At 64.1% G+C, this 53701-nt stretch carries 49 protein-coding genes and 3 pseudogenes; 22 read left to right on the forward strand and 30 right to left on the reverse strand.

The genetic code is table 11. The features are described from left to right. From CQ14_RS47245 to CQ14_RS33655, 3 genes and pseudogenes are all read right to left on the reverse strand, one after another. Positions 1–112: pseudogene (locus CQ14_RS47245) on the reverse strand (glycosyltransferase family 4 protein); the annotation flags it as partial. 106 nt (positions 113–218) lie between these two features. After that, positions 219–1457 carry a glycosyltransferase gene (locus CQ14_RS33650; protein WP_057862069.1) on the reverse strand — a complete coding sequence of 413 codons (1239 nt, stop codon included), beginning with the start codon at positions 1455–1457 and terminating at the stop codon, positions 219–221. Positions 1458–1656: 199 nt separating this feature from the next. Then, positions 1657–1869, reverse strand: a complete 213-nt coding sequence (locus CQ14_RS33655) for a hypothetical protein (protein ID WP_057862070.1) — start codon at positions 1867–1869, stop codon at positions 1657–1659. Between the two features lie 133 nt (positions 1870–2002). Between CQ14_RS33655 and CQ14_RS33660 the strand changes: the two genes are divergently transcribed. Continuing rightward, a complete protein-coding gene (locus CQ14_RS33660; protein ID WP_057862071.1) occupies positions 2003–2449 on the forward strand; it encodes a VOC family protein in 447 nt (148 codons plus the stop codon). A gap of 180 nt (positions 2450–2629) precedes the next feature. On the opposite strand, the gene CQ14_RS33665 is transcribed toward CQ14_RS33660, so the two are convergent. Further along, entirely contained in the window at positions 2630–2911 is a 282-nt protein-coding gene (locus tag CQ14_RS33665; RefSeq protein ID WP_156435747.1) for a hypothetical protein, read from the reverse strand. Between the two features lie 232 nt (positions 2912–3143). Here CQ14_RS33665 and CQ14_RS33670 point away from each other — a divergent pair, with 232 nt between their 5' ends. Continuing rightward, positions 3144–3509, forward strand: a complete 366-nt coding sequence (locus CQ14_RS33670) for a hypothetical protein (protein ID WP_057862073.1) — start codon at positions 3144–3146, stop codon at positions 3507–3509. A gap of 66 nt (positions 3510–3575) precedes the next feature. On the opposite strand, the gene CQ14_RS33675 is transcribed toward CQ14_RS33670, so the two are convergent. Beyond that, positions 3576–3830 carry a hypothetical protein gene (locus tag CQ14_RS33675; protein ID WP_245320737.1) on the reverse strand — a complete coding sequence of 85 codons (255 nt, stop codon included), beginning with the start codon at positions 3828–3830 and terminating at the stop codon, positions 3576–3578. 1093 nt (positions 3831–4923) lie between these two features. After that, positions 4924–6369: a helix-turn-helix domain-containing protein gene (locus tag CQ14_RS33680; protein ID WP_057862074.1), complete on the reverse strand. Its 1446-nt coding sequence runs from the start codon at positions 6367–6369 to the stop codon at positions 4924–4926. 176 nt (positions 6370–6545) lie between these two features. Between CQ14_RS33680 and CQ14_RS33685 the strand changes: the two genes are divergently transcribed. The 4 genes and pseudogenes from CQ14_RS33685 (at position 6546) to CQ14_RS48595 (ending at position 9987) form a co-directional block, all read left to right on the forward strand. Next, on the forward strand, positions 6546–8177 hold the full coding sequence (locus CQ14_RS33685; RefSeq protein ID WP_057862075.1) for an isocitrate lyase: 1632 nt from the start codon (positions 6546–6548) through the stop codon (positions 8175–8177). A gap of 41 nt (positions 8178–8218) precedes the next feature. Beyond that, positions 8219–8428: a DUF4170 domain-containing protein gene (locus tag CQ14_RS33690; RefSeq protein ID WP_057838336.1), complete on the forward strand. Its 210-nt coding sequence runs from the start codon at positions 8219–8221 to the stop codon at positions 8426–8428. Positions 8429–8698: 270 nt separating this feature from the next. Further along, positions 8699–9256, forward strand: coding sequence for a hypothetical protein (locus CQ14_RS33695; RefSeq protein WP_057862076.1), 558 nt, complete (start codon positions 8699–8701; stop codon positions 9254–9256). A 94-nt stretch (positions 9257–9350) separates the two neighbouring features. After that, a pseudogene (locus CQ14_RS48595) lies at positions 9351–9987 on the forward strand (glycine-rich domain-containing protein). Between the two features lie 19 nt (positions 9988–10006). Here the strand turns inward: CQ14_RS48595 and CQ14_RS33705 are convergent. Then, entirely contained in the window at positions 10007–10894 is an 888-nt protein-coding gene (locus tag CQ14_RS33705; protein WP_057862077.1) for a metallophosphoesterase family protein, read from the reverse strand. Positions 10895–10989: 95 nt separating this feature from the next. Here CQ14_RS33705 and CQ14_RS33710 point away from each other — a divergent pair, with 95 nt between their 5' ends. The 4 genes from CQ14_RS33710 to CQ14_RS33725 all read left to right on the forward strand — a co-directional run bounded on the left by CQ14_RS33710 (position 10990) and on the right by CQ14_RS33725 (position 14256). Next, positions 10990–11478 carry an NUDIX domain-containing protein gene (locus CQ14_RS33710; protein WP_057862078.1) on the forward strand — a complete coding sequence of 163 codons (489 nt, stop codon included), beginning with the start codon at positions 10990–10992 and terminating at the stop codon, positions 11476–11478. A gap of 72 nt (positions 11479–11550) precedes the next feature. Continuing rightward, on the forward strand, positions 11551–12693 hold the full coding sequence (locus tag CQ14_RS33715) for a hypothetical protein (RefSeq protein ID WP_057862079.1): 1143 nt from the start codon (positions 11551–11553) through the stop codon (positions 12691–12693). 46 nt (positions 12694–12739) lie between these two features. Continuing rightward, the gene (locus tag CQ14_RS33720; RefSeq protein WP_057862080.1) at positions 12740–13675 is read left to right on the forward strand and encodes a glycosyltransferase family 2 protein; all 936 of its coding nucleotides are present in this window, start codon (positions 12740–12742) and stop codon (positions 13673–13675) included. 68 nt (positions 13676–13743) lie between these two features. After that, on the forward strand, positions 13744–14256 hold the full coding sequence (locus tag CQ14_RS33725; RefSeq protein ID WP_057862081.1) for a GNAT family N-acetyltransferase: 513 nt from the start codon (positions 13744–13746) through the stop codon (positions 14254–14256). 21 nt (positions 14257–14277) lie between these two features. Here the strand turns inward: CQ14_RS33725 and CQ14_RS33730 are convergent, their stop codons facing one another. The 7 genes from CQ14_RS33730 to CQ14_RS33760 form a co-directional block, all read right to left on the reverse strand. Further along, complete coding sequence (locus CQ14_RS33730) at positions 14278–16080, reverse strand: cation:proton antiporter domain-containing protein (protein ID WP_057862082.1); 1803 nt, start codon at positions 16078–16080, stop codon at positions 14278–14280. Between the two features lie 134 nt (positions 16081–16214). Beyond that, on the reverse strand, positions 16215–18614 hold the full coding sequence (locus CQ14_RS33735; RefSeq protein ID WP_057862083.1) for a TonB-dependent receptor: 2400 nt from the start codon (positions 18612–18614) through the stop codon (positions 16215–16217). A gap of 110 nt (positions 18615–18724) precedes the next feature. Next, on the reverse strand, positions 18725–19147 hold the full coding sequence (locus CQ14_RS33740; protein WP_057862084.1) for a DUF2946 family protein: 423 nt from the start codon (positions 19145–19147) through the stop codon (positions 18725–18727). 171 nt (positions 19148–19318) lie between these two features. Then, on the reverse strand, positions 19319–21382 hold the full coding sequence (locus tag CQ14_RS33745) for a hypothetical protein (RefSeq protein ID WP_057862085.1): 2064 nt from the start codon (positions 21380–21382) through the stop codon (positions 19319–19321). Positions 21383–21385: 3 nt separating this feature from the next. Next, positions 21386–24196, reverse strand: coding sequence for a DUF4159 domain-containing protein (locus CQ14_RS33750; protein ID WP_057862113.1), 2811 nt, complete (start codon positions 24194–24196; stop codon positions 21386–21388). Then, complete coding sequence (locus CQ14_RS33755) at positions 24196–25140, reverse strand: DUF58 domain-containing protein (protein WP_057862086.1); 945 nt, start codon at positions 25138–25140, stop codon at positions 24196–24198. Before CQ14_RS33755 ends, CQ14_RS33750 begins: the two co-directional genes overlap by 1 nt. Further along, on the reverse strand, positions 25140–26141 hold the full coding sequence (locus tag CQ14_RS33760) for an AAA family ATPase (RefSeq protein WP_057862087.1): 1002 nt from the start codon (positions 26139–26141) through the stop codon (positions 25140–25142). The genes CQ14_RS33755 and CQ14_RS33760 overlap by 1 nt, the downstream gene beginning before the upstream one ends. 268 nt (positions 26142–26409) lie before the next feature. Here CQ14_RS33760 and CQ14_RS33765 point away from each other — a divergent pair, with 268 nt between their 5' ends. Genes CQ14_RS33765 through CQ14_RS33785 form a run of 5 tightly spaced genes read left to right on the forward strand, consistent with a single transcriptional unit; the run spans position 26410 to position 29993 of the window. After that, entirely contained in the window at positions 26410–27051 is a 642-nt protein-coding gene (locus CQ14_RS33765; RefSeq protein WP_057862088.1) for a DUF1285 domain-containing protein, read from the forward strand. An 8-nt stretch (positions 27052–27059) separates the two neighbouring features. Beyond that, complete coding sequence (locus CQ14_RS33770) at positions 27060–27722, forward strand: CoA pyrophosphatase (protein WP_430650241.1); 663 nt, start codon at positions 27060–27062, stop codon at positions 27720–27722. After that, positions 27719–27982: a DUF6111 family protein gene (locus tag CQ14_RS33775; protein ID WP_057862090.1), complete on the forward strand. Its 264-nt coding sequence runs from the start codon at positions 27719–27721 to the stop codon at positions 27980–27982. The genes CQ14_RS33770 and CQ14_RS33775 overlap by 4 nt, the downstream gene beginning before the upstream one ends. Continuing rightward, on the forward strand, positions 27979–29235 hold the full coding sequence (locus CQ14_RS33780; RefSeq protein ID WP_057862091.1) for a CCA tRNA nucleotidyltransferase: 1257 nt from the start codon (positions 27979–27981) through the stop codon (positions 29233–29235). The genes CQ14_RS33775 and CQ14_RS33780 overlap by 4 nt, the downstream gene beginning before the upstream one ends. Then, positions 29232–29993 (forward strand): sulfite exporter TauE/SafE family protein, encoded by a 762-nt coding sequence (locus CQ14_RS33785; RefSeq protein WP_057862092.1) that lies wholly within the window; start codon positions 29232–29234, stop codon positions 29991–29993. Before CQ14_RS33780 ends, CQ14_RS33785 begins: the two co-directional genes overlap by 4 nt. A 3-nt stretch (positions 29994–29996) precedes the next feature. On the opposite strand, the gene CQ14_RS33790 is transcribed toward CQ14_RS33785, so the two are convergent. From CQ14_RS33790 to CQ14_RS33815, 6 genes are all read right to left on the reverse strand, one after another. After that, complete coding sequence (locus tag CQ14_RS33790; RefSeq protein ID WP_057862093.1) at positions 29997–30725, reverse strand: HAD family hydrolase; 729 nt, start codon at positions 30723–30725, stop codon at positions 29997–29999. Between the two features lie 143 nt (positions 30726–30868). Then, complete coding sequence (locus CQ14_RS48600; RefSeq protein WP_057862094.1) at positions 30869–31147, reverse strand: YodC family protein; 279 nt, start codon at positions 31145–31147, stop codon at positions 30869–30871. A 67-nt stretch (positions 31148–31214) separates the two neighbouring features. Then, positions 31215–32102 (reverse strand): oxygen-dependent coproporphyrinogen oxidase, encoded by an 888-nt coding sequence (gene hemF, locus CQ14_RS33800; protein WP_057862095.1) that lies wholly within the window; start codon positions 32100–32102, stop codon positions 31215–31217. Positions 32103–32200: 98 nt separating this feature from the next. After that, a complete protein-coding gene (locus tag CQ14_RS33805) occupies positions 32201–32566 on the reverse strand; it encodes a 6-carboxytetrahydropterin synthase (protein ID WP_057862096.1) in 366 nt (121 codons plus the stop codon). Positions 32567–32597: 31 nt separating this feature from the next. Further along, the gene (gene queE / locus CQ14_RS33810; protein ID WP_057862097.1) at positions 32598–33230 is read right to left on the reverse strand and encodes a 7-carboxy-7-deazaguanine synthase; all 633 of its coding nucleotides are present in this window, start codon (positions 33228–33230) and stop codon (positions 32598–32600) included. Further along, the gene (locus tag CQ14_RS33815; protein ID WP_057862098.1) at positions 33230–33712 is read right to left on the reverse strand and encodes a tRNA (cytidine(34)-2'-O)-methyltransferase; all 483 of its coding nucleotides are present in this window, start codon (positions 33710–33712) and stop codon (positions 33230–33232) included. The genes queE and CQ14_RS33815 overlap by 1 nt, the downstream gene beginning before the upstream one ends. Before the next feature lie 278 nt (positions 33713–33990). On the opposite strand from CQ14_RS33815, the gene petA reads away from it, so the two are divergent. From petA to CQ14_RS33835, 4 genes are all read left to right on the forward strand, one after another. After that, positions 33991–34521 (forward strand): ubiquinol-cytochrome c reductase iron-sulfur subunit, encoded by a 531-nt coding sequence (petA, locus tag CQ14_RS33820; RefSeq protein WP_057862099.1) that lies wholly within the window; start codon positions 33991–33993, stop codon positions 34519–34521. Positions 34522–34586: 65 nt separating this feature from the next. Further along, positions 34587–36659 carry a cytochrome c1 gene (locus tag CQ14_RS33825; protein ID WP_057862100.1) on the forward strand — a complete coding sequence of 691 codons (2073 nt, stop codon included), beginning with the start codon at positions 34587–34589 and terminating at the stop codon, positions 36657–36659. A 152-nt stretch (positions 36660–36811) separates the two neighbouring features. Continuing rightward, positions 36812–37486 (forward strand): dienelactone hydrolase family protein, encoded by a 675-nt coding sequence (locus tag CQ14_RS33830; RefSeq protein ID WP_057862114.1) that lies wholly within the window; start codon positions 36812–36814, stop codon positions 37484–37486. A gap of 139 nt (positions 37487–37625) precedes the next feature. After that, entirely contained in the window at positions 37626–38528 is a 903-nt protein-coding gene (locus tag CQ14_RS33835; protein WP_057862101.1) for an NAD-dependent epimerase/dehydratase family protein, read from the forward strand. Positions 38529–38582: 54 nt separating this feature from the next. Here CQ14_RS33835 and CQ14_RS33840 read toward each other — a convergent pair whose 3' ends face one another. Then, positions 38583–39584, reverse strand: coding sequence for a VOC family protein (locus tag CQ14_RS33840; RefSeq protein ID WP_057862115.1), 1002 nt, complete (start codon positions 39582–39584; stop codon positions 38583–38585). Positions 39585–39913: 329 nt separating this feature from the next. Between CQ14_RS33840 and CQ14_RS33845 the strand changes: the two genes are divergently transcribed. The 3 genes from CQ14_RS33845 to CQ14_RS33855 all read left to right on the forward strand — a co-directional run bounded on the left by CQ14_RS33845 (position 39914) and on the right by CQ14_RS33855 (position 43541). After that, on the forward strand, positions 39914–42070 hold the full coding sequence (locus tag CQ14_RS33845) for an anthranilate synthase component I (RefSeq protein ID WP_057862102.1): 2157 nt from the start codon (positions 39914–39916) through the stop codon (positions 42068–42070). A 118-nt stretch (positions 42071–42188) separates the two neighbouring features. Continuing rightward, the gene (locus CQ14_RS33850) at positions 42189–42728 is read left to right on the forward strand and encodes an adenine phosphoribosyltransferase (protein ID WP_057862103.1); all 540 of its coding nucleotides are present in this window, start codon (positions 42189–42191) and stop codon (positions 42726–42728) included. A gap of 429 nt (positions 42729–43157) precedes the next feature. Then, a complete protein-coding gene (locus CQ14_RS33855; protein WP_057862104.1) occupies positions 43158–43541 on the forward strand; it encodes an SHOCT domain-containing protein in 384 nt (127 codons plus the stop codon). Positions 43542–43974: 433 nt separating this feature from the next. Here CQ14_RS33855 and CQ14_RS33860 read toward each other — a convergent pair whose 3' ends face one another. From CQ14_RS33860 to CQ14_RS47250, 9 genes and pseudogenes are all read right to left on the reverse strand, one after another. Continuing rightward, the gene (locus tag CQ14_RS33860) at positions 43975–44307 is read right to left on the reverse strand and encodes a GIY-YIG nuclease family protein (RefSeq protein WP_057862105.1); all 333 of its coding nucleotides are present in this window, start codon (positions 44305–44307) and stop codon (positions 43975–43977) included. Between the two features lie 80 nt (positions 44308–44387). Then, on the reverse strand, positions 44388–45074 hold the full coding sequence (locus tag CQ14_RS33865) for a P-loop NTPase family protein (RefSeq protein WP_057862106.1): 687 nt from the start codon (positions 45072–45074) through the stop codon (positions 44388–44390). A 59-nt stretch (positions 45075–45133) separates the two neighbouring features. Continuing rightward, positions 45134–45883 (reverse strand): P-loop NTPase family protein, encoded by a 750-nt coding sequence (locus CQ14_RS33870; protein ID WP_057862107.1) that lies wholly within the window; start codon positions 45881–45883, stop codon positions 45134–45136. A 167-nt stretch (positions 45884–46050) separates the two neighbouring features. Then, the gene (locus tag CQ14_RS33875; protein WP_057862108.1) at positions 46051–47238 is read right to left on the reverse strand and encodes a M48 family metallopeptidase; all 1188 of its coding nucleotides are present in this window, start codon (positions 47236–47238) and stop codon (positions 46051–46053) included. A gap of 31 nt (positions 47239–47269) precedes the next feature. Then, positions 47270–47830 carry a LemA family protein gene (locus CQ14_RS33880; RefSeq protein ID WP_057838306.1) on the reverse strand — a complete coding sequence of 187 codons (561 nt, stop codon included), beginning with the start codon at positions 47828–47830 and terminating at the stop codon, positions 47270–47272. Positions 47831–47979: 149 nt separating this feature from the next. Further along, positions 47980–48957 carry a small ribosomal subunit Rsm22 family protein gene (locus tag CQ14_RS33885; RefSeq protein ID WP_057862109.1) on the reverse strand — a complete coding sequence of 326 codons (978 nt, stop codon included), beginning with the start codon at positions 48955–48957 and terminating at the stop codon, positions 47980–47982. A gap of 129 nt (positions 48958–49086) precedes the next feature. Then, positions 49087–52551 (reverse strand): chromosome segregation protein SMC, encoded by a 3465-nt coding sequence (gene smc / locus CQ14_RS33890; RefSeq protein ID WP_057862110.1) that lies wholly within the window; start codon positions 52549–52551, stop codon positions 49087–49089. A gap of 229 nt (positions 52552–52780) precedes the next feature. Next, a complete protein-coding gene (locus CQ14_RS33895) occupies positions 52781–53437 on the reverse strand; it encodes a DsbA family protein (protein ID WP_057862111.1) in 657 nt (218 codons plus the stop codon). Positions 53438–53555: 118 nt separating this feature from the next. Beyond that, a pseudogene (locus CQ14_RS47250) lies at positions 53556–53701 on the reverse strand (DUF721 domain-containing protein); the annotation flags it as partial.

Below are 53701 nucleotides of genomic sequence, written 5' to 3' on the forward strand. Positions count from 1 at the left end.
CGTGGCCGAGCTTCACCAGTTCGTCGATCAGCCACGCCACGACGCGTTCGGTGCCGCCATAGAGTTTGGGGGGAATGCTTTCGGCCAGGGGCGCGACCTGCGCGATCCGCATGTTGGTGTCCACCTTCTGCAGTTAAGCTCCGGTCCTGCGCCGGGAGTTGAACGCCTCTCTCCCGCGAGGCGTTCCGCGCGCACGCGGAATTTTCACCGCGCGATCGTCAAACCGGCCGCTGATAGCGCGCGAGGATATCCAGCCAGTCCTCCAGCAGGCGGCTCATCAGGAATTTTTCGCGCACGCTTTCCTTGGCGCGGCGACCGAGGCGCTGGCGCAACGCCGGATCCTTCAGGATCTGCACGATCCGCTTCGCCGCCTGATCCACGCTATCGACCAGGAATCCGTTCTCGCCGTCGACGATCTGCCGGCGGATGCCGCCGACATTGCCGCCGATCACGGCGGCGCCCTTCCACATCGCCTCGGTGACGGTGAGGCCGAACCCCTCGCGGGTCGACTTCTGCAGGATCACGGCGGCGCGGCGCTGCAGCGCATTCACCAGAATTGGATCGTCGACGGCAAGCACGATGATGCCGTCGTCGATCGAGCGCTTGATGTCCTCAAGGATGGTCTCACCCTCGGGATCGTCGCTCGCATTGTTGCCGATCAGGACCAGCGTGCAGTCCACCTCCTTGCGCGCCATGCGGAAGGCTTCGATCACGCCCTTGGGATCCTTCCACACGTCGAACCGCGAGACCTGCGCCACCAGCGGGCGATCGGGCGGAATGCCATGCTGCGTCAGGCAATCGTCAATCTCGGAATCGGACAATTCGACGTTCTTGGCGGAGAACGGATTGATCGCGGGCGTGACGAACAGCTCATCGATGCCGAGGTTCTGGCCATATTCCGGCAACGAGAAGATCGCCGCGTCGTACTGCCCGACGAATTGCTGCAGGTATTTCCATGTCGGCGGATGCGGGGAGGAAAGATCGACATGGCACTGCCAGAACCACGGCATCCGCCGTTCCGCGATGTGGTGCACCAGCGGCAGCGGCTGCGGATCGTGAACGATCACCGCATCGCACTCCTCGACGTGAATTCGTGTGGCGTTCTCGAACACCACCTGCTCGTAGATCTGCCGGTCGACCTCGGGAAAGTCGATGTCGGCGCCCTGCAGCATGTTGTGCAGTTTCTTGGTGCAGCCGAAGAAGGCCGGCGTGCCCTGGATCAGGTGCCAGTCGGTCTCGATGCCGATCGCGTTCATCATCAGCGTCAGCGGGGTGAGAATTTCGGTGACGCCGCCGCCATAGAACGTGGAACTGACATGCGCGACCCGTAGCGTGCCGACCCGCTCGGCTTTCCCGGCTATCCGGTCGGCCGCCTTCCGGCCGATGATCGGCTCATACTGTGCAAGCGAATGCAGGCCGAGCGTCGACCGGTCGATGTCTGGAGCTGCCAGCGACATGGGGCCTCCTCAAGTTTCCACCGCGCTGCCATTCCATCGGCGCCTGACGCCTGGACGGTGCGCGTGTCGTTAACGGCGCTTGCCGGGCTGCGTTCCAGAAGGGGCCATTGTTCGTTCGGCTAGTGGACGGGAAATTGTGGTAAGTGTCGCTGGGATGAACGACTTGTTCATGTGGGCTACGAGCGACCCGCTGTCGTCGTCACCTGAAGAGCAGCCAACCCAGCGGCAGCAGAACGCAGAGCGTCAAAAACACGCCGAGCGAGTGCCGCCCGAATCTCTCCAGCGCTGAAATCTGCGAGGGATCACGATCCGGCTGGCGATCGATCCAGCGGCGGAAGAGATGGATTGGCCAGCCAAAGAGCCAGCCGAGAATCAGGCCGACGAGACGAAGAGCGCCTTCAAGCAAATCCACGGCAGATCACTCTGTTCTCAAGCGATGAGGCAGCCTATCCTAGGTACGATTAACGCTTGATGAGCCGTAGCCCGGATCAGTGCAGCAATTTCCGGGAGCCTTGTTATCCAGATTCCCGCATATCGCTACGCTGATGCGGGCTAGCCCACCGAACGCGAAGGCAATCGTGAACGATCAGAATCCATCCGACGCTTCACCCTTCCAATCCATCCGCGCGATCGACTACACCGTCATAATCGTGCGCGACATGGCTGCGATGCGTCGCTTCTACGAAGACATCCTCCGCTTATCCCTGACGCGTGAATTGTCGGCCGGATGGATCGAATACCAGATCGGCGGCAACACGCTCGCGCTGGCGCGGCCGACCCGGACCGCAAAGGATGCGCCGACGCCCAGGGGGAGCGCGTCGCTGCAGCTTGCGTTCAGGGTTGCCGTTGAGGACGTCGATCGCTGCGCCGACGAATTGATGCGGCACGGCGTCGATCTGCTGGAGCCACCGACCGACCAGAGCTTCGGCCATCGCACGCTGTTCTTCAGGGATCCCGATGGAAACCTGCTGGAGGTGTATGCGGAGATTTAACTGAGACTGACAACTGCCAGACCTCATCCTGAGGAGCCTGCGAAGCAGGCGTCTCGAAGGATGAATGGCACCAGCGGGGCCTCGTGGTTCGAGACGGCNNNNCGCGCCTCCTCACCATGAGGGTTTAANGAGATGTGCGGCGGTCGAGGAGCCTTGTGCTGCCGACTAGCGCTGCGTCACCTAATTCAGCGTCAGCCACACCAGGTTGCAGTCGCTGTGGCAGGTGTTGCAGCGCGCCGGCTGGTTGAAGGTGTTGGCGAGCTGCCATTCCTGCGCTTCGTTGCTCCATTGCGCGGTGGCGTGGCAGATGATGTCGTCGGAACCGCAGGCGGCGCAGACCGGCGTGGCACGGGCTGTGCGATTGACGATCTTCGGCTCGACCGGTTGCGGCTGCGGCCGTTCCGGCGCGATCCGGTCCTGGACGATTTCGAACGGGTTCATCAGCTTGACGCGTCGCAACATCGGTCCTGCATCCATCCGCGAGTTCTGGGATTCGCCGCTTTCAAAACTAGCGAATCGGCTTGGCCGTTCCATCGCAAAATTGCGGAATACCCACGTTTTAAATGTGATCGTCACCAGCGGGACACAGAAGCGGCTTTCCGGAGAGAGGAAGGGTATATTGATGCATCGCAAGACGTTTTCGGGCCGATCGGCATAGGCTCCGTAAATTCCCGGAAGCCACCGCGAGATACCGATGCCAAGCGTCACCTTGCGAAGCCTCACCTTGCGAACCTTCGCCGTACTCGTGTGTCTCGTGCTGCCGCTGCCTGGCGCCGGCAGCAGCGCCGCGCAGACGCTCGATCCGGAGCAGCAGCGCGCCAGGGCGATGCTGGAAGATCTATGCGGGCGATGTCACGCCGTTGGCAAGACCGGCCGCAGCCCGAATCCGCTGGCCCCGGCATTCCGCACGTTCGGCGAAAAACTCTACGATACCGACATGGTGCCGCGGCTGCAGGACGGGCTGACCACCATTCACCGGGAGATGCCGACCTTCCGCTTCAACCGGCACGAGGCTGCCGCCGCGGTGAGCTATCTCAGGGCCATTCAGCGTAGCAGATGAGGCCTTCCGGACGCCCCAAAGCAAAACGGCCCGGCATCGATGCCGGGCCGCGCTGCGCAAGTAGAACTAGTACTTCTTCTTCGTGGCCATTCCGGTCGTTGTCTGATGACCCGGTGCGCTTCCTGAATGGCCCGGGGCCTTCGCCGATTTCTTCTGATGCCCCGGCGCGTATTCCGACGCACCCGGCGCGGTCGATGTCTTGGCCTTCTGCATCTTCTGTCCCGGGGCGACTTCCGAAGAACCCGGGGACTTCGTGCCGGTCTGTGCAAACGCGGCCGTCGTCAGCAGCACGGTCGAAACGATAATCAATTTCTTCAACATTGGTCCCTCCTGTTGCAGGTGACCAAGCAAACGTTCCGCCCGCGCCGGTTGTTCCGTTTTTTCCCGATCGCGCCGCGAGGCTTAATGCAGATGAACAGTCCTTCATCTTCCTCGCCGAGCCTCCGGCCAGACCTCATCCAGAGAAGCGCGTCTTCGCGCGTCTCGAGGGGCGAATGGCACCGGTGGGAGCGCTGCGCGTCTCCTCACACGAGGGGTAGGCGCCTTCGGCCGCTGCGCCAAAACAAAAAGTTTCCCAATCCCTTCAAGCTGATTTGCCCCGTCCAGCCGTGCGGCAAAAAAGAATCTCCTTCGCGCGAGACCCAAATCAGTCCTAGAACTCCCGCCATCCCGGCCCGCAAGAGGGGCGTATCGCGATCGTCACGAACGTTGGGCCGGGCTGCGATGGACGCGACAGCGCCCGGCGCGCGATCAGGAATCGCAGGGCGGGTTTTCCCGTGAGCGATGCCGGCGCGCCAGACGAGCGGCGCATTTGCGTACGGCAAAACCGTGTGGTCCTGGCACCCGTGGCTGGTGTCAAGCCGGCGGAGGTTCGCAAAGCTCAACCGGGCGATGTGAGCCGCCAATTCGCCGGCGACGGAGGCCAGAGGAATTCGGCTCCGGGGAGAGCGCGGCATAAGCCGTAAAACCATTGCGCAGGGAAGGCCGGTTGTTTCGGCTGATACCTGTATGCTCGTGTGCGTTTTTCTTTTGCGCTTGTTGCACACGAGACCGCGGGTGCCAGCCAGCACCCGGTCTTCCCTGCGCCCTCTGATTTTTGGGCGAAGAATTCAAGCACAACTCGGGCGCGGTGCGCCGCGGGACAGCGAAGCTACATCCACGTCATTGCGAGCGCAGCGAAGCAATCCATGCCGCTGCGCAAAAGGAGAGAATGAAATGCCTCGTCGCGGAGCCGGCGCTCCCTTCACCCTCCCCTGGAGGGGGAGGGTCGACGCGCGCGGAGCGCGTGGCGGGGTGGGGTGACGGTCTCTCCTCGCGAACAGTGCCCGAGTTGAGAGATCACCCCACCCCGTCTCGTATTTCGCTGCGCTCATGCGAGCCGACCCTCCCCCTCCAGGGGAGGGTAAGCAAGCCCTTACAACTCCCGCGCATTGGAAAACGCGAACGACGACACTCGCCGCGTGTTCTCGTCCAAAATCAAGGTCCGCGTGATCGGTGGCTCGGCGCGCTGGCTGCAGTTTTCGCGTTCGCAGAGACGGCAGTTGACGCCGATCGGCGTGCCCTCGGCCTTCTCCAGATCCATCCCCGCGGCATAGACGAGTTTCGACGCATGACGGATTTCGCAGCCCAGACCGATCGCAAAACGCGGCTGCGGCTGCGGATGCGGCGCGATCGGCCGGCGCACCATCTGCGCGATCGAGAAATAGCGGGTGCCGTCGGGCAGCTCGATCACCTGCTTGAGCAGGCGGTCCGGCGTGTCGAAGGTCGAATGTACGTTCCACAATGGGCACGTGCCGCCGAACTTCGAGAACGGAAACGTGCCGGAGGAAAACCGCTTGGAGACGTTGCCGGCATTGTCGACGCGGAGCAGGAAGAAAGGCACGCCACGCGCGTTCGGTCGCTGCAGCGTGGTGAGGCGATGGCAGACCTGCTCGAAGCCGGCATTGAAACGCTGCGCCAGCACGTGCACGTCATAGTTCAGCGTTTCCGCCGCGCTATGGAACGGCTGGTAGGGCATCATCACGGCGGCGGCGAAATAATTCGCCAGCGTAATGCGGTAGAGCCGCCGCGGCGTGTCGTCGAGCGGGCCGGCGCGGTTGACGATGGCGTCGATGGCAGCGCCGCATTCGGCCAGGCCAATCTGCAGCGCGAGCTGGAAGGCGCGGCCCGAGCCGTCGACCAGCTCGGAAATCAGGAGCTGCCGACGATGGCGGTCGAACCGCCGCAGCGTCTCGCGCATCACGTCAACCGGCATGATGCGGGTGACGATCGAATGCTTTTCGCGCAGCCGCGCGGCGAGGGCGGCAAACAATTCCTCGGCGGAGACGTTCAGTTCGTCGCGCAGATTTTCCGCGGCCTGTTCGAGCTCGGGGAAATAATTGCGGTTGGCCTCGATCAGGTCGCGCACGCGCTCGATCGGGTTGGCCTCGAACCGCGCGCCCTCATCGCGGTCGGCCATTTGCGCCGCGACCAGCGTCTCGCCGCGGCGGGCTTCGGTGTAGGCCGCATAGAGCCGTTGCAGCGAATGGGTCACGCCGGGGCAGAGTTCCGCGAGGTCGCGCAGTTCCTGCTTCGGCAGGTCGATCTGGCGGAACAGGGGATCGGAGAAGATCTCGTTTAGCTCGGCGAAGAACCTGTCCTCGTCGGCGGTGGCGAGATCGCGCAGATCGAGGTCATAGGTTTCGGCCAGCCGCAGCAGGATCTGCGCCGTCACCGGACGCTGGTTACGCTCTATCAGGTTGATGTAGCTCGGAGAAATGCCCAGGCCCTCGGCGATCTGGGTCTGCGACAGCCCGAGCTGCTGGCGGATCCGCCGAAAGCGGGGCCCGACGAAAAGCTTCTTTCCGGAGTCGGTGGCCATGGCAGGTTCCCTGACCTTGATTGTGACAAAATTTACAAAATTACATCTATTACAAGTTCAGATGTTACATGACATCACCATTCAAAATCAAGAACCCTATACGGAAAAAGGTTTTTCGCGTTTAGCTCTCGGGACGTTTCGCAATGCACTGTCAAGAATGTCGAAGGATCACGCACATGAACTACCAGCCGCGCGGCATCAGCACCCAGGGACCGGCTTCCTATCTCAGCGAGATTGAAGCTGCTCAAGCGCTCCTCAAGACCAAGCCGACCTGGAATGGCGTCACCGCCGAAGCCGTGGCGCGTATGCGGCTGCAGAACCGCTTCAAGACCGGTCTCGACATCGCCCGCTACACTGCGGCGCTGATGCGCGCCGATATGGCGGCCTATGACGCCGATCCCACCAAGTACACCCAGTCGCTGGGTTGCTGGCACGGCTTCATCGCCCAGCAGAAGCTGATCTCGGTCAAGAAGCACTTCGGCGGCAGGACCGATCGCCGCTACCTGTATCTCTCGGGCTGGATGATCGCGGCGCTGCGCTCCGAGTTCGGACCGCTGCCCGACCAGTCGATGCACGAGAAGACCTCGGTGCCGGCGCTGATCGAAGAGCTCTACACCTTCCTGCGTCAGGCGGACTCCCGTGAGCTCAACGATATCTTCCGCGCCATCGACGTCGCCCGCAAGGAAGGCGACAAGGCGAAGGAAAAGGAACTGATCGAAAAGGTGGACAACTTCCAGACCCACGTCGTGCCCGTCATCGCGGATATCGACGCCGGCTTCGGCAACGCGGAAGCGACCTATCTGCTCGCCAAGAAGATGATCGAAGCGGGCGCCTGCGCCCTGCAGATCGAGAATCAGGTCTCCGACGAAAAGCAGTGCGGTCACCAGGACGGCAAGGTGACGGTGCCGCACGAGGTGTTCCTGGCGAAGATCCGGGCCTGCCGCCATGCCTTCCTTGAACTGGGCATCGAAGACGGCGTCGTCGTGACCCGCACCGACTCGCTCGGCGCCGGTCTCACGCAGCAGATCGCCGTGAGCCACAAGCCCGGCGACATCGGCGACCAGTACAACAGCTTCCTGGATTGCGAGGAAGTGACGCCGGCCAATGCCCGGAACGGCGATGTCATCATCAACCGCGACGGCAAGATGATGCGTCCGAAGCGCCTTGCCAGCAATCTCTACCAGTTCCGTCCCGGTACAGGTGAAGATCGCTGCGTGCTCGACAGCATCACTTCGCTGCAGAACGGCGCCGACCTGCTGTGGATCGAGACCGAGAAGCCGCATATCGAGCAGATCGCCAAGATGGTCGACCGTATTCGCAAGGTCGTTCCAAACGCGAAGCTGGCCTATAACAACTCGCCGTCGTTCAACTGGACGATCAACTTCCGTTGGCAGGTGTACGACGCGATGAAGGAAGCCGGCAAGGACGTCAGCAAGTATAACCGCGCCGAACTGATGAAGCCGGAATACGACGATACGCCGCTTGGCATCGAAGCCGACGAGCGCATCCGCACCTTCCAGGCCGATTCAGCCAAGCGCGCTGGCATCTTCCACCACCTGATCACGTTGCCGACCTATCACACGGCAGCTCTGTCGACTGACAATCTCGCGAAGGAGTATTTCGGCGAGCAGGGCATGCTGGGCTATGTGAAGAACGTTCAGCGCCAGGAGATCCGTCAGGGCATCGCCTGCGCCAAGCATCAGAACATGGCCGGCTCCGATATCGGCGACGAGCACAAGGAATATTTCGCAGGTGAAGCTGCCCTGAAGGCGGGCGGCGCCCACAACACGATGAACCAGTTCGGCTAACGCCGGAATCGATCACGCTACTTGGACAACAGGAGACTACCATGACCAAAGGCAGCAATTTCTGGGTGATTGGCGGCGAGTTCGGCTCGATGAACTTCCACAAGCTCGTGGAAGGCTCGGCCCAGGTTCAGGGTCCGTTCAAGACCCGCAAGGAAGCCGAGGACGCCTGGCGCGTCGTGTCGGAAGAGAACCGTCACAAGGCCGGCGTACGCTTCTCCATCGTGGAAGAGCCCTCGCGCATCTCGGCCTGAGCCGCTGCTGCCAATAAGCTTTAAGGGAAACGCCCCAAGGACAGGCGGCCCCATCCGGAAAACCGGGTGGGGCCGTTTGCGCTTGAGAAGCGGGTCTGCGCTCTCCTCCCTCTCCCCGCGCTTGCTGGGAGAGGGCCGGGGTGAGGGGCTCTCGCCGCAGGGGATAACGCTAGACGGATAACCCATTGAAAACAAACAACCATTGCGCAAGGCATGGTTACTGCTAGGTTAAGCTCAGGCTACTCCCCTTCAGGATAAAGGCGGCTCCCGATGTCAAACGCGCAAAATACCGGCAACGAAGCCCGAGATATGCGACCGACCAGGCTGCGCGATGCGCTGCGCCAGGCCCGCATCGAAGCCGCCGACCGCACCGGCGTCGTGGTCGAACTGCGCGATGCCGAGGTCGCCCGGCTCGAGATCCTGAACGAGGCGCTCGATCCGCTGTTTGCCGAGGTGCCGGAGCAGATCGACCTGTTCGATCGCGGCGTCAGCCAGGGCGAGACGCCGCGGCTGTGGATCGATGTGGTCGCGCATATCGTGATGGGGCGAGACAAGCGCATCTACCGGTTCGTGCAGGACACGCGCTTCGGCCGCATCGTGATCGCCGAGTCGCATGATGTGCCCGTGATCGTCGACGCCGTCACCGGCTATGTCGCGCGGCGCATGATCGAACGCGAGCATGCGATGGTGGCAACGCCCGCCGCTGCCGAGCCGGTCGTGGAGAAAAAGCCGCGCGGGCGCGGCTTCGGCATGTTCGTGCTCGGTTTCGTGCTCGGCGCGGTGGCGCTGTTCGGACTGGCGCTGTATGCGAGCCTGAAGAACTTCTAGGCAGGGCCGTTGGCTCGGGGCATTCGGGGGCATCGTGGCAGCGACAACTTCGCCGGTACCATTCGTCATCCTGCTGGCCGCCGCGCTGTTCGGAATGTCCTGGCTCTACGGCAAGTGGCGCACGCTGCGCCGCGCCGAATTCATCCGCACCTTCCGCTGGCCGCGCGGGCTGCTCGAACGGCTGGAGAAGCACCACCCCGGATTTGAGCGCAAGGACAGCGCGCTGGTCTCGCGCGGCCTGCGGCAATTTTTCCTCGCCTATCTCATGAGCGGTAAGCGCTACGTCTCGATGCCCTCGCAGGTCGCCGACGATCTCTGGCACGAATTCATCCTGTACACGCGCGACTATGACGCGTTCTGCCGCCGCGCCTTCGGCGGCTTCCTCCACCACACACCCGCCGTCGTCCTCAGCGAGCACCAAGAGCAATGAAGGTCTGCGCCGGGTCTGGTGGTATTGCTGCAAATACGAGAACATCGATCCGGTCCGCCCGACGCGCCTGCCGCTGTTGTTTGCGCTCGACAGCAAGCTCAAGGTCGCAAACGGCTTCGTCTATCACCCCGACTGCGACGAGCTGCGCAAGAACGGCAGCGGCGCCGCGTATTGCGGCGGCGATTTTGCCGATGGCTCGGTCGACGGCAGCACCGATGGGTTCGGCGATACCGGCAGTGACTCAGGAGGCGATAGCGGAGGCGACGGCGGCGATGGAGGCGGCGGCTGCGGCGGGGATTGAGGATTCGCCCCTGAAGAACCTAGAGCAGCGTCGCCTGCTTGATCTGCTTGACGCGGAAGTCGGCGTCGACGGCGCGCACCGTCTGCACGCAGCGCCATTTTTCGCCGTCGCGCGCGATCGTAAACAGGTTGTAGGCCGCGGCCGGATAATGCCGATGCGGCAGGGCGGAGGCCGACGGCACGCCGACTGCGGGGATCTGGCGGTCGGCGCCCTCGATCCACATCGTCGAATGGATGTGGTCATGGCCGTGCAGGACCAGTTCGGCGCCATGCCGCTTCAGCACGGCACGCAGCGCCTTCGAGTCGGTCAGCCGCTTCATGCGCGACGTCGAATTCAGGGGGTGATGGACCAGCAGCACCCGGAATGCCTCGTCAGGCCGCAACTGCGCGAGCTGGCGGTCGAGCGCATCGAGTTGCGCGCGGCCGAGCCGGCCGGTCGCCATCAACGGCAGCGTCGGCACCGCCGAGGAGACGCCGATCAGCGCCAGCGGGCCGCGCCGGCGCAGGAACGGAAACGACGCGCCGTCCGCGGCATCGCCGCGCAGATATTGCTCGAACGTGCCGGTGAAATGATGCCGCGTCGCCCGCACATAGGCGTCGTGATTGCCGGGAACCACGGTCACCTGTTGCGGCGTGCCGACGCTTTCGAGCCAGGCCTGGGCCGGGGTGAATTCCGCCTCCAGCGCCAGGTTGACGAGATCGCCGGTCACCGCAATGTGGTCCGGCCGCTGCGCCTGCATGTCGGCAACCAGTGCGTCCAGCACCTCGCGGCGGTGATATTTGTGGCGGTTGCGGGTCCAATTGAGATAACCGAGCGCGCGCTTGCCCGCGAGATCGCGAAGCCGCGCCGCGGGCAGCGGCGGCAGATGGGGATCGGACAGATGCGCCAGCGTGAAGGTATCGGTCATTCGCGCTGCGCCGCATTCCCTGTGATATAGAGCCGTCGCACGATCATGTCGGCGATATAAGGATCAAACGTGACACCTGTCCATCCGAGGTTTGCGTGACGGCGCTGCAGTACCTGCGAAAACGCCTGGGGCCGCCATTGCGCCGCGTATTTCATCTGTATTGGCGGATGGCCCGCGGCATGACGCTCGGGGTCCGCGGCGTCGTGCTCGACGGCGACAACAGAGTGTTCCTGGTCAGGCACAGCTATGTCGCCGGCTGGCACCTGCCGGGCGGCGGGGTCGAGGTCGGCGAAACCTTCCTCGAAGCCTTGCAAAGGGAGCTGGTGGAAGAGGGGCAGATCGAGCTGACCGGGGAGCCGCTGCTGCACGGCCTGTTTTTCAACGGCCACGTCTCCCGCCGCGACCATGTCGCGGTGTATGTCGTCAGGCAGTTCCGGCAAGACCGCTTGCCCGAGCCCAATCATGAGATCGTCGAGTGCGGGTTCTATGATGCCGGTGCGCTGCCGGCGGAGACGACCAGGGGTACGCGGCTCCGGATCGCCGAAGTGCTCGACGGCGCGACACGGATTGCGACCTGGCGCTGATGCAGGGACCGGTTGTTGCTTCGTGCGCTTGCAGCGCCTAGAAGCTGACAAACGGGGGGCGGCGTGGGCAGGATGAAAATCTTCAGGCTTCTCTGCGGCATTGGCCTGCTCGCGGTGCTGGCGAGCAATGTCTGGACGATGTCGCGCTGGAGCGAAAGCCGCGGGGTCTATGACGACGTCTGCTATCTCAGGCAGGCGCATCTGTTCCAGAAACACGGCCTCGGCGGCATCGATACCAACATCATTTTCGACGACGACGACTATCTCAAGAACAAGCTGAAGGCGATCGGCTACGCGGAATGGAACGTCGTGGCGCGGATACCCTGCCACACCTTCATTCCAGCCGCGGACAAGTACGTGATGCAATACCCGCCGGGCACCGGGTTCGCGCTGGCGCTGTTTCGCGAGGGATTCCAGGTGATCCCTCTCTACCTGCTGGCCAACGCGACGATCCTTGCCTTCGCGCTGCTTGCATTGTTTCGCGCACGCGATCAGGCCTCGCTGGCGCTGGCGGCGATATTCGGTTTCGCCGCGCTCTATTTGATGATCAACCCGAGCAAGGCGAGCTATTCGGTGCCGCCGACCATGATGGTGTGCGCGGCTGCGGGATTCCTGACGGCGAGGTATTTCGTTGAAGGACTGCAGCGCAAACTGCTGCTGATCGCGCTGGTGGGATTGCTGATCGGTCTCTCCGTCAATTTCCGCCTCCCCAACCTGCTTCTCGCCGCGGGCTATTGCTTCTATCTTGCCGGCGCGTTCCTGCTGGCGCGCAGCAGGGAGACGTTCCTGCAGGGGGCCTCGTTCGGTATTGCTTTCCTGATCGGGATGGCGCCGACCCTGATCGCGAACGCGATCAATGCGGGTAGTCCGTTCTCGACCACCTATGGCGGCGTCGATGTTGCGCCGCCCGAACTGAATGCAGGCGTCCTGTTAAGCTATCTTGTTGACGTTCAATTCACCTTGCTCGCGATATCGGCCGCCTGGACGGCCTGGCTCTGGCGCTTCGATCAGGGCCGCTGCCGACAGATCGCGCTTCTGGTCGCCGTAAACCTTGCGGTAAACCTGATATTCTTCATGACCCATCCGATTTTTACGCCATATTATATTATTCCCATCGAGATGATTTCCCTCTGGACCTTGCTGTTCGCCACGCTCGACCTGCGCGGCGAACGGGCCGCTGATCGTGCGGCCTTCCCTCAACCGGCCAGTGCCTGATTGCGGTATGACGCGCCATGGACGGAATTAATTCGGTGAGCGTGCAATGACGGGATCGGGCTTGCGGATTGCGGTTCTGGTGCCGTGCTATAATGAGGAGGCCGCGGTTGCGACCGTGGTCTCGGATTTCCGCGACGCGCTGCCGACCGCTCAGATTTTCGTCTACGACAACAATTCCAGGGACCGCACCATCGAGGTCGCGCGCGCCGCCGGCGCCATCGTGCGCAGCGAGCGCCGCCAGGGCAAGGGACATGTGGTGCGGCGCATGTTCGCCGACATCGATGCCGACGTCTATGTGCTGGTCGATGGCGACGCGACCTACGATGCGCCGAGCGCGCCGCGTATGATCGATAAGCTGATCAACGAACGCCTCGATATGGTGGTGGGTTTTCGCGTCGATCAATCGGTCGCCGCCTATCGGCCCGGCCACCGTACCGGCAACTGGATGCTGACGAGTTTCCTGTCCGCGGTGTTCGGCCAGGCGTTCAAGGATATCCTGTCCGGCTACCGCGTGTTCTCGCGCCGCTTCGTCAAATCCTTTCCGGTGCTATCGGACGGTTTCGAGATCGAAACCGAACTCAGCGTGCACGCGCTCGAACTGGCGCTGCCGGTGATGGAGGTCGAGACGCCCTATTATGCCCGTCCCGAGGGATCGTTCAGCAAGCTCAACACCTGGGGCGACGGTTTCCGGATTCTCGGCACCATCCTGAAGCTCTACCGGTCGGAAAAGCCGCTGCGGTTCTTCACGCTGATCGGCGTGTTCCTGATGCTGGTCTCAGTCGGCCTCGCGATTCCCATCATCATCACCTTTCTCGAAGAGGGTGTGGTGCCCCGGTTTCCGACCGCGATACTGTCGACGGGCTTGATGATTGTGGCGGTGCTGTCGATCTCGTCGGGGCTGGTGCTTGATACGGTGACGCGCGGTCGCCGGGAAATGAAGCTTTTGGCCTATCTGTCCCAGCCCGCGACCGGCAAGGATTGAGGCAATACGGCGATTGCCGCTTCCAGCGATGGACCGCGCCGCCGCCAGATGCTATCCCGCGCCCCATCATGAGCGAACTTGACGTCACCATCCTGGCCGAAACACCAAAGGACGCGCAAGCGATCGAACGCCTGCACGAGCGCACCTTCGGTCCCGGCCGCTTCGTGCTGAGCGCCTACCGTCTGCGCGAGCATGTCGATCACCTGCTGGACCTCTCATTCACGGCGCGGATCGGCACATTGCTGGTCGGCTCGGTGCGCCAGTTGCCGATCTGTATCGGCGACACGCCGGCCTTGATGCTCGGGCCGTTGACGGTCGAGCCGCCGTTCCGGAAGCGCGGCGTCGGCCGCATGCTGCTTGACCGCTCGCTGCAGGACGCCAAGGCCAAGGGCCATCGGCTGATCATTCTGGTCGGCGACGAGCCCTATTACAGCCGCGTCGGCTTCAAGGTCATACCGAAGGGGCGGGCGACCATGCCGGGCCCGGTCGATTACAGCCGCCTCTTGGTGGCTGAACTCGTCGAAGGTGCCTTCGAGGGTGTATCCGGCGAGATCCGCCCCGACTGGAGCAAGGCGCGATAGCGCTGCCGGCGAAGCGGCGCGTCATTGTCGGAAAAGTCGCCGCCTTTTGGTGCCGGCCACCGGCTTCGACGCGGAGCCCGCGCTTCCGGCTGCCTGCTGCAGTTCGTGCCGAAACTCCTCACGCTTCTCGTGGATGGAAGCAACGACCAGCCCCATCGCCACCCCCAGGCCGATCAGGGCTGCTTCCGATAACAGCAGGCTTGCCTCGATGGTTTCCGGCACGGCGTCGGTAACGCCAATTCCATAGAGATGTCGCGCGTGGTCGGCGTCGCGCGCACGAGAAACGATCAGTACGTCCTTCCGCAGCGCGCGAACCTGCGCAACGATTTCGTCGATGCCTTCAGCTTCGTTGATCGTGACGATGACGGCGGCGGCCTCCATGAGGCCGCAGCTCTTCAGAAACTCCGGGTTTGTCGCATCACCGTAGAAGACAGTACGGCCCCGCCTGCGCTGCTCCGGAACGGCCGCGGCATCGTTGTCGACGGCAGTGTATTTGAACTGATGGCGATCGAGCATCGCGCAGACGACCTGTCCAACCCGGCCATGTCCGACGACAATGGCATGGCCGCTCCCGCCGCTTGGTGCGACGGTGAGTTCAGGATCAAGCGGTTTGTCCTCGCGCACCATCGGTGCCAGCCGCCGCGCGACATGAGAAAGCGCAGGGGTGAGCATCATGGTCAGCGTGGTCAGCGCGACGGCGAAACTCGATACATTGGCGTCGATCAAGCCAAGGGTCGTGGCCATCCCGATACCGACAAAGGCGAACTCGCCGCCGGGACCAAGCAGCAGGCCGACCTCGATCGAAGCCGGCCACGAGAGGCGAAACATCCGGGCCAGAAAAACGAGGATGCTGGATTTTACGACAATCAGCCCGGCCGCACCTGCAATCAGCCAGACCGGATCGCGCGTAATCTGACTAAAATCGATGTTCATGCCGACCGTGAAGAAGAACAGGCCGAGCAAGAGGCCCCTGAAGGGATCGATCGCAGTCTCGATCGCCTTGCGGAATTCCGTCTCGGCCAGCAACAGGCCTGCGACAAAGGCGCCAAGCGCCATGGAGAAGCCGACCAGGGCGGCGACTACCCCGGTCGCGACGATCACGAACAGCGTCGTGGCGACGAACAGGTCGCTCATGCCGACCGATGCCACGAGACGGAACAGGGGACGCATCACCACGCGGCCAACAACGACGATCACGCCAAGCGCGATGGCGGCGTTGGTCAGCGCGAGCGCCAGGGTGGCGATCACCGAACCGGAGTCTTGCGCGCCAAAGATCGAGATGAAAAGCAGAAGAGGGGCGACTGCCAGGTCCTGCGCCAGCAGGACCGCGAAACTCGCCCGGCCCGCGCTTGTATTGAGCCGCTTCTGCCTGGAAAGAATCTCGACGACAATGGCGGTCGAGGACAAGGCGAGACACGCACCGAGGATGAGCGCTACCGGGGCCTTGCTGCCCGCCAGCGCGGCGACGAGGCCGATCACCGCCGTCGAGAAGATGATCTGCAGGCTGCCCAAGCCGAAAATCAGGCGGTGCATCGCCTTCAACCGGTCGTAGGACAACTCCATGCCGATGAGAAAGAGCAGGAACACAACGCCGAGATTCGCAATGCCCGAGACGTTTACCGGGTCGACGATGGTAAACCAGTAGAGAAGCGGAAACCTGTCGATGAATGATCCCAGCCCAAGAGGCCCCAGGATCGCGCCGGCTCCGAGATAGCCGAGAACAGGGTTGAAGCCGAACCGCCGCACCAATGGAATGACGACGCCCGCGGTGCCGAGCAGAACGAGCGCGTCGCTGTAGACGTGAACATTGATGGACGAAGTCATCTATTCCTTGTGCACTCGCTTCCAGGGGGCAAGGGACGTCTGAGATTGCGCCTGGCATCTCGCGTCATCCCACCAGCGACGTTAGCTGGTACCACCAGCTAACGCCACCCCGCGGACCGCTGCACGCGCGGACTTCAAAACTTGAGGTTGGCAAACGCCCGCACGCCGATGCCCGGCAACAGGACCTGATCCTTGGTGTAGGACACCGAATTGCGGATGTTCTCGTTCAAGAGGTTGTTGCCGACGAGCCCGACCGTCATTTCCCGCGCACCGAACCAGGACGGATCGAGCTTCGTCCTGTAGCTGACCTCCGCCTTCAAGAGGTTATAGCCCGCCGTCGGCGTCTCGCCGATCGGGGCGATGTCGTTCTGCGCGAAGGCGTGCAGCAGGTTGATCCGCGTGAGCCAGTTGGCGTCGCGCCAGAACAGACCGCCGCCCACGCGCACCGGCGGGATGCGCGGGACATTGGTGCCGTCGCTGAAGGTCGCGCGCACGACGTCGAATTGATTCTCGATGCCCCAGATGCCGCCGTTGAGTGGGCCTATGTCCAACTGACTCTGGAACTCGCCGCCGCGGAAGGTGGCGTCGCGTTGCGAATAGATCGCCTGGTTCAACTCGAGCGGCGCAGCCGGATCGGCGGGGCCGACACAGGCGACATCTTCGCAGGTGTTGCCCGTGAGGCGACGGAAAATGAAGCCATTGAATTTGGTGTAGTAGGCGGTTGCTTCGAATCGGAAGGGCCCGGTCGCGCGTCGTAATCCGATCTCGATCGATTTTGCGGTTTCGATGCCGAGGTTGGGATTGCCGATATCGAACGTGGCGGTCGCATCGTGCGGTCCGCGCGAAAACAATTCCGCCGGCTTGGGCGCGCGCTCGACGTATTGAGCGGTGATGCTTGCGACCAGTTGGCCTGGAAGATCCTGGATCAAGCCGATGCTCGCGCTCTTCGGCGTGAAGCTTAGATTGCGCGCTGTAGGCGGGCCGATATCGCCGGGATTGGCATTGAGGTCGAACAGCTCTGGAATAAATGCCGGCGTCGTTCCGCTGAGATTGACATGCTCGATACGGCCGGCGATCTGCGCTTTGGTTGAGTCAGTGAACTTAAACTCGTTGAAGACGTAGCCGGCGACCCTGTTATTCTTGTTAGGATCAAACAACCCATTGAGGGGGCTAGTTGGATCGTCCGGACTCGGCGCCGTCAGTTCCTGATGCCCGGCCTGAAGGCCGAATGCCGTCGTGACGGCGGCAAAGCGCGCATTGAACGGCGTCATCTGGACCTCGACGCGCCCTTCTTGCTCCTTGTTGGTAAAGGTCTGCCGAACGCCCAATGACGAGAGGTCGGCCGGATCGGCGAGACCGATCTCGTTGTGCTTGTAATCGGTGGCGCCGGCCCAGAAACGTACCGCGTCGATCGCCGCCGCGTCCGGCCTGTATTCGCCCTTGGCCGTGAATTTGGTCTGACGCGCGTCGATGCGGGTCTGGTGATCGGCGCCATCGATGCCGGGAATCCGATAGAGCGTGTCGTTCTGCGTGATCGCCGCGCCGATAAATCCGCCATGGAAGATGTAGGAGCCGCCAATCGATGCACCACTCGCCTGCATCGCCGAATTCGGCTGCCGGCCGTTGACCGGACGGGTCTGGTCGAACAAATACGGATAGCTCGGAATGCTGTAATCGCTGGCCTTGCGGCCATAGGCGTCGGCATGAACAGCGAAATTGCCACCGCCGGCATCGATCAGGATGCCGCTATCGACACCGCGGTCGACGGAACTGACGGCCGTTCGGGTTTCGACCGTAACGCAGGAAGGTGATCCCACGTTTGCGAGCGGCGCTTTCGCCGGCAGTCCGTAGGTCTGGAACGGTGTGGCCGCACATGAAGGCAGCGCGTCCGGGATGCGATTGTTGGTTGCGCTGACGACGCCGCCGATCGATGTCGATCCGTAGCGCATTGCCGCCGGACCACGGATGACTTCGACCTGGTTTGTCGCCAGTGGATCGACCGGCACGAAATGGTCTTCGCCGAGATCGGAGGCGCCGCCAGCGTTGGTGCCGTTCTCGACGATGCCGACGCGATTGACGTCGAGGCCCCGGATGATCGGCCGGCTCGAGGCACCGGGCGCGAAGGTTGAGCCGGTAATGCCGGGCTTCGAGAACAGGAGATCGCCAAGCTGGGCGGTGCCTTGGCGGCGGATCTCCTCGTTGGGTACGACGGTGACGGTCGCGAACTGGTCGGTGACTACGGGCAGCACACCTTGTTGGGGCGTGGGCGCAGCGGGAGCGGCCTGCGGCTCCGGCGCGCGTTCGCGATTTTGGCCCGGCGCGGCGCGGGCAACGCGTGTCGGCGTTCGTGAGGGCACTGCCGGCTTACGCCGCACGATTGGGCTCGGCGCGGTCACGGTGATTTCAGGCAGTGGTGTCGATGCTGGTGGCGTGGCCTGTGATGTGCCTTGGGCCAGCGCCCCGTCGGCCGTCGCGCATAGCAACAGCCAGCTTGCTCCACCGAAATGGAACGCTCGTCTCTTCCTGGATGTCATTGTCCCGATCCTGATCCCGTCGACATGCGACGGATCGATTCCGATTTTCCCTCGGCGGATCGGCCGCGCGGCGCGGCGATCCCCCTGGGAAGTGCATCAATCAATCGAGTTCAGGAGGCAGGAGGCGCGCGGGACTGGAACGCGGGATGAAGCGAGCCGAGATGCGCGAACTCGGCGCCGGTGGTCAGGTGCAGGAGTTCGACCGCTTCCGGCAGTTTCAGCAGCGGCGGCGAGGCGAACAGAAAATTGTTGGCCAGCGAAAGGACGGCGCAGACCGCGCAGAGATTGGCCGTGTGCTGGTCGTCGTCGTGGTCAGCGGGCTGTTGCGGCTGCGCGGCATCGGAATGCACGTCTTGCCCGGCGAGGGTCGCAGCAATCGCGAGATCGGCGTCGGCCAGCCCGCTCTGAACGGCCGGCGCCGCCTGCGCGGCGGCGGTTCCGTGAAAATGCCCGAACGACAGCGCAAACTGGACCGCGAGCGCAAACAGCGCGAGCCGCGAGCCATGCTTGATGTGCTTCCGGAACCAGTTCAAGACGTACGCCTTCCCCCGAGCGGCCGAGCCTTCCCCAAGGCGTCTCGGCTACCGATGTTATATTATAACATCGGAAGGCTCAGGCGATGTCAACCGCAGGTGCGGGCGGGCTTCAGCGAAACGACGATCATTGTGTGATTGATGCAACGATGCAGCCTGCGATGGCTGCGCTCACCGTCCCTCGCGCACCCAGGTCGCCGCAAAGGCGCCGAGCAGCAGCAACAGCCCCACAAGCCCGGCGAACATCGGCAGCACGCCGACGCCCTTGACGACGCTGGCGTCGCGCATCTTCACGCCCATCCAGCCGTCGCCGTGGAAGATGCCGGAGGCACGGACCGGCACGACGCGGGGGAGATCGACGCTTCCGCCATCGGCCACGCGGCGTGAATCGCCGCCGGTGGCCTGCACCAGCGGCTTGAGCATCTCGGTCGTCGAAGTGACTTCCGAAAATTCCTTCGGGTTGGTGGGCCCGACATTGATCAGCGCTTTCAGCGCGCCGTCGGTCGCCTGCCACAGGCCGAGCTCGTTGGCGGGAAGGGTAGAGCGCCAGGTGCCGGGCTCGCTCGCCGTCAGCGTGAGTTCCTTCGTGGCGCCGCTCGGCGAGGTCACCGTCACCGGCGGCACGTTGTCGGCCATGGTCTGGCGCAGCACCACGAGGTCCTTGCCCTGGATCTGCAGGCGCAGCGCTTCCTCGTCCAGATCCGGCTGCTTCATCAGCCAGTGCGAGGTCCGCCGCAACAGATCCAGATGCGGTCCACCGCCCTCGTAGCCGCGCGCCCACAGCCAGATGTGATCCGACAGGAGCAGCGCGACGCGGCCTTCGCCGAAACGCGACAGCAACAGTAGCGGCTTGCCGTCGGCGCCGGTCATGACGGGCGCGCCGATCGCGTTGCGCGTATCGACGGTACGGAAGAAGCGGCTCCAGCGCGGCGGTTCGCTGGCGGAGCCTTCGAGGCCGCGCGTTACCGGATGGCGCTTACCGGCGTCGCTCAAGTGCGCGTAGAACGGTTTTTCGGTGACGCCGACCGGCTCGGCCGGCAACACCGTGTCCAGCGGCGTGCGCCAGATGCTGGTCGTGGAGGCGTAATCGGGGCCGGCCGACACCAGCACCGCGCCGCCGGCGCGGACATAGCGTGCGATGTTGTCGAAATAGGCGATCGGCAGCACGCCCTGGCGGGCGTAGCGGTCGAAAATGATCAACTGGAATTCGTTGATCTTCTGCTGGAACAGTTCACGGGTCGGAAACGCGATCAGCGACAATTCGTTGATCGGCGTGCCGTCCTGTTTCTCCGGCGGGCGCAGAATCGTGAAATGCACGAGGTCGATGCTGGCGTCCGACTTCAGGAGATTGCGCCAGGTGCGTTCGCCGGAATGCGGTTCACCGGATACCAGCAGCACGCGCAGCTTGTCGCGCACGCCTTCGATCGCGACCACGGCGCGGTTGTTGACCAGCGTCAGTTCGTTGTCGAGCGGTGAAGCCTCGATCTCGACGATGTTCGCCCCGGCGTGCTTGATGTCGACCTCGACATTGGCGGTCTGGCCGCTGACGAGATTGCGTTCGCTGATGACCTCGCCATCGCGGCGCACCACGATCTTGGTGCGCTGGCCGGTGACCCCCTGGTCGTCGAGCCGATAGGTGATGGTCTGGGCCTGGCCAACGATGCCGAAGCGCGGGGCGGCCGAAATCGCAATGCGGCGGTCGCGCTCGTCCTTGCGCCCGGTGACGAGCGCATGCACCGGCGCCTGGAAGCCGAGCGCCGCGGCGTTGGCGGGAATGTCATGGACGCGGCCGTCGGTGATCAGGAACGCGCCGGCGACGCGGTCGACCGGAACGTCCGACAGCGCCGAGGACAGCGCGCCGAACAATTTGGTGCCGTCGGTTTCGCCGTCGGCCTGTCCGGCGTCGACGACGCGCACTTCCAGCCCCTTGATCTTCTTCAGCGTGTCGACGAGGGCTTCCTGCGCCTTCGCGGTCTCCTGGTTGCGGGTGCCGAAGTTCTGGCTCGGGCTCTTGTCGACCACGATCGCCGCGACCGAGGACAACGGCTCACGGTCCTCGCGCGTGAAGGAGGGATTGGCGAGCGCGAGCAGGATCAGCGCCAGTGCCGCGACGCGCACGGCGGCGCCGCGCGCGCGGCCGAGCAGCAACAACGCCGCGATCGCGACGATCGCGGCCAGTGCGATCCAGATCACGATGGTCGGAACGAGGGGCGTGAACGCGATACCGTACTGCATGCTCTATTGCCCCAACCGTTCGATCAGGGCGGGTGCATGGACCTGATCGGCCTTGTAATTGCCGGTCAGGGTGTACATCACGATGTTGACGCCTGAGCGGAAGGCGAATTCGCGCTGCCGCGGCTCGTTCGGCGTCAGCGGCAGCATCGGCTGTCCGTCGGGGCGATGCGCCCAGGCGCCGGCGAGATCGTTCGAGGTGATGATGATGGGCGACACGCCGTCGCCGCCGCGCGCCGGGCGCGAGGCCGCGTCGTCGTCATCCTCGCGCGGCAGGGTCTCGACCCAGGTCTGGCCCGAGGTGAAGCGGCCGGGGAAGTCGCGCAGCAGGTAAAACGTCTTGGTCAGCACGTGCTCGCGCGGTACCGGCTCCAGTTCGGGGACGTCGAGGGAGGAGAGAATTTCCCGCAAGGTGCGCATGCCCGGCGTCTGCGACGCGCCGTTCTCGCCGGGCGGTGCCTCGACGGCATCGCGGGTGTCGAACAGCACCGTGCCGCCCTGCTTCATGTAGGCGTCGATGCGGTTGATGGCATCCTGCGGCGGCTTCGGTGCGCCCGGCACCACCGGCCAGTAGATCAGCGGAAAGAATGCCAGTTCGTCGCGCGCGGGATCGACGCCGACGGGGTCGCCGGCTTCCAGCGCCGTGCGCTGTGCCAGGAACAGGGTCAGCCCGGCCATACCGGCCTTGACGATGGAATCGACGTCGGCATTTCCGGTGACGACGTAGGCAAGGCGCGTCTGCGACACCGACTTGATGGCGAAATCATCGTTGCCCTGGGCGCGCGTCGGCGAAGGCGCGATCGGGGCCGCGGCCAGGATCGCAGCCAGCAGAACCGTGGCAGCCGCCGTACGTCGTCGCCACAGCGCGGCAAGGCCCGCGCCCAGCATTGCGACCACGACTGCGTCGATCAGGAACAGTACCAGCGACGAGGACAGTAGGATGCCGCGCAGATCGCGCGGTTCGGCGTTGGTGTAGCTGGCGCGCTGCGCGCGCAAGGAAGCTGTATCGAGTGGCGCGATGCGATCGGCCGCGGCCAGCGTGTTGACCGCGATCGGACCGTCGGCCGGGCCGTAGAAGCCCGGCGGATGCTCCGCCGTGGCGCGGTCGCGATAATCCGCCGGCATCGGTTTCGCCGTCGAGGGCGGCGGTCCGAAGGCGCCGAAACCGTCGAGGGTGCGCAGCGGCGCCACCGTCTCGACATTGGTCGCCTCGCTCGCAACGCCCGCACCGGGCTTTGCCGTGTAGCCGGACATGTCGACCAGCCGCCGCAACATCTCGACGAAGCTGCCGGACATCGGCAGGTCCGACCAGCGCGAGTCGGCGCCGACATGGAACAGGCTGACGATGCCTCTGCCGCGATGCTCGCCGGTCACCAGCGGCGTTCCGTCTTCCAGCGAGGCCCAGGTCTTGGTGGCGAGCACCGCATCCGGCTCGGCCAGAACCTGCCGGTTCACGGTGATGTCCTTCGGAACAGCGAGGCCGGAGAAGGGGCCATCGGCGGCGAAGGACGCCAGATGCTGCGGCTTCTCCCAGGTCAGGCTGCCGCCGAGGATACGGCCGCCGCGACGCAGTTTCACCGGCACCAGATCGTCATCGGCCTGCGCCAGGCGGGGACCTGCGAAACGCACCAGCACGCCGCCCTGATCGATCCATGCATTCAGCCGTTCCCGGATTTCCGGCGACAGCGTGCCGACATCGGCGAGCACGATCATCGGCAATCGCTGATCGAGGAATTGCGCGATCACCTGCTGCGCCGCACCGCGGTCGCCGAGCCGCACGTCGGCGAACGGCGACAACGCGCGCGTCAGATAGAAGGTCGATGCCAGTAGCGGCTGGGCGGTATCGCTGGTCGCGCCGGTGACGACGCCTACCGCGCGCCGTCGCCAACGCTTGTCGAGCAGTTGCACGGCGCCGGCCGATCGCTCGCCCGATATTTCCAGCCGCGAAATGTCGTTGCGCAGCTCGACCGGCAGATCGAACGCGGCTTCGCTCTCGCGATCCTGCATGCCGAAAGCGTAGCGCGCCTCGCCGATCGGCGAGCCCTTGGCGTCGATCGCGCGGACCACGCCGCCCGCGACGCCGCCGGTAGTGCGCAGCACCTTGACCGTCATCTTTGCCGCGGCGTTTTCGGCGGCGACCAGCGCCTGCGCCGGGGCTGCGCCACCCTCGAACACCGTCAGCTTGCGGTCGCCGAGGGTTTTCGCGAGATTTTCGACGAATTCAGTGCCGCGTCCGGTGTCGACGCCGTCGGACAGCCACGCGATCTCGGCGTCGCCGGTGGCTTTGAGGAAGCGGTCGAGCGAGCCGAGCGTATCGACGCGGTCGACCGAATAAGGCTTTGGTGAAATCTGGCGCAGCGCGACGCGCGCGGTGCCGGCCGGCATCAGCGTGATGTCGCGTGCGGGCTCGGAGAGCGGCACCAGCGCGACGCCGCGGCGATCGTTGTCGGCGTTGGCGATCAACTCATCGGCGGCCTTGACCCGCGTGTCCCAGCTTGCGGCTGCGCCCCAGCCGTCGTCGAGCAGGATTACCAATGGCGCATTGCTGCCGCCGACGCCGGTCTGCGGATTCCAGATTGGGCCTGCGGCGGCAAGAATGACCAGCGCAGCCGCGGCGAGGCGCAGCAAGGTCAGCCACCATGGCGTCCGCGATGGTGTCTCTTCCTTCGGCTTGATGTCGAACAACAGCCGGGTCGGCGGAAATTCGATCCGCCGCGGCCGCGGCGGCATCACGCGCAATAGCCACCACAATACCGGCAGGCTCAACAGGCCCAGCAGCAGCAGCGGTTGCGCAAAGGTTAGGGGGAGCCCTGCGATCATGCGCTACGCCCCGCCTTGACGGTTGAGCCGCGCACATTGCCCTTGGCTGCCATCATGCCCGAATGCAGGAACAGCAGGAGCTCGGCGGCGGAACGGTTGGTGGTGTGGGTCGAGAACAGCCAGTCGAGCCGGTTGGTCTCGCTGCGGATCTCGTCGCGATGCAGGGCGACCCGCGCGACATAGTCGCTGGCCCAGCTCTCGGCGCGGCCGGCGGTGATGACGCCAAAACCTTCCGGCTCGACGAATTCGACCCGGCCGGCATAGGGAAAGGTTTCCTCGGCGGGATCGACCACCTGGATCAGCGTGCCATGCGCACCGGAGGCGGACAGCCCCGCAAGCATCGTCCTGATTTCGCTCATCGGCGACCAGAAGTCGGACAGCACGACAATTTCGGCCAGCGCCGACGGCACGAAGGACGGCGGCAGGCTGGCGCGCGCCGTATCGTCGTGCAGCATCACCTGTGCCATCTTGTCGATCACGTTGCGGCTCGCGGTCGGATTCATCAGGCCGGGAATGCCGACGCGCTCGCCGCCCGAGACCAGCAGTTCGGCGAGCGCAAAGGTCACGATCAGGCCGCGCTCCAGCTTGCTGTCGCGCGCGCCCTTGGAGGCAAAGGCCATCGACGGCGAACGGTCGGGCCACACCCACACGGTATGGGCGGCCTCCCACTCCTGCTCGCGGACATAAAGATGATCGTCGCGCGCCGAGCGGCGCCAGTCGACGTTCTGCGACGGCTCGCCGGAGACGAAGCGGCGGTATTGCCAAAAGCTCTCGCCGGCGCCGGCGCGCCGCCTGCCATGCAGGCCATGGATCACGTTGGCGGCGATGCGGCGGGCTTCGAGCACGAGACGGGGAAGCGAAGCGGCGAGCGTTCGGCTTTCGCCATCGGCACGTCGGATTGCTAGAAGCTCCCTGGTCTCGTGACTGGTCTCTGCGGCCATCAACCGATCCGCGTCTTCAATTGCCTGATTACGTCGGGAATGGTGCGGCCTTCCGCGCGCGCCGAGAAGGTCAACGCCATGCGGTGCTTGAGAATGGGCTCGGCGAGATCGAGCACGTCGTCGATCGAGGGGGCGAGGCGGCCGTCGAGCAGCGCGCGGGCGCGGACCGCCAGCATCAGCGACTGGCTGGCGCGCGGACCCGGTCCCCAGGCGATCAGCTTGTCGCTGCCGTCTTCCGGATTAGGACGCGCGGCGCGCACCAGCGACAGGATCGCCTCGACCACGCTGTCGCCGACCGGCAGGCGCCGTACCAGCCGCTGCGCCGCGATCAGGATTTCCGCGTCCATCGCGGCCTTGGCGAGCGTCTCTTCGGCGCCAGTGGTTTCGAACAGGATGCGGCGCTCGGCGTCACGGTCGGGGTAGTCGACGTCGATCTCCATCAGGAAGCGGTCGAGCTGCGCTTCGGGCAGCGGGTAGGTGCCCTCCTGCTCCAGCGGATTTTGCGTGGCCAGCACGTGGAACGGTTTTGGAAGATCATGCCGTGCGCCTGCAACGGTGATGTGCTGTTCCTGCATGGCTTGCAGCAGCGCCGATTGCGTACGCGGGCTGGCGCGGTTGATTTCGTCGGCCATCAGGAGCTGCGCAAACACCGGTCCGGCGATGAAGCGGAACGACCGTTTGCCGGTATTGCTCTCGTCCAGTACCTCGGCGCCCAGAATATCCGACGGCATCAGGTCCGGAGTGAACTGGATGCGCTTGGCGTCCAGCCCGAGCGTGATGCCCAGGGTTTCGACGAGCTTGGTCTTGGCGAGGCCAGGAACACCGATCAGAAGGGCGTGGCCGCCGGATAGGATCGTCACCAAGGTGTTTTCGATCACCCGGTCCTGGCCGAAAATGACGGTGGAGATAGCCTCTTTCGCGGCGCGAATCTGGCCGGCGACCTGCTCCGCCGACCGGACGATCGCGTCCTCGAGTTTCTCGACACCGTCTGCACTCGCCATGTCTTTCTCTCCTTCAACCGTCCAACCGCTTCATGACAGCGCTGGTTGCGTCGTCATGCCACGAACCTCATGCTAAACCTGTGCAAAGGCCATGCATTCGTTGAATTAAACTATCCCCACATTATCGGTATTTCGGGGTATGAACTGCATCACGATACGGCGACTTGGTCCGCATAAATACGGACCGGGGTCGCCAGGAACACATATCGGTTCCTACCGATAACGTTGCACCATTCGTGCCAATCGAGGCCGACACTCAGGGCAAACAATGGCGAAGCAAGGGCAAACCAGCGGCCAACGGCACGAAGGCAAGAGCCATGACAGCAAGGGGCTCGAAGGATTGACGGCTGCCGCCAGTGAAGCCGTCAATCGCACCCCGGCCGGGAAGGGACTACCTCCGGTCCATCTGTGGAATCCGCCGTTCTGCGGCGATCTCGACATACGAATCGCGGGCGATGGTACGTGGTTCTACATGGGGACGCCAATCGGGCGGCCGGCGCTGGTGCGGCTGTTCTCGACCATCCTCAAGCGCGAGGACGGCAAGCACTTTCTCGTGACCCCCGTCGAGAAGGTCGGCATCCGCGTCGATGATGCGCCGTTTCTGGCGGTGGAGATGCAAAACGAGGCCGGCGATCATGGCCGACTGCTGCGTTTTCGCACCAATGTCGACGACTGGGTGCCATGCGATTCCGACCATCGCCTGCGGTTCGAAATGGCCGCCGATGGCGGGCTCACGCCCTACCTGCATGTTCGTGCCGATCTGTGGGCGAAGGTGACGCGCGCGCTCTATTACGATCTGGTTGACATGGGCGAAGAGCGGATGGTCGATGGCCAGCCGATGTTCGGCGTCGAGTCGGGCGGCGAGTTCTTTGCGATGGCGGATGCGAAGCAGGTGAGGGACGCGGTTTGAACGAGCCGATGCTGAAAAAGATGGAGGCGGCGCCGATCAACTCGGCGGAGTTCTTCGCACGGAGCAAGACCCGGCTGAACTTCGACGTGCCGCCCGGCCTGGTCGATCCCAATATCGTTCCGAGGACTGGCGATGCGGGCAACGACCGCATGCTTGAAATCGTGGCGCAAGAGCAGCCGGTGCGCCCGGCGGCGGTCCTGATCCCGGTGGTCGACCACCGCGAGCCGACGGTATTGCTGACGCAGCGCTCGCCTCATCTCAGCAGCCATGCCGGCCAGATTTCCTTTCCGGGCGGCAAGATCGACGCGACCGACGAGTCGCCGCTCGACGCCGCCTTGCGTGAGGCGGAAGAGGAAGTCGGCCTGAAACGCGAGTTCATCGAGCCGATCGGCTATCTCGATCTCTACGGGACCGCCTTTGGCTTTCGCATCCTGCCGACGGTGGCGCGCGTGAAGCCCGGCTTCAAGCTTACGATCAACGAAGGCGAGGTGGTCGATGCCTTCGAGGTGCCGCTGGCGTTCCTGATGAATCCCGAGAACCATCAGGTTCATTCCAAGGAATTCCGCGGCATGGAGCGTTCCTATTACGCCATGCCGTTCGCCGAGCGTTACATCTGGGGCGCGACCGCAGGAATTCTGCGCGTGCTGTATGAGCGGATTTATCTCGCATGATCCGTCCGATTCTGACCGAAATCGGAATTTTCCTGATCCCGTTCGCGGCCTATGCACTGTTCCTGATTGCCACTCGTTCCGGCGTGTTCGCATCCTCTTCCTGGCCGGTGCATCTCGTTGCCAAACTGGTGCTGGGATCGCTGCTTCTGGTCGTGGTCAGCTTCGTCCTGCTGGCGCAATTCTCCGGCGCGCCGCCGAATTCAACCTACATTCCCGCGCATATTGAAGACGGCAAGCTGGTTCCCGGAGTCGAGAAATGAGCGAGGCACGCGTGCTGTCGGACGCGCCCTGGCTCAGGTCGGGCCCGGCCGCGCGCGTGCTCGCCTTGCTCAATGGCGATGGCGAGGAAGCCCGCGTGATCGGCGGCGCCGTGCGCAATGCGCTTCTGAAAATTCCCCTCGGCGACATCGACATTGCGACCACCGCGCTGCCCGACGAGGTCGTCCGCCGCGCCAGGGCGGCCGGCATCAAGAGCGTGCCGACCGGGATCGACCACGGCACGGTCACGCTGGTTGTCGAATCCCACCCCTTCGAGGTCACGACCCTGCGCGAGGATACCGAGACCTTTGGCCGCAAGGCCAGGGTCGCGTTCGGGCGCGACTGGGTCCGCGACGCGGAACGGCGCGACTTCACCATCAACGGGCTGTCCGTCGATGCCGGCGGCGTGGTGCACGACCATGTCGGCGGGCTTGCCGATATCGAAGCCAGGCGCGTGCGCTTCATCGGCGATGCCAGCCAACGCATCGCCGAGGATTATCTGCGCATCCTGCGCTTCTTTCGCATGCATGCCGCCTATGGCGCGGGCGAGCCGGAACGTGCCGACTATCTTGCCTGCATCGACGGGCGCGAGGGGCTTTCGAGCCTCTCCGCCGAACGCGTGCGCATGGAGATGCTGAAGCTGGTGATCGCGGAGGGGGCTGCGGTCGCGGTGCAGGCGATGGCGGATGCCGGCCTGCTGCTGGCGATCTTCGGTGGCGTCGCCTACACAAGAACGTTCGCGGCGATGATCGCGGCCGAGCGGGCGCTGGGGCTACCGCCGAACGCGGTGCGCCGGCTCGCCGCGCTCACGGTTGCGGTCACGGAGGACGCGAGGCGCGTCTCGGCACGGCTTCGGCTGTCCAACGCGGAAACCAAGGCGCTGGACTCGATGGGCCATCGCTGGTGGCGGTTCGCCAGCAAGGATGAGGCGCGAGCCCGGCAGCTTCTCTATCGGCTCGGCGAGGATCCTTATCGCGACCGGCTGATGCTGGCGTGGGCGCGGGCCGGCGTCGGCGATGACACCACCCGCTGGCATGACCTCGCAACCTTGCCGCAGCGCTGGAGCGCACCGAAATTTCCGTTGAAGGCAGCCGATTTCATCTCCCGCGGCATTGCTCAAGGTCCTGCGCTCGGCCACGTGCTGACGCTTGCGGAAGACGCCTGGCTGGCCGCGGATTTTCCGCTTGAACCATCCGAGCTGGCCGCGATCGCCGATCAGGCTGCCGCCCGCTTCACCAGGGATCACCGGCTGTGAACATCCTGGCCGGCTTCGCCGACATTTCGCTCGGCCAAGTACTGCTGGTTGGAAGCATGGCATTGCTGGCCTCCGTGATCGGCGGTCTGGCCGGCTACGGTACCGGTGCGTTGATGCCGCTGGTGCTGGTGCCGATGGTCGGTGCCGAGCCGGTGGTGCCGATCATCGCGATCTCAGCGATCTTCACCAATATCAGCCGCTTCGTGGCGTATTTTCGCTACGCCGATCGACGCCGTGCGCTGATCGTGATCGGCGCTGCCATGCTGACCACCGCGCTCGGTGCGTACGGATATACGCGGCTGACCAGTGCCGGCGCGGCGCTGGTGATCGGCAGCATGCTGATCCTGAGCGTGCCGCTACGCCGGTTGGCCAAACGCCGCGAGGTCAGGATCGGCGACACCGGGCTCGGTGTCAGCGCCCTCGGTTATGGCGTGCTGGTCGGCGGCACGTCAGGTTCCGGCGTGATCCTGCTGTCGCTGTTGATGGCGTCCGGCCTCGAAGGGGCCGCGGTGATCGCCACCGACGCGGTGATCTCGGTCGTGACCGGTCTCATCAAGATTTCCGTGTTCGGCCTCGCCGGCGTCGTCACGGCACAGGTGTTGGCCCTTGCCCTCCTGATCGGCGCCATCGCGATCCCCGGCGCATTCTTCGCCAAGGCTTTCGTCGAGCGTATGCCGGTGCATATCCACACCGCGATCCTCGATGCCGCCGTGATGGTCGGCGGCGCCGTGATGATCACCGCGGCGCTGCGACACTGATGGCTAGCGCTTGGCGGGCAGCAGTTCCGTGAGCGAGCGGATGATGCGGTCGGGCTTTACGGTGGAGTCCGGCGGCAGGCCGTCGCCATGCACGTCGATCCAGATCGCGTAGATGCCGAGCCGCTGCGGCGCCACGACTTCCCATTCCAGATTGTCGCCAATCATCCAGGTCTCGGCGGCGGTGACGCCCAGCGTCTGCATGGCGTGCAGATAGGCGCGCTCGTCCGGTTTGCCGAAACCGTGCTCACCCTCGATCTGGATGTGATCGAAGCGGTGCGACAACGCGAAGCGTTCGACCTTGGCGCGCTGGGTGCCGGCGGCGCCGTTCGTCACCAGCGCCAGCTTTACGCCGCGTGCCTTCAACGCGTCGATAGCGTCATGCGCGCCGGGGAAGACGAACATTTCCTCTTCACGGTAGGCGGTGAAGCGGTCGGCGAGCCGTATCGCCAGTTCCTCCGGCAATGCGTGGCCACCGGCGGACAATGCCGCAAATCCGTTCCTGACGGTGATGCGCCGCGCCTCGTCCAGCTTCAGCCGCCATTCGGCCTCGGCTACCGACCAGAATTTGCGCGCGGAATCCAGAACGGCAGTGGCAACCTGCTGCGAGGTCAACGGCCCAAACTCGGTGGCAAATTCGGACGCGACATTATGCCAGGCGATCTCCGGGCGGCCATAGGCCGACAGGATGGTGTCGTCCATGTCGATCAGCATCGCGCGGGGGAGTTCGGTCATCGTTTTCGCGGTGTTCCCACTTCAGGAGTCATGGCCGCCGGAAGCCGTGGCCGATCTGCCGCGAATATCAGATCAGCCGCACCGGGTCCAATCCCGAGAAAACGACGCCGCCGGGTCCATTTAATGCCGGCGGCGTCAATTACTTACGCAACCTTGTTGCGGCGGCCGCCTTCTTCCTCGTCGTCCTCTTCGTCGTCTTCCTCTTCCTCGTCGTCTTCGTCGTCCTCGTCCTCATCGTCATCGTCATCGTCGGACGTATCGGTTTCGGCGAGTTCTAGGACGGCAAGCGGCAGCGTCTCGCGAAACAGATCGCCTTCATTGCCCATCCATACGCACACGACGTTGCCGTCCTTGACCTCCACCACGCTGAGCGGATGGCCGCCCGACTTAAGAATGACGACGTCGCCCGGTTTCAAGTCCATGATCTGCTCCTTGGATTACATGACGAATCGCACCCTAGCGATCCGTCATGACAAGCTGATCATGCGATCATGGCCACTTTACCTCCGGCGGCATCGACGAGAGGATGGAATCCACATTGCCGCCGGTTTTCAGCCCGAACATGGTGCCCTTGTCGTGGAGCAGGTTGAATTCAACATAGCGTCCGCGCCGGATCAGTTGCTCCTCGCGATCCTCTGCGGTCCAGGCTGTCAGGAGATTGCGCCGCACGAGCTCAGGATAGATTCTTGCAAAGGCGCGGCCAACGTCCTGCGTGAACGCGAAGTCAGCCTCCCAGTCACCGGAATTATGGTGGTCGTAGAAGATGCCGCCGATGCCGCGCGGTTCCTTGCGGTGCGGCAGATAGAAATAGTCGTCGCACCATTTCTTGTATTTTTCGTAGGAAACGACGGCTGCATGCTTGTCGCAGGCCGCTTTCATAGCCGCGTGAAAATCTTGCGTGTCGGCATCTTCCTGGTTGCGGCGGCGGTCGAGCACCGGCGTCAAATCCGCGCCGCCGCCGAACCAGGTCCTGGTCGTGACCGCGAAGCGCGTATTCATGTGTACCGCCGGCACATGCGGATTGCGCATGTGGGCGATCAGCGAAATGCCTGAGAGCCAGAACCGTGGATCGTCGGTAGCGCCGGGAATCTGGCTGCGGAAGTCCGGCGCGAACTCGCCATGTACGGTCGAACAGTGCACGCCGACCTTCTCGAACAGCCGACCGTGCATCATCGACATCACGCCGCCGCCGCCGGGCTTGCCGGTGTGGTCGGTGCGGTTCCAGGGGGTACGCACGAAACGTCCGGCGTCGCCGGGATAGAGCGCAGGGGGCGCGTCGTCTTCCAGACGTTCGAACGCCGCGCAGATGTCGTTGCGCAGTGCTTCGAACCAGGTTCTTGCGCGCCTCTTGCGATCTTCGATGAGTGACGTGTCCATTAGGAATTCCCCGGCCTACCTTCCGTTATTGCGAGCAGAGCCACAAAAAGAAGGAGTGGATTGCTTCGTCGCTTCGCTCCTCGCAATGACGGTGCAAATTACCCTTGCGGTCCGAAATACGTGCAGCTCTCGTTGCAACTGTCGCGGTGGACGCTGACGCGGGTGATCTTGCCGGCGTGCTGGACGCGCTCGAAGATGTAGCGCGAAATGTTTTCCAGCGTCGGCGTCCCCAGCGCCTCGACCTTGTTGAGGAGCTTGTGGTCGAGCGCCTTCCGGACCTCTTCCATGCTGCGTTCGAGCAGGCCGAGATCGAGCACCATGCCGGTTTCCGGATCGGGCGTGCCGCGCACGCTCACCTCGGCGCGAAACGAGTGGCCGTGGATTTCCTCGCTGGCCGCGCCGAAGGTCGTTCCCTTCAGCGAATGCGCGGCCTCGAAGCGAAACGATTTGGTCAGTTCCCACATCTTGAAAGTCTAGGTCCTGTCTGATGCCAAATTATCTGATGCCAAGTGTCTTGTGCGTTTGCAGGCTGAGCCGCCATTGCGGATGGCGCAGGCAGTAGTCGACCGCGCGCGCGGTGTTGTCGATCACGTCGGGTCCGTCCATCGGCTGCAGCGAGAAGCGCTCGAAATCGAGGCCGGCGAAATCTTCCGGCGCAGCGCCTGACTGCGGGTAGACCAGCTTCAACTCATGGCCGCGGCGCACCACGAGACCGGCGCCGGCTTTCGGGCTGACGCAGACCCAGTCCATCCCCGCGGGCGGCTCGATCGTGCCGTTGGTCTCGATGCCGATCGAAAAGCCGCGCGCATGCAGCGCATCGATGAAGGCGCTGTCCACCTGCAGCAACGGCTCGCCACCGGTTAACACCACATAGCGGTTGGTGTTGTCCCCGGTCCATTGTCCGGCGATGGTGTCGGCGAGCTCGTCCGCCGTGGCGTAGCGGCCGCCCAGCGTGCCGTCGGTGCCGACAAAATCGGTGTCGCAGAACTGGCAGGTGGCACTGGCGCGATCCTGTTCGCGGCCGGTCCAGAGGTTGCAGCCGGCAAAGCGACAGAACACCGCCGCGCGGCCGGCATGCGCGCCTTCGCCCTGCAGGGTCAGGAATATCTCTTTGACCGCGTAACTCACTATCTCTCCTTGAGAACCGCATCGGCCTGGATCGCGGAACCGGTCTGCCGCACCGCCTCGCCCAATGCCATGGCGGCCGCCATGGCCACATTGAGCGAGCGCAAGTTCGGCCGGATCGGGATCAGAAGCCGCGCATCAGCCGCCGCGGCGACCTCGTCGGTAACCCCTGCGGATTCCCGCCCGAACAGCAGGACGTCGTCCTTCTCGTAGCGGAAATCCAGGTAGGAACCAGCCGCCTTCGTCGTAAACAGCACCAGCCGGCAACCCGCCTCGTTACGCCATTGCGCGAATTTTGACCATGAGTCGTGGCGGGTGAGGGCGACATGATCAAGATAGTCCATTCCCGCCCGGCGGAAATGCCGGTCGGAGATCGGAAATCCCGCCGGCTCTATAATATGGGCGGCCACGCCCAGGCAGGCACACAGGCGCAGAATCGTTCCGGTGTTCTGGGGAATATCAGGTTGGAAAAGCGCAATCTGCATGGGGTCGAGGCTTTGCTGGCGCCAATGAAATGTCTCGAATAAATCACTGCCGGGAGCGGATTTAGTGCATTGCACGCTTGCGAGCCGATAGCGGGCTTGCGCTCTCACGGCAAGGGTGCCAATAGAACGATTCTGGACTGCTTGTTCCGCCGGATTGGGGGAGGAAAAGCGGTTTTTCTGCCGCCGCGGGGGCCGCGGGCGCCGGCAGCCTCTTCAGGGCGTGCTTTCGCGTGCCCGGGGCGGTTCCGCTGGCTGCAGACAAGAAAGGGCTTGGAATCGTGACGACAGCGTCTTCGGCGGACCATCCGACACGCCGTGATTTCCTCTATGTTGCAACGGGAGCCGTCGCCGCCGTAGGCGCGGCTGCCACGGTGTGGCCGCTGGTTTCCCAGATGAACCCGGATGCCTCGACGATCGCGGCCGGTGCGCCGATTGAGGTCGACCTGACCCCGATTGCCGAAGGACAGGACATCAAGGTGTTCTGGCGCGGCAAGCCGATCTACATCAGCCACCGGACCAAGAAGCAGATCGAAGAGGCCCGCAAGGTGCCGGTAGCGAGCCTGCCCGATCCGCAGAGCGATGAGTCCCGGGTCAAGGCGGGCCATGACCAGTGGTTGGTCGTGATCGGCATCTGCACCCATCTCGGCTGCATTCCGATCGCCCATGAGGGCGCCTATGACGGCTTCTTCTGCCCGTGTCACGGTTCGGTTTACGACACCTCGGGCCGCATCCGTCAGGGACCCGCGCCGAGCAACCTGCCGGTTCCGCCCTACACCTTCGTTTCCGACACCAAAATCCAGATCGGCTAAGGGCTCGGACTTAAGTCCGAGACCCTTAATCCGTCGCGTCGTCTTACTTCCTCAGGATCGCATCAATGAGCGGACCATCCGATTTCCAGCCGACCAATCCCGCCTTGAAGTGGATCGAACGGCGCCTCCCGATCATGGGACTTATGCATTCCTCGTTCGTGGCGTATCCGACGCCGCGTAACCTGAACTACTGGTGGACGTTCGGCGCCATCCTTTCGCTGATGCTGGGCGTGCAGATCCTGACCGGCGTGATCCTGGCGATGCACTACACGCCGCATGCCGATATGGCGTTCAAGTCCGTCGAGCTGATCGTCCGCGACGTCAATTACGGCTGGCTGCTGCGCAACATCCACGCCAGCGGCGCCTCGATGTTCTTCTTCGCCGTCTACATCCACATGTTCCGCGGCCTTTATTACGGGTCGTACAAGGAGCCGCGCGAGGTGCTGTGGATCCTCGGCGTCATCATCTATCTTCTGATGATGGCGACCGGCTTTATGGGCTACGTGCTGCCGTGGGGCCAGATGAGCTTCTGGGGCGCCACCGTCATCACCAACCTGTTCTCGGCCGTGCCCTATTTCGGCGAGAGCATCGTGACGCTGCTGTGGGGCGGCTATGCCGTCGGCAATCCGACACTGAACCGCTTCTTCTCGCTGCACTACCTGCTGCCGTTCGTGATCGCCGGCGTGGTCGTGCTGCACGTCTGGGCGCTGCATGTCGCCGGTCAGAACAATCCGGCAGGCGTCGAGGCCAAGACGGAAAAGGACACGGTGCCGTTCACGCCCTACGCGACCATCAAGGACATGTTCGGCGTCTCCTGCTTCCTGCTGTTCTACGCCTGGTTCATCTTCTACATGCCGAACTATCTCGGCGATCCCGAGAACTACATCCCGGCCAATCCCGCCGTGACGCCCCCACACATCGTGCCGGAATGGTACTACCTGCCGTTCTACGCGATCCTGCGCTCGATCCCGAACAAGCTTGCCGGCGTTGTCGCCATGTTCGGTGCGATCGTCGTGCTGGCGTTCCTGCCCTGGCTCGATAACGCCAAGACGCGGTCGTCGAAGTACCGTCCTTTGGCCAAGCAGTTCTTCTGGGTCTTCGTCGCCGTTTGTATCGGTCTCGGCTATCTCGGCGCCCAGCCGCCGGAAGGTATCTATGTGATCGTCGGCCGCATCCTCACGGTGCTCTACTTCGCCTACTTCCTGATCCTGCTGCCGTTGCTGTCGCGGATCGAGAAGCCGCGTCCGGTGCCGAACTCGATCGCCGACGACGTGCTGGCGAAGTCGGGCGGCAAGGCTGCGCCGATGGTGTCGAGCGTGATAGCGCTGATGGTGGCCGCCGGCTTGCTGTTGGGCGGTGTCGATAGCGCCCGGGCTGCCGAAGGCGGCAACAAGCCGCCGGCCCAGAAGTGGTCGTTCTCAGGTCCATTCGGCAAGTTTGACCGCGGCGCAGTGCAGCGCGGTCTCAAGGTCTACAAGGAGGTCTGCTCCTCCTGCCACGGCCTGTCATTCGTCGCCTTCCGCAACCTGGCTGAAGCCGGCGGCCCCGGCTACTCGGTGGCGCAGGCCGCGGCGTTCGCCTCGGAGTACAAAGTCAAGGACGGCCCGAACGACCAGGGCGAGATGTTCGAGCGGCCAGGCCGGCCGGCCGATTATTTCCCCTCGCCGTTCCCGAACGAGCAGGCGGCCCGCGCGGCCAATGGCGGCGCCTTTCCGCCGGATCTCTCGCTGATCACCAAGGCGCGCAGCTATGGTCGCGGCTTCCCGCTGTTCCTGATCGACTTCTTCACCCAGTATCAGGAGCAGGGCCCGGACTACGTTGCCGCGGTGCTGCAGGGCTATGAGGAAAAGCCGCCGGCTGGCTTCAATCTCCCGGAAGGTTCCTTCTACAACAGATATTTCCCGGGTCACTCCATCAAGATGCCGAAGCCGCTGAGCGACGGCCAGGTCACCTTCGACGACGGCTCGCCGGCCACGGTTGCGCAATACGCCAAGGACGTCACCACGTTCCTGATGTGGGCCGCGGAGCCGCACATGGAGGCGCGCAAGCAACTTGGCCTGCAGGTGTTCGTGTTCCTGATCCTGCTCACCGTGCTGCTGTACTTCACCAAGAAGAAGGTCTGGGCCAACGCCCACTGATCTCATGGTGCACGCGATTTCGGAAAAGCCCCTGCGGGGGCTTTTTTGTTGTCTTCAAATGGGCGTGGGGGCGGTGGGGCGGCCGATTGCTTCCTGACCTCACAGCGGACAAGATGGCGGCCAATCAGCCCAACATCATTCCGGAGGAACTCATGGGTACCAGCATCACCTTCAAGCGCCCGGACGGCAAGGATGCCAGCGGCTATCTCGCCAATGCGGCGCGCGGCAATGCGCCGGGCGTGGTCGTGATCCAGGAATGGTGGGGCCTTCAGGATCAGATCAAGGGCCTGTGCGACCGCTTTGCGGTGGCGGGCTTCGATGCGCTGGCGCCCGATCTCTACAAGGGCACGGTGGTGCCGTATCACGACACGGATGCGGCCGGCCGCGAGATGAACTCGCTGGATTTCATGGACGCCACCACGCAGACGGTGCGGGGCGCGGCACAATATCTGTCGCGCAACGGCGCCAAGGTCGGGCTGACCGGCTTCTGTCTCGGCGGCGCGGTGACGATCATCGGCGCCACCAAGATTCCGGAGCTCGCGGCCGGCGTCGTGTTCTACGGCATTCCGCCGGAGCAGGCGGCAAAGCCCGCAGACGTGAAGATCCCGCTGCAGGCGCATTTTGCCAATAAGGACGACTGGTGCACACCGGAGGTGGTCAATGCCTTCGAGCAGGGCATGAAGGCCGCCGGCAAGTCGCTCGAACTGTTCCGCTATGACGCCGAGCATGCGTTCGTCAACGAGCAGCGCCAATCCGTCCATGACCGCCAGGCCGCCGAACTGGCTTGGGGCAGGGCGACCGCGTTTTTCGCCAAGCATTTGGGATGAGATGCTTCCCGTCATTGCGAGCGCAGCGAAGCAATCCATGTTTCCACCTGCGGCGCGATGGGTTGCTTCGTCGCTTCCGCCTTCGCTCTTTGAGCTACGGCGGACAAGTCGCTCCTCGCAATGACGGTGGAGGCCGTGAATGAAAATCTTCTGTACGGGCACGTCGGGCTATATCGGTGGGTCGGTTGCGACTCATCTCGCAGCCGCCGGACATCACGTGACCGGATTGGTTCGCTCGCCCGAAAAGGCCGGCGCGGTTCGCGCGTTCGGTATCGAGCCGTTGATGGGCACGCTGGATGATGCCGACATTCTCGCGCGCGCCGCGCAGGCCGCCGACATCGTCGTCAATGCCGCGAGCGCCGATCACCGGGGAGCCGTAACCTCGCTGTTGGACGCGCTCGCCGGAAGCGGCAAGCCGCTGATCCATACATCGGGATCGAGCATCGTCGGCACCCGCGCCCGCGGCGAACGCATCGACGCGGTTTTTGACGAGGACACGCCGGTTACCCCATCGTCCGCGCGCGCGGCGCGCGTTGCGCTCAACGAATTCATCCTTTCATACCGCGACAAGGGCTGTCGCCCGGTCATCATCTGCCCGAGTCTCATCTACGGCATCGGCCACGGGGCAGGGCGCGACAGCGTTCAGGTGCCGCTCTTGATCAAGCTCGCCAAAAAGCGCGGCAACGCGGCCCATGCCGGGCCCGGCGAGAACATCTGGTCGAACGTGCACATCGACGATCTCGTGACGCTCTACGCACTTGCGATCGCGAAGGCGCCGGCAGGCAGCTTCTATTTCGCCGAGAATGGCGAGAACTCGATGCGCGAGACGTGCGAGGCGATCAACCGCATGCTGGGATTTGCGGGGCCGCCGGCGGCGATGTCGATGCAGGAAGCCGCCGCCGAATGGGGCGAGGGCACGACCGAGGACACGATGGCGTCGAACAGCCGCGTGCGGGCCAAGCGTGCGCGGAACGAACTCGGCTGGCAGCCGAAGGCGCGCGGCCTGATCGAGGAGATCGAGCAGGGGTGTTATCGGGAGTAGCGGCGCGCTCAACTGTCGTCCAGCTTTCGCAGGACCGACATTAGTGATGAGCCGCTACGAGCCTTGCTTGACCCCATCCCACCACGCGCACGTCCCCGACATCAGCTTGTAATTCCCCTCCATCACCTGCACCGGCGCGCGCAAGCCCGAAGCTGCCGCGCGCAGGCGCATCTCGCGGGCGACGGCGCGATCTTCCGGCGGCAGCCAGACGCGCTCATGGCCCCACAGGCTGGGGCCGTCATGCATCTCGACCGGCTGCCAGGTCGCGGGATCGATCTCGCGGCCGCCCCAGCCGCATTCGATCATGAAGGATGACGGCGTCCTCGCGTAGAACGATGTCATGAAGTCGTTGGTGTGGCGGCCGAGCGTGACGCTGACGCGGCCTTCCTCCGTCTGCGCGATGTCGTAGCACTGGCCGACATCGTCGAGCGAGAACAGCTCCACCATCAAATGATGCATGCCGTTTTTGCCGGTCTCGATCAGCGCGAGGCTGTGGTGGCGGGCGTTGACGTGGAAGAAGTAGGCGCGGAACGGTTTTGAAATGTAGTCGGAAAGGCCGAAGCCGAGCACGCCGACATAGAACGCCATGACAGGCTCGATATTCTCGACCGTCAGCACGGCATGCCCGAGCCCAAGCGGGCCGGTGCGGAATCCGGAGATCGAACGGCCCGGGACGAACGGCGTGTCGTCGATCTCGGCACCGTAAAATGCCTCCAGTCGGTTGCCGGCGGGATCGTGGAACGAAATCAGGCGGCGCACGCGCCTGGCATCGGCCAGCGTCTGCGGTTCGGCCACCACATGCACGCCGGCTGCTTCCAGCCGCGCCGCCAGCGCGTCCAGCGCCGCAGCGTCTGCGACCTCCCACCCGAAGAAACGCGTGCCTTCGCCCATCGCACGGTCGATGACGATGCGCTGCTTGCGGTCGTCCATCCGGAACGCCAGCAGCGAGTTGCCGCGCTCGACCGCCTGTAGCCCGACGAGGCCGGTCCCGAACTGCCGCCAGTCCTCGAGGTTATCAGCTCCGAAGCCCGCATATCCCAGACCCAGCAGTGCCATCGTTACCTCCATAATCTGCAGTCTTTGCGCGTTGAAGGCGCCGCTGCTTGCTCAAATCCTACGCAAATTTGACGTTGCCCGACACCCAAAGTTGAGCCGCCGGACGGGCGTTCCGGCCGGTCCGTCCCTTGACATCGCGCCCGCCGGATGGTGATTAGGTTCCCATGAGCACCGTCGTTACCCCCTCCCGTCTCTGGTGGCGCACCTCCTAAAAGAGGTGGCCGGTGCGATTTCATTTTTTCAATCGTCGAAGGTCGCCATCGCAGTGCGACGGTCCCCTTCGTTTGTCCTGTGTGGCGCTCCCTGGCGAAGTTTCGTAAGAGGATCACATGAACAGGACAGCCTTCTCCCTGCCCGAGCACAGTGAATACCGGACCAGCGGCGGCCTGGCGATTTCGCGCACCGTCGAGCAGTTCACCGGCAATGCCAAGCGCCTCGACGACCTGATCGAACTGCTCGACCGCCGCCGCGGTGTCGTGCTGTCCTCCGGCACCACGGTGCCGGGCCGCTACGAGAGCTTCGACCTCGGCTTTGCCGATCCGCCGCTGGTGCTGGAAACCGTCGGCGCGAACTTTTCGCTGACCGCATTGAATGCACGCGGCGAGGTGCTGATCGCCTTCCTCGGCGACGTGCTGCGCGAGCCCTGCGTGGTGATCTCGGAAAAAAGCCCGACGCGGCTCGCCGGCCACATCATCCGCGGCGCCGCGCCGGTCGAGGAAGACCAGCGCACCCGCCGCGCCAGCGTGATGTCGCTGGTGCGCGATCTCGTCGCCGCCTTGGCAGCCAATGACGATCCGCTGCTTGGCCTGTTCGGCGCCTTTGCATACGACCTCGTGTTTCAGATCGAGGACCTCGTGCAGAAGCGCGCCCGCGAAGCCGATCAGCGCGACATCGTGCTCTACGTGCCGGATCGCCTGCTGGCCTATGACCGCGCCACCGGCCGCGGCGTGGTGCTGAGCTACGATTTTTCCTGGAAGGGAAAATCCACCCAAGGTTTGCCGCGCGATACCGCCAAGAGCGTCTACGCGAAGACGCCGCGGCAGGGCTTTGCCGATCACGCGCCCGGCGAATATCAGGCGACGGTGGAGGTCGCGCGCGCGGCGTTCGCGCGCGGCGATCTGTTCGAGGCGGTGCCGGGTCAGTTGTTCGCCGAGCCCTGCGAGCGTTCGCCCGCCGAAGTGTTCCAGCGGCTCTGTCGCATCAACCCGTCGCCCTATGGCGCGCTGATGAATCTCGGCGACGGCGAATTTTTGGTCTCGGCCTCGCCGGAAATGTTCGTGCGTTCCGATGGCCGCCGCGTCGAGACCTGCCCGATCTCGGGCACGATCGCGCGCGGCGTCGATGCGATCGGCGATGCCGAGCAGATCCGGCAATTGCTGAACTCGGAAAAGGACGAGTTCGAACTCAACATGTGCACCGACGTCGACCGCAACGACAAGGCGCGCGTCTGCGTGCCCGGCACGATCAAGGTGCTGGCGCGGCGGCAGATCGAGACCTATTCGAAACTGTTCCATACCGTCGATCATGTCGAAGGCATGCTGCGGCCGGGCTTCGATGCGCTCGACGCCTTCCTGACCCACGCCTGGGCGGTGACGGTGACAGGCGCGCCGAAATTGTGGGCGATGCAGTTCGTCGAGGACAATGAGCGTTCGTCGCGGCGCTGGTATGCCGGCGCGATCGGCGCGGTGAATTTCGACGGCAGCATCAATACCGGGCTCACCATCCGCACCATCCGCATGAAGGACGGGCTGGCCGAAGTGCGCGTCGGCGCCACCTGCCTTTTCGATTCGGATCCAGCCGCGGAAGACCGCGAGTGCCAGGTCAAGGCCGCCGCGCTGTTCCAGGCGCTGCGCGGCGATGCGCCAAAGCCGCTCTCGACCTTCGCACCCGACGCCACCGGCTCGGGCCGCAAGGTGCTGCTGATCGATCACGACGACAGCTTTGTGCATATGCTCGCGGATTATTTCCGGCAGGTCGGCGCCAATGTCACCGTGGTTCGGCACGTGCACGCGCAGGAGATGCTGAAGAAGAACTGGGATCTGCTGGTACTCTCGCCGGGTCCAGGCCGGCCGGAGGACTTTGGAATCTCCAAGACCATTGGAACGGCGCTCGACCGGAAGCTTCCGATCTTCGGCGTCTGTCTCGGCGTTCAGGCGATCGGCGAATATTTCGGCGGCCAGCTCGGCCAGCTCACCCAGCCTGCGCATGGTCGCCCCTCGCGGGTTCAGGTGCGGGGCGGGCGCTTGATGCAGAACCTGCCAAATGAGATCGTGATCGGCCGCTATCATTCGCTCTATGTCGAGCGCGACAGCGTGCCCGATGTGCTCGAAGTCACCGCGACCACCGAGGACGGCGTCGCGATGGCGATTGAACACAAGACCTTGCCGGTAGGCGGCGTGCAGTTTCATCCGGAGTCGCTGATGTCGCTCGGCGGCGAGGTGGGGCTGCGGATCGTGGAAAATGCGTTTCGGCTGAATGCGAATTGAAGGCCCGTCATTGCGAGGAGCCAAGCGACGAAGCAATCCATATCCTGTTCGTGGCACGATGGATTGCTTCGCTACGCTCGTAGTGATGTAGGAAAAATCGAAAGCGAGATTAATACCGATGACATTCGATCACGACATCAAGGCCACCGTCCGCACCATTCCGGATTACCCGAAGAAGGGCATCCTGTTTCGCGACATCACCACGCTGCTGGCGGATGCGCGCGCGTTCCGCCGCGCGGTCGACGAGCTGGTGCAGCCCTGGGCGGGATTGAAGATCGACAAGGTCGCCGGCATCGAGGCGCGAGGCTTCATCCTCGGCGGCGCGGTGGCGCATCAGGTCTCCGCCGGCTTCGTGCCGATCCGCAAAAAGGGCAAGCTGCCGCATACCACGGTGCGGATCGCCTATTCGCTGGAATACGGCATCGACGAAATGGAAATGCATGTCGACGCGATCCAGCCCGGCGAGCGCGTCATCCTGGTCGACGATCTCATCGCCACCGGCGGCACCGCGGAGGGTGCGGTGAAACTGCTGCGCAAGATCGGCGCCAACGTGGTCGCCGCCTGCTTCATTATCGACCTTCCGGACTTGGGCGGCGCCGCCAAGCTGCGCGCGATGGAAGTGCCGGTGCGCACGCTGATGGCGTTCGAGGGACACTGAGCTTTTTACCTCGTCATTCCAGGATACGCCTCTTGGCGCAGGCCCGGAATGCGTGGCGTCACCAACTCTGCGTCCTGACGGATTCCGGGTTCTCGCTTCGCGAGCCCCGGAATGACGACTGAGCATGCTGCCCGAGGTTTGCTTGAAATTGCTCGCCTTTGACGCCCTGCGCCGTCGCCTCCGGTTTGCGGTGCCTGTGCGCAGCCTGTGCCGGCATTATGACGCGGTCGAGGTCGAGCCGATGCCGTGCGATCGATCTGGTGACACCTAGCGTCTGCTCTGAGGCGTATCCCGGAAAACGTTCGTTCGCGCTGAAGCTTGCCGCTTTTGATCCCCAGCCGACCTGCGTTGATCTAAATCAAAACGTGTGGGAGGGATCGCGTTCTAGTTTACGGAACTGCAGCGCTCAGTGGCAAAAGGAGGTGCGTGATGTTCTTCTTTCAGGAGGGCTTCACTTATCGAAATTTCCTGCTGGACGTCCTCACGATATTCTTCTTCGTCGTATGGTTCTGGCTGATCATTACTGTTGCTTCCGATCTGTTCCGACGCCATGACGTCTCTGGCTGGGTCAAGGCAATATGGGTGATAGGATGGATCGTATTTCCATTCATTTTCATGCTCGCATACTTGATCTGGCACGGAAGAGGCATGGCGGAGCGTAACCTGCAACGCGCTCAGCAGGCGCGCGACGAACTCAGGAGCGTAGTTGGTTTCAGCATCGCAGATGAAATCGAAAAGCTCGGTCGGCTGAAACAGGCAGGGTCGATCAGCGATGCCGAGTTTGCGCGACTGCGCGCTCGGCTTGTGCAGTAATGCTGTTCGGTTCTTCCTTCCGCTGATTATCCCTTGCTGTGCTGCATGCGGGTTCTGCGGCATAGCTCCGCAACAGCGCTCTACGCTTGATGAGCTTCGTCGCTATCCAACGCACACACATCTTCTTGGCGATGCTTGGCATTTCATGATCGCTATTGACCTAAGTCAATAACAGGCGGCAGACGCGGGCCACTCAGGCTGGGAGCGTGGAGGTGCTGACGTACACAAAGACGCCGGTGTTGGTGTGCCGGTGAATGTGGCTGCTCGATTGGCGCACTTTTGCTGACCGTAACCGGCGGCAGTCAGTTGGCCCCTTCGTGCCGGTCAAATTGTTAGGCATCGGATGTTCCCCGAATGCGCCGCTCATTCCCGACGGGTTGATCCCGTGCACAATCGCTGATGGGTTTCGCTGCGCTCTACCCATCCTGCAGGATCACACCACCTCGGCGCCGAACTGCAACCGCCAATGCACTGCGCGCTCCTTCAAAAGCCCGTCGCGGACATAGGGCGTCTCTTCCTCATCCAGCCGCTCGCATTCCTCGAATGCAAAACTGTCCGGCCCATGCGTCGTCCATGCGGCCTGCAGGCTGCGGCAGGGGTGGCTGCCCTGGCGCAGGGAGAACCAGATCCGGTTCTGGATTTTTTCCAGGTTGGGTGCCTGGCCGACCCACGTCTCGGCGGTCGCCGCGCAGCGGATCAGAAATATTCCCGCAATGGTCTTCTGCTCGTTGAAGGCGGCGATGGCGGCCTTTCTGGCTGATGTCACGGGAGCCTCGCGGGGAAGGGTCTGGTCTGCCGAGGCACTAACAGAGTGGCCGTACGTCGTCAATATTATCCGGGTAAAAATTATCGGCCTTGCGAGGGTTTTGCGGCCGCAGCGAGCAGGCTCAGCTCGAGCTCGCGAAAGCTGGTGTAGTTCCGGCGGATCCACTGGTGCAGCTCGGTCGAGGAGTCCCGCTCGTGGCGCAAATAGTCGGTGAAGGAGAAGGTCACCCGGCCGATATAGGTCTTCAGGAACGAGGGCAGCGCCGTGATCCGCAGCACCCGTCCGGTGTCCATCTCGGCCGGCAGCTCGCCGCGCACCACATATTCATTGTCGATCGTGACCAGCGCCTTCGGCGGGATCTGTTCCTGCAACATCGGATAGCTGCGCGCGGAAACGCGGTCGGTGTCGGCGATGAACAGGATGGTCGGCGCCACGCCCCGCCGCTCGGCCTCCTTCAGGAAACCGATCTCGTGGATCATCTTGAAGAACTCGTCGAACGCATGAAAGCCGAGGTCGACGACCTTGGCGATGTCGTCGTTGACGATCAGGCGGTCCATCAGCTGCATCTTGCCATAGGTGTCCATGACATCGGCCGTCTCGGTGAGGCGCGGCAGATATTCGAGCAGCGATGGTTCCTTTAGGTTGATGTCGAAGGAGCACACCGAACCGTTCTTCAAAAGCAGGAACTCGCTCAACAGGCGCGCGAGCAGCGTCTTGCCGACCAGCGGTCGGGGCGAGCAGATGATGTAAACAGGCGTTGAACTCATCACCTGCTATATCAAAGGAGTTTCCTGGCTAATCCAGCCCCGTCGCGGCGCGTGCGCGACTATTTTTCGCCGCCGCGCGTGGTCGACTTGGCGCCGACGAGATCGGTCAGCTTGATGCGGTCGAACTCGCTCCAGACGTTGGCGAGCCAGTGCCGGACATAGCCGCGCAGCACGAACGAATAGTTCGCGGCCTCGTCGTCCTTGCCCTTGTTGGCAACGAATTTGAGGAACGGCACCGAGGAAACCTCGACTTGCTCATAGGCCATTTCGTTGAGCTTGGGGATCGTGAGGTCGGTGGCGTCCTTGATGCGGTGAAAATAGGAGTTGTAGGTCGACTGGTCCCATTGGAAGAACTGGGTGTCGTTGATGAAATTCTTCACCAGGAAATATTTGGCGCCCTGCATGAAGCCTGCGGTCTCGGCGATTTCGTCCAGCGAGGCGATCGAGGGGCCCAGTATATGGAACACGGCGAAGGTGATCTGACCCGCCTTCGCCGCATCGAGGAAGCCGATGTCGCGCAGCGAGGCCAGCGCCGGGGACAATAGTCCGGCGCGGACGTCGATCACGGTCACCGACGGTCCGGCGCTCAGCGTATCGAAGATCTTCATCTGATCCGCCGTCGTCGTCATGTCGACGATCTCGGTGATGTCAGGGTGGAAGCGCTTCAGGGTGCCGCGCGGGGATTCGGTGTCGAACGCCCGGGTCGGCACGTTATTGGCACTGAAGTAATCCAGGAGCGTCCGTGACACGGTCGTCTTGCCGACCCCGCCCTTGTCCGCGCCCACCACAATCACGACTGGCTTTCCCATGGAATTCCCTTGAACAGCAGTTCCGACCGCGGGAGCGACCGGGAGGCCCCAATCCCTGCTTTGGGCGCGAACATGGCAGAAACAAGGGATAATTCAATCTCTTGGACGGCCATCGCCACTATTCATACCGAATTCGTTAATCCGGCGGTGGCGAAAAGGGCGGCTGCCTACCGATGCGGGCCCCAGGGGCCGTCCGAGGGGCCGGGACGGGGGCCCGGAACGCCGGCAGGCGCGCCGGCATCGCTCCAGGGGCCGCGGGGAACCGGCGGCGGCGGCGGCAGCTGCTCGCTGGCTGATTCTTCCGCCTCATCGGCTTCGTCCGCCGTCTCGGATGGCAGGGCCAGCGGGCCGGGATCATGACCGCCGGCAAACTGCACCAGCGCCTTGACGCGCGAATCGACCGAGGGATGGGTCGCGAACAGGTCGGCAAAGCCTTCGCGTGGATTGTCGACGCAGAGCTCCATCACCGCCGAGGTCGCCCCTTCGAGCTCGCCGCGGTTCTCGATCTTGCGCAGCGCCGTGATCATGGCGTCCGGATTCTTGGTCAGCTCGACCGAGCCGGCATCGGCCAATAGTTCGCGCGACCGCGACAGCGCGAGCTTGACGACCTGCGACAACAGCCACGCCAAAACGATCAGCGCCACCGCGATGACGATGGCGAGGATCGCGCCGCCGCCGCCCTTGCTGTCGCGGTCGGACGAGGAGGACGATGAACGTGACGACGACCAGCCGCTGCCGCTGGAATTCCACGACAGGTTGGTGAACATGCGGAAGAACAATTCGCCGAAAAAGCCAACCACGCCGGCGATGATCACGGCGATCACCATCAACTGCACGTCGCCGTTGCGGATATGGGTGAGCTCGTGGCCGAGCACGGCCTCGATCTCCTGATCGTTGAGCGCCTTGAGGAGCCCCGACGTCACGGTGATGGAATATTGCCGCCGGTTGAGGCCGCTGGCGAAGGCGTTCAGCGCCGGGCTGTCCATCACCTTCAGCTTCGGCATCGGGATGCCGCGCGAGATGCAGAGATTTTCGAGGAGGTTATAGAGGCGCGGCTCTTGCTGCCGTGTCACGCTCTCGCCGCCGGTGACGGCATCGATCATGTTCTGGTGGAAGAAATAGGCGATCACGATCCACAGCGCGGCGATGATCGTGGCGTAGGGAAAGGCCGCGATCAGGTCTCGCGATGCGTGGGTCAGGTAGAAGGCGAGCGGCCTGCCGCTATACATCACCACTTCCGCAACCAGCGCGCCGGCAAACACCAGCACGTAGATCAGCAGAAACAGGCCGGCGAGCAGCAGCATCGAACGAAACTTGTTCGATGCGATATGCGTGTAGAGACCGTACGCGGCCATGATGGGGCTGCTCTGTCGGGCGCTTGAAGTGTTAGAACTTCACGCTCGGCACCGTCTCGACTTCGGCGCGGCTGGCGCCAAGGTCGAAGAATTCCTTGCGGGTGAAGCCGAACATGCCGGCGAACAGCGCGGCGGGAAGCTGCTGGATGCCGGTGTTGTATTCCTGGACGGCGTTGTTGAAGAAGCGGCGGCTCGCCGCGATCTTGTTTTCGAGGTCGGAGAGTTCGCCGGCGAGCTGCTGGAAATTGGCGTTGGCCTTGAGGTCCGGATAGGCCTCCGACAGTGCGATCAGGCGGCCGAGGGCGCCGCTGAGCTGGTTTTCCGCCGCAGACACCTGCGCCGGGCCCTGCGCCGACATCGCCGAGTTGCGAGCCTTGATGACGTCGTCGAGCGTGCCCCGTTCGTGCTGGGCGTAGCCTTTCACGGTCTCGACCAGGTTGGGGATCAGGTCGTGGCGCTGCTTGAGCTGGACGTCTATGTCGGCAAATGCCTGGCTGACGCGCTGGCTGAGCGCGACCAGGCGGTTATACGCGCCAAACGCAAACAGCACGATGATGACGATGACGCCGAGAACGATCCAGCCGGTCGACATGACGGACAACTCCTAAAGGGGACGAAAGACAGCGAACCTAGACGAAAACCGGGGCGTGCGGCAGGCCCGCCCGAGAGGTGGGAGGAGACTTGGGGCTTGGCTTTAGTCGGAAGTGGGGCGAGTTAAGTTCAAGGCCGGTTTTGCGAGGGTCAGCTTTCTTGCGCCACCGCGTCGCCCCATCGCCAGCGTCGGGCACCGGCGTAATCCGCCTTGGCGCGGCGGGGCACCTTTGTCAGGGCGAGACCTGCGGGTGTGCAGAGTTTGGCCGTTACTTCCACCTTGCTGACAACTGGTTGCGCCAGCACCCGGGACGGGCGGTGAACTACCGGCGCGCGCGTCAACGCGACGTAGGAGAACTTCTCGTCCTCAAACGGGAGCTCCGCGCCCTTGACCTGCTTGTGCGCGCGCGAGCGCTGCAGGCGCTGGGTGAAATGGCACCAGTCGGGCGGCTGCAGCGGGCATTCGCCGTCATGCGGGCAGGGAGCGGCGACATGGGCGCCGAGCGTAATCAGCTGCGCGCGCAGCGCGATGATCCGGGCGTAGCCGGCGGGCGTGCCGGGCTCGACGACGAGCAGCGTGTCGCGGGTTTTCTGCCACATGAGCTCGGCAAGTGCGCGCTGTTCGGCGTCGCCGATCTCGCCGATCATGTAGCTCGCCACGACGAGGTCGGCTGTATCTGCATTCGCCAGCGCAGCGCGGGCTTCGCCGCGCTGGTAGCTTGCTTCACGCAGGCGAAAGCTGTCGGCGACGAGGTCGAGCGCCAGCGTGCGCAACGCGTCGTTGGAGTCGAGCAGCGTGAAGCGTTGCAGAGACGGGAAGGTCTCAGCCGCCGCCCATGTCGCCGTTCCCGGCCCGGCGCCGATATCGACCAGGCTGTTGGGCGCGAAGTCCGGCTTGATCTCGACGAGCGCGTTCAGGCTCGCGGTCATCGCGGCATAGGTCGCGGGCATTCGCGCCAGTGCGTAGGCGAGCGCGTCCGTCTCCGAGCGGATGGTGCCGGAGCCGCCACCGTCGCGGTAGGTTTTCGAGATAGCGGCCGCGCGGCCGGCGGCGTCGCTACGGGAAAAGCCGCGCAGCTTGCCGTCGAGCGCGGCTTTCAGTTCAGCAGGGAGGTCGGGTGAGGTCATCGTTTCCCGTCATGCCCACGAAAAGCGGGGCATCCAGTACGCCGGGGCGGCTGTGGCGATCATAGACAGCGCGGCGTACTGGATCATCCGCCTTCGCGGATGATGACGTCAACAGGGTGGGGCGGCGCCTCACGCCACGTGCTGATCCAGAATCTTCACGGCGTCGTCGAGGCCAACCGAGACCAGTTGCGAGACGCCGCGTTCGGCCATGGTGACGCCGAACAGCCGGTTCATACGCGCCATCGTGATCGGATTGTGCGTGATGATGATGAAGCGGGTTTCCGTCGACGAGGTCATTTCGTGCAGCAGGTTGCAGAACCGCTCCACGTTGTGGTCGTCGAGCGGCGCGTCGACTTCGTCCAGCACGCAGATCGGCGAGGGGTTGGTGAGGAACACCGCGAAGATCAGCGCCAGCGCCGTCAGCGCCTGCTCGCCGCCCGAGAGCAGCGACAGTGTCTGCGGCTTCTTGCCCGGCGGTTTCGCAATGATTTCGAGGCCGGCTTCCAGGGGATCGTCGCTTTCGATCAGGTGCAGCGCGGCCTCGCCGCCGCCGAACAATTCGACGAACAGCCGCTTGAAGTGCGCGTTGACGGTTTCGAACGAGACGAGCAGCCGCTCGCGGGCTTCCTTGTTGAGGCTCTGGATGCCCTGGCGCAGCCGCTTGATGGCTTCGACCAGGTCGTCGCGCTCGGTGGTGAGCGCGGTGTGCTGGGTCTCGACCTCTTTCAGTTCTTCCTCGGCGCGCAAATTGACGGCGCCCAGCCGCTCGCGGTCGCGGCGCAGCTTTTCGAGGTTTTCCTCGATCTCGCCGAGCGGTGGCAGTTCCGCGCCCGGCTCGATCTCGGCGAGCCCCGCGACCGCGTGCGGCTCGACTTCGAGCATGTCGTGGATTTCGCGCTCGATGTCGGCAAGCCGGCGCTTGGTGCCTTCCATGCGCTCCTCGGCGCGGCCACAGGCCTCGCGGGCGGAGGAGAGCGCTTCGAGCGAAGCCTTGGCTTCGCGGTCGGTTTGCGCCATCACGCTTTCGGCGGCGGCCAGCGCGTCGGCGGCGACGCGGCGGGCGCTTTCGGCGGACTCGATCTCGTTGATCAGCGCGCGGCGCTTTTCGGCAAACAAAGCGGGCGCGTTGTCAAGCTCGGCGCGCTCGGCGGTCACTTCGGTGATGCGCGCCTCGACGGTCGCGACCTGCGCGGCCGAGCTCTGCTTGCGGCTCTGCCATTCGTTGCGTTCGGCGACAATGGCCTGCACGCGGCGGTCGGCGAGCTCGGCTTCGCGTGCGAGCGCCTGCGCCTCGGCGCGCACCTGCGCGGCGAAGCGGCGATGCCCCTCGATGTCGGTCCTGATGGTGCTGAGTTTTGCTTCCGCCTCATCCGTCGGCGGCAGGTCGGTCAGCGCGGCGGTCGCACTCTCATGCGCGGCTTCAGCCTCGCTGCGGTCGGCGGCAAGGCGGGTATGGGCTTCGGTCAGCGCGGATTTGCGCGCGACGTGGCGGTTGATCTCGCGCTCGGTCGCGGCATGGCGTTCGCGCGCGGCATCGGCCTCGCGCTGCGCGGCGCGCCAGGCTTCGCGGCCGGCGGACTCGGCGGCGGAGGCCACTTTCAGTTCAGCCTCTGCGTCTTCCAGCGCCTGCCGCTTGGCGGTGGCGTCAATACGGGCCTGTTCCAGCTCGTGTTCGATATCGACCAGGCGCGCGCGTTCGGCAAGACGCCGGGCGGCGCCGGTCGGCGCATGCGCGGCGGCGACAAAGCCGTCCCAGCGCCAGACATCGCCTTCCAGCGACACCAGCCGCTGGCCGGTCTTCAATTGCGAGACGAACTCCGCGCCGCGCTCCTTCGATACGACGCCGATCTGCGCCAGACGGCGCGCCAGTTCGGCCGGCGCCTCGACATGCGAGGCGAGGGCTTCGACGCCAGCAGGCAGCGCCGGATCGTCAAAACTTGCGCCGGCATTGGTCCAGCGCATCGGCGCCGAGGGATCGACGGGCGCGTCGAGGTCGTCGCCGAGCACGGCGCCAAGCGCCTTCTCGTAGCCCTTGGCGACGGTGACGCCGTCGATGATCGGCGGCCACAGATTCTTGGTTTCGACATTGACGAGCTTGGAAATCGTGCGTGCTTCGGTCTCCAGCCGCTGCACGCGCTTTTCGGCGTCGGTGAGCGGGGCGCGCGAAGCTTCGAGCTTCTGCCGCGCGGCGACATGGCCAGTCTCGGCGGCTTGCGCCGCCGCTTCGGAGGCGGCCAGCGTTTCCTGCGCGGTCTCCATCGCGGCGGCGAGTGCGTCGATGTCGCCGAGATTGCCGGTTTCCTGCGCGAGCTTTTCCTCGTCGGCCTGGACCGTGGCGATTTCCTGGTCGAGCCGGGCCAGCCGGTCGCGGTGGGTGCGCACGCCGGCCTCGAGCTGGTTGCGCTTGGCGGTGAGGTCGGCCAACGCGGTGGTCAGTTCGCCGAACATGCGCTCGGCCGAGGCCAGTGTCGCTTCCGCTTCAGAAACACGTTCATCAACGCCGGAGCGCTTTTCGACGCGCGACTTGATCTCTTCCTTGATCTCCGCGTCCTCGGTGTCGAGGCGCTGCAATGCGACCTCGGCGTCAGACGTCTGCTGTTGTTCGCGGGCGATGTCGGCAATGAACTGGTTCAGCCGGCGGTCGAGCTCGGAGACGCGTTCCTTGGCGCGCTCCTCCTCGCGGTCGAGCAGTTCGCGCGCATTGGTGAGACGTTGCAGCCCGGCGGCAGCGCGGGCTTCGCCCTCGCGCAGCGCCGGCAGTTCGGAGGCGCGGATCGCCTGGATGCGCGCGGCCTCGGCCTGCTCGCGGGTGCGCTCGGCCATCTCGCGCACGTTGATGTCGTGGGTATGCGCGGCTTCCGCGACGTCGGCATTGGCTTCCAGCCAGCGCAGGTGGAACAGCGTCGCCTCGGCCTTGCGCACCTTGGCGGCGACTTCACGGAACCGGATCGCCTGGCGCGCCTGCTTCTTCAATCCGTCCATCTGGCCGGTGAGCTGGCCGATCACGTCCTCGACGCGGGTGAGATTGGTTTCGGCCGCCTTCAGCCGCAGCTCGGCTTCATGTCGGCGGGCGTGCAGGCCGGCGACGCCGGCCGCATCTTCCAGCACGCGGCGGCGCTGCTCGGGTTTGGCCTGAATGATTTCGCCGATCTTGCCCTGGTGAACCAGCGCCGGCGAACGCGCGCCGGTGGCGGCATCCGCAAACAGGATCTGCACGTCGCGGGCGCGAACATCGCGGCCGTTGATGCGATAGACCGAGCCCGCCTCGCGTTCGATGCGGCGGGAGATTTCCAGCACCTGACTGTCATTGACGGCAGCCGGCGCCGTGCGATCGGCATTGTCGATCGTCATGGTGACTTCGGCGTGGTTCCGCGCCGGACGGTTGCCGGAACCGGCGAAGATCACGGCGTCCATGTCGGCCGCGCGCAGCGATTTGTGCGAGGTCTCGCCCATCGCCCAGCGCAGCGCCTCGACCAGATTGGATTTGCCGCAGCCGTTCGGCCCGACCACGCCGGTGAGGCCGGGTTCGATCATGAAATCAGTGGGTTCGACGAACGACTTGAAACCGTGGAGGCGGAGGCGCGTGAGTTTCATGAACACAAATCTCTGTTGGCCGGGCGCGAATCTCCCTGCCGTGACAATACCATAGAAGGCAATGTCGTGTGTGGGTGGACAGCCGGCTGCGGCTCTTGTGGCTCGCGACAATGGCGAGGCCGGGGCCGGAGGGCAACGGCCCCGCAAGGCTTTTCCCAAGGGATTTGAGGCGCTTGTGTGGCGCCTTTTGCTGGACTTATCGGCTCGAACGAATCAGGCTGCGCGCGAATCAGCTCTTCAGCATCGCATTGATGCGCTTGGCGAACTCTTCGAAGCTCTGCTCGCCCTTGAGCATCTCGCCATTGATGAAGAAGGTCGGCGTCGACTGCACCTTCAATACCTCGGCGGCATATTTCTGGTCGGCCGCGATCTTGTCGAGCAGCGCCTGATCCTTCAGGCAATCCTCGACCTGCGTCTGGGTGAGGCCGGCCTGCTTGCCGATCCGGGTCAGCGTCTCCGTGGTGTTCTTCACCACCCAGTCGTTCTGCTGCTTGAACAAGAGGTCGACGACGGCGAAATATTTCTGCGGATCATCCTTGGCGATGCAGCGCGCCAGCATCGATCCGGCGGCCGCCTTGATGTCGAGCGGGAATTCGCGGAACACGAACCGGATCTTGCCCGAGTCGATGAATTCCGACTTGATCTTCGGAAACACCTTTTCGGTGAAGGCCGCGCAATGCGGGCAGGTCATCGAGGCAAACTCGGTGATGGTGACCGTGGCGTTCGCCGGGCCGAGCGCCATGTCGGGCAGCGACACCGGTTTCGCAACTTCGGCGGGACTTTGCGCCATCGCGTCCGTGATCAGTTGCAGCGGCGAGAAGCCGGCGAGCAGGCCAAGCCCGGTCAGCGAGAGGGCGGCGGTGAAGGCGCGGCGCGTGATCATCAAGGTCTGCTCCCGAGTGGCGCGTTCACGCCCGAAAGAAGGTGCGAAAAAGAAGCCTTCGCTAGCTTGAAACGCCGGTTGTGGCAATGGCGGCTTGCGCTGGCCGCGCCGGGCAAAAGGCTCAATTTCGCTTGATCGCGGCGCCAAGCCGCGCCAGCGCGGCGCGCAGTTCCTCGTCCTCGACCGCCGACAGCGTTTCGGCGACTTTCGCCACCGATTTCGGGTCCGGCGCCCGCCGCGGCGCGGCGCGGTTTCGGCGCGACAGCG

Source organism: Bradyrhizobium lablabi, from assembly GCF_001440475.1.
GTDB classification, from domain to species: domain Bacteria; phylum Pseudomonadota; class Alphaproteobacteria; order Rhizobiales; family Xanthobacteraceae; genus Bradyrhizobium; species Bradyrhizobium lablabi.

What these genes read in the sequence shown, in the direction of transcription:
- CQ14_RS33650 (WP_057862069.1), bottom strand. Translation starts at nt 1,457, where the DNA reads ATGTCGCTGGCAGCTCCAGACATCGACCGGTCGACGCTCGGCCTGCAT.
- CQ14_RS33660 (WP_057862071.1), top strand. Translation starts at nt 2,003, where the DNA reads ATGCGGGCTAGCCCACCGAACGCGAAGGCAATCGTGAACGATCAGAAT.
- CQ14_RS33665 (WP_156435747.1), bottom strand. Translation starts at nt 2,911, where the DNA reads ATGTTGCGACGCGTCAAGCTGATGAACCCGTTCGAAATCGTCCAGGAC.
- CQ14_RS33670 (WP_057862073.1), top strand. Translation starts at nt 3,144, where the DNA reads ATGCCAAGCGTCACCTTGCGAAGCCTCACCTTGCGAACCTTCGCCGTA.
- CQ14_RS33675 (WP_245320737.1), bottom strand. Translation starts at nt 3,830, where the DNA reads ATGTTGAAGAAATTGATTATCGTTTCGACCGTGCTGCTGACGACGGCC.
- CQ14_RS33680 (WP_057862074.1), bottom strand. Translation starts at nt 6,369, where the DNA reads ATGGCCACCGACTCCGGAAAGAAGCTTTTCGTCGGGCCCCGCTTTCGG.
- CQ14_RS33685 (WP_057862075.1), top strand. Translation starts at nt 6,546, where the DNA reads ATGAACTACCAGCCGCGCGGCATCAGCACCCAGGGACCGGCTTCCTAT.
- CQ14_RS33690 (WP_057838336.1), top strand. Translation starts at nt 8,219, where the DNA reads ATGACCAAAGGCAGCAATTTCTGGGTGATTGGCGGCGAGTTCGGCTCG.
- CQ14_RS33695 (WP_057862076.1), top strand. Translation starts at nt 8,699, where the DNA reads ATGTCAAACGCGCAAAATACCGGCAACGAAGCCCGAGATATGCGACCG.
- CQ14_RS33705 (WP_057862077.1), bottom strand. Translation starts at nt 10,894, where the DNA reads ATGACCGATACCTTCACGCTGGCGCATCTGTCCGATCCCCATCTGCCG.
- CQ14_RS33715 (WP_057862079.1), top strand. Translation starts at nt 11,551, where the DNA reads ATGAAAATCTTCAGGCTTCTCTGCGGCATTGGCCTGCTCGCGGTGCTG.
- CQ14_RS33720 (WP_057862080.1), top strand. Translation starts at nt 12,740, where the DNA reads ATGACGGGATCGGGCTTGCGGATTGCGGTTCTGGTGCCGTGCTATAAT.
- CQ14_RS33725 (WP_057862081.1), top strand. Translation starts at nt 13,744, where the DNA reads ATGAGCGAACTTGACGTCACCATCCTGGCCGAAACACCAAAGGACGCG.
- CQ14_RS33730 (WP_057862082.1), bottom strand. Translation starts at nt 16,080, where the DNA reads ATGACTTCGTCCATCAATGTTCACGTCTACAGCGACGCGCTCGTTCTG.
- CQ14_RS33735 (WP_057862083.1), bottom strand. Translation starts at nt 18,614, where the DNA reads ATGACATCCAGGAAGAGACGAGCGTTCCATTTCGGTGGAGCAAGCTGG.
- CQ14_RS33745 (WP_057862085.1), bottom strand. Translation starts at nt 21,382, where the DNA reads ATGCAGTACGGTATCGCGTTCACGCCCCTCGTTCCGACCATCGTGATC.
- CQ14_RS33755 (WP_057862086.1), bottom strand. Translation starts at nt 25,140, where the DNA reads ATGGCCGCAGAGACCAGTCACGAGACCAGGGAGCTTCTAGCAATCCGA.
- CQ14_RS33760 (WP_057862087.1), bottom strand. Translation starts at nt 26,141, where the DNA reads ATGGCGAGTGCAGACGGTGTCGAGAAACTCGAGGACGCGATCGTCCGG.
- CQ14_RS33765 (WP_057862088.1), top strand. Translation starts at nt 26,410, where the DNA reads ATGGCGAAGCAAGGGCAAACCAGCGGCCAACGGCACGAAGGCAAGAGC.
- CQ14_RS33770 (WP_430650241.1), top strand. Translation starts at nt 27,060, where the DNA reads ATGCTGAAAAAGATGGAGGCGGCGCCGATCAACTCGGCGGAGTTCTTC.
- CQ14_RS33775 (WP_057862090.1), top strand. Translation starts at nt 27,719, where the DNA reads ATGATCCGTCCGATTCTGACCGAAATCGGAATTTTCCTGATCCCGTTC.
- CQ14_RS33780 (WP_057862091.1), top strand. Translation starts at nt 27,979, where the DNA reads ATGAGCGAGGCACGCGTGCTGTCGGACGCGCCCTGGCTCAGGTCGGGC.
- CQ14_RS33790 (WP_057862093.1), bottom strand. Translation starts at nt 30,725, where the DNA reads ATGACCGAACTCCCCCGCGCGATGCTGATCGACATGGACGACACCATC.
- CQ14_RS48600 (WP_057862094.1), bottom strand. Translation starts at nt 31,147, where the DNA reads ATGGACTTGAAACCGGGCGACGTCGTCATTCTTAAGTCGGGCGGCCAT.
- hemF (WP_057862095.1), bottom strand. Translation starts at nt 32,102, where the DNA reads ATGGACACGTCACTCATCGAAGATCGCAAGAGGCGCGCAAGAACCTGG.
- CQ14_RS33805 (WP_057862096.1), bottom strand. Translation starts at nt 32,566, where the DNA reads ATGTGGGAACTGACCAAATCGTTTCGCTTCGAGGCCGCGCATTCGCTG.
- CQ14_RS33815 (WP_057862098.1), bottom strand. Translation starts at nt 33,712, where the DNA reads ATGCAGATTGCGCTTTTCCAACCTGATATTCCCCAGAACACCGGAACG.
- CQ14_RS33825 (WP_057862100.1), top strand. Translation starts at nt 34,587, where the DNA reads ATGAGCGGACCATCCGATTTCCAGCCGACCAATCCCGCCTTGAAGTGG.
- CQ14_RS33830 (WP_057862114.1), top strand. Translation starts at nt 36,812, where the DNA reads ATGGGTACCAGCATCACCTTCAAGCGCCCGGACGGCAAGGATGCCAGC.
- CQ14_RS33835 (WP_057862101.1), top strand. Translation starts at nt 37,626, where the DNA reads ATGAAAATCTTCTGTACGGGCACGTCGGGCTATATCGGTGGGTCGGTT.
- CQ14_RS33840 (WP_057862115.1), bottom strand. Translation starts at nt 39,584, where the DNA reads ATGGCACTGCTGGGTCTGGGATATGCGGGCTTCGGAGCTGATAACCTC.
- CQ14_RS33845 (WP_057862102.1), top strand. Translation starts at nt 39,914, where the DNA reads ATGAACAGGACAGCCTTCTCCCTGCCCGAGCACAGTGAATACCGGACC.
- CQ14_RS33850 (WP_057862103.1), top strand. Translation starts at nt 42,189, where the DNA reads ATGACATTCGATCACGACATCAAGGCCACCGTCCGCACCATTCCGGAT.
- CQ14_RS33855 (WP_057862104.1), top strand. Translation starts at nt 43,158, where the DNA reads ATGTTCTTCTTTCAGGAGGGCTTCACTTATCGAAATTTCCTGCTGGAC.
- CQ14_RS33865 (WP_057862106.1), bottom strand. Translation starts at nt 45,074, where the DNA reads ATGAGTTCAACGCCTGTTTACATCATCTGCTCGCCCCGACCGCTGGTC.
- CQ14_RS33870 (WP_057862107.1), bottom strand. Translation starts at nt 45,883, where the DNA reads ATGGGAAAGCCAGTCGTGATTGTGGTGGGCGCGGACAAGGGCGGGGTC.
- CQ14_RS33875 (WP_057862108.1), bottom strand. Translation starts at nt 47,238, where the DNA reads ATGGCCGCGTACGGTCTCTACACGCATATCGCATCGAACAAGTTTCGT.
- CQ14_RS33880 (WP_057838306.1), bottom strand. Translation starts at nt 47,830, where the DNA reads ATGTCGACCGGCTGGATCGTTCTCGGCGTCATCGTCATCATCGTGCTG.
- CQ14_RS33885 (WP_057862109.1), bottom strand. Translation starts at nt 48,957, where the DNA reads ATGACCTCACCCGACCTCCCTGCTGAACTGAAAGCCGCGCTCGACGGC.
- smc (WP_057862110.1), bottom strand. Translation starts at nt 52,551, where the DNA reads ATGAAACTCACGCGCCTCCGCCTCCACGGTTTCAAGTCGTTCGTCGAA.